This window comes from Veronia pacifica, from assembly GCF_001707825.1.
GTDB lineage: Bacteria > Pseudomonadota > Gammaproteobacteria > Enterobacterales > Vibrionaceae > Veronia > Veronia pacifica.
Genome location: NZ_LYBM01000045.1, coordinates 1 through 40,573, shown reverse-complemented (window position 1 = coordinate 40,573; position 40,573 = coordinate 1). Strand labels below are relative to the sequence as shown.

The 40,573-nt window shown below is 46.5% G+C and carries 31 protein-coding genes; 24 read left to right on the top strand and 7 right to left on the bottom strand.

Annotation, left to right across the window (positions count from 1 at the left end):
• Positions 1–395: 395 nt before the first annotated feature.
• Positions 396–857: an Lrp/AsnC family transcriptional regulator gene (locus A8L45_RS18970; protein ID WP_068904932.1), complete on the bottom strand. Its 462-nt coding sequence runs from the start codon at positions 855–857 to the stop codon at positions 396–398.
• An 860-nt stretch (positions 858–1,717) separates the two neighbouring features.
• On the opposite strand from A8L45_RS18970, the gene A8L45_RS18965 reads away from it, so the two are divergent.
• The 6 genes from A8L45_RS18965 (at position 1,718) to A8L45_RS18940 (ending at position 9,616) form a co-directional block, all read left to right on the top strand.
• The gene (locus A8L45_RS18965; RefSeq protein ID WP_068904931.1) at positions 1,718–3,439 is read left to right on the top strand and encodes a dipeptide ABC transporter ATP-binding protein; all 1,722 of its coding nucleotides are present in this window, start codon (positions 1,718–1,720) and stop codon (positions 3,437–3,439) included.
• A 91-nt stretch (positions 3,440–3,530) separates the two neighbouring features.
• The gene (locus tag A8L45_RS18960; protein WP_068904930.1) at positions 3,531–5,084 is read left to right on the top strand and encodes an ABC transporter substrate-binding protein; all 1,554 of its coding nucleotides are present in this window, start codon (positions 3,531–3,533) and stop codon (positions 5,082–5,084) included.
• A 69-nt stretch (positions 5,085–5,153) separates the two neighbouring features.
• On the top strand, positions 5,154–6,131 hold the full coding sequence (locus A8L45_RS18955; protein WP_068904929.1) for an ABC transporter permease: 978 nt from the start codon (positions 5,154–5,156) through the stop codon (positions 6,129–6,131).
• A 1-nt stretch (position 6,132) separates the two neighbouring features.
• The gene (locus tag A8L45_RS18950) at positions 6,133–7,074 is read left to right on the top strand and encodes an ABC transporter permease (protein WP_068904928.1); all 942 of its coding nucleotides are present in this window, start codon (positions 6,133–6,135) and stop codon (positions 7,072–7,074) included.
• Between the two features lie 246 nt (positions 7,075–7,320).
• Entirely contained in the window at positions 7,321–7,758 is a 438-nt protein-coding gene (locus A8L45_RS18945; protein WP_068904927.1) for a hypothetical protein, read from the top strand.
• Between the two features lie 220 nt (positions 7,759–7,978).
• Positions 7,979–9,616, top strand: a complete 1,638-nt coding sequence (locus tag A8L45_RS18940; protein WP_068904926.1) for an alkaline phosphatase — start codon at positions 7,979–7,981, stop codon at positions 9,614–9,616.
• A 93-nt stretch (positions 9,617–9,709) separates the two neighbouring features.
• On the opposite strand, the gene gorA is transcribed toward A8L45_RS18940, so the two are convergent.
• Entirely contained in the window at positions 9,710–11,065 is a 1,356-nt protein-coding gene (gene gorA / locus A8L45_RS18935; protein WP_068904925.1) for a glutathione-disulfide reductase, read from the bottom strand.
• Between the two features lie 247 nt (positions 11,066–11,312).
• The gene (locus A8L45_RS18930) at positions 11,313–12,152 is read right to left on the bottom strand and encodes a 23S rRNA (adenine(2030)-N(6))-methyltransferase RlmJ (protein WP_068904924.1); all 840 of its coding nucleotides are present in this window, start codon (positions 12,150–12,152) and stop codon (positions 11,313–11,315) included.
• A gap of 151 nt (positions 12,153–12,303) precedes the next feature.
• Between A8L45_RS18930 and prlC the strand changes: the two genes are divergently transcribed.
• Positions 12,304–14,346 (top strand): oligopeptidase A, encoded by a 2,043-nt coding sequence (gene prlC / locus A8L45_RS18925; protein ID WP_068904923.1) that lies wholly within the window; start codon positions 12,304–12,306, stop codon positions 14,344–14,346.
• Between the two features lie 73 nt (positions 14,347–14,419).
• Here the strand turns inward: prlC and A8L45_RS18920 are convergent, their stop codons facing one another.
• Entirely contained in the window at positions 14,420–17,581 is a 3,162-nt protein-coding gene (locus tag A8L45_RS18920; protein ID WP_068904922.1) for a hypothetical protein, read from the bottom strand.
• A gap of 503 nt (positions 17,582–18,084) precedes the next feature.
• Between A8L45_RS18920 and traF (A8L45_RS18915) the strand changes: the two genes are divergently transcribed.
• The 4 genes from traF (A8L45_RS18915) to traF (A8L45_RS18900) all read left to right on the top strand — a co-directional run bounded on the left by traF (A8L45_RS18915) (position 18,085) and on the right by traF (A8L45_RS18900) (position 22,995).
• Complete coding sequence (gene traF / locus A8L45_RS18915) at positions 18,085–19,260, top strand: conjugal transfer protein TraF (protein WP_068904921.1); 1,176 nt, start codon at positions 18,085–18,087, stop codon at positions 19,258–19,260.
• Between the two features lie 127 nt (positions 19,261–19,387).
• Positions 19,388–20,239, top strand: coding sequence for a hypothetical protein (locus A8L45_RS18910; protein WP_068904920.1), 852 nt, complete (start codon positions 19,388–19,390; stop codon positions 20,237–20,239).
• A 164-nt stretch (positions 20,240–20,403) separates the two neighbouring features.
• Positions 20,404–21,585: a conjugal transfer protein TraF gene (gene traF / locus A8L45_RS18905; protein ID WP_068904919.1), complete on the top strand. Its 1,182-nt coding sequence runs from the start codon at positions 20,404–20,406 to the stop codon at positions 21,583–21,585.
• A 252-nt stretch (positions 21,586–21,837) separates the two neighbouring features.
• Positions 21,838–22,995: a conjugal transfer protein TraF gene (traF, locus tag A8L45_RS18900; protein WP_068904918.1), complete on the top strand. Its 1,158-nt coding sequence runs from the start codon at positions 21,838–21,840 to the stop codon at positions 22,993–22,995.
• Positions 22,996–23,079: 84 nt separating this feature from the next.
• Here the strand turns inward: traF (A8L45_RS18900) and gppA are convergent, their stop codons facing one another.
• Together gppA and rhlB are read right to left on the bottom strand one after the other, a co-directional pair.
• Positions 23,080–24,558, bottom strand: coding sequence for a guanosine-5'-triphosphate,3'-diphosphate diphosphatase (gene gppA / locus A8L45_RS18895; protein WP_068904917.1), 1,479 nt, complete (start codon positions 24,556–24,558; stop codon positions 23,080–23,082).
• 23 nt (positions 24,559–24,581) lie between these two features.
• A complete protein-coding gene (rhlB, locus tag A8L45_RS18890) occupies positions 24,582–25,886 on the bottom strand; it encodes an ATP-dependent RNA helicase RhlB (protein WP_139122419.1) in 1,305 nt (434 codons plus the stop codon).
• Between the two features lie 112 nt (positions 25,887–25,998).
• Between rhlB and trxA the strand changes: the two genes are divergently transcribed.
• The 6 genes from trxA to fre all read left to right on the top strand — a co-directional run bounded on the left by trxA (position 25,999) and on the right by fre (position 31,869).
• Positions 25,999–26,325 (top strand): thioredoxin TrxA, encoded by a 327-nt coding sequence (gene trxA / locus A8L45_RS18885; RefSeq protein ID WP_068904915.1) that lies wholly within the window; start codon positions 25,999–26,001, stop codon positions 26,323–26,325.
• Positions 26,326–26,507: 182 nt separating this feature from the next.
• Positions 26,508–27,773 carry a transcription termination factor Rho gene (gene rho / locus A8L45_RS18880; protein WP_068904914.1) on the top strand — a complete coding sequence of 422 codons (1,266 nt, stop codon included), beginning with the start codon at positions 26,508–26,510 and terminating at the stop codon, positions 27,771–27,773.
• Positions 27,774–27,896: 123 nt separating this feature from the next.
• Positions 27,897–28,889, top strand: coding sequence for a hypothetical protein (locus tag A8L45_RS18875; protein WP_068904913.1), 993 nt, complete (start codon positions 27,897–27,899; stop codon positions 28,887–28,889).
• A gap of 95 nt (positions 28,890–28,984) precedes the next feature.
• Complete coding sequence (ubiD, locus tag A8L45_RS18870; protein ID WP_068904912.1) at positions 28,985–30,874, top strand: 4-hydroxy-3-polyprenylbenzoate decarboxylase; 1,890 nt, start codon at positions 28,985–28,987, stop codon at positions 30,872–30,874.
• A gap of 2 nt (positions 30,875–30,876) precedes the next feature.
• Positions 30,877–31,140 carry a 2Fe-2S iron-sulfur cluster-binding protein gene (locus A8L45_RS18865; protein ID WP_068904911.1) on the top strand — a complete coding sequence of 88 codons (264 nt, stop codon included), beginning with the start codon at positions 30,877–30,879 and terminating at the stop codon, positions 31,138–31,140.
• 9 nt (positions 31,141–31,149) lie between these two features.
• A complete protein-coding gene (fre, locus tag A8L45_RS18860; RefSeq protein ID WP_068904910.1) occupies positions 31,150–31,869 on the top strand; it encodes an NAD(P)H-flavin reductase in 720 nt (239 codons plus the stop codon).
• A gap of 414 nt (positions 31,870–32,283) precedes the next feature.
• Here fre and A8L45_RS18855 read toward each other — a convergent pair whose 3' ends face one another.
• A complete protein-coding gene (locus A8L45_RS18855; RefSeq protein ID WP_068904909.1) occupies positions 32,284–32,709 on the bottom strand; it encodes a universal stress protein in 426 nt (141 codons plus the stop codon).
• Positions 32,710–32,881: 172 nt separating this feature from the next.
• Between A8L45_RS18855 and ftnA the strand changes: the two genes are divergently transcribed.
• The 7 genes from ftnA to A8L45_RS18820 all read left to right on the top strand — a co-directional run.
• Entirely contained in the window at positions 32,882–33,409 is a 528-nt protein-coding gene (gene ftnA / locus A8L45_RS18850; protein ID WP_068904908.1) for a non-heme ferritin, read from the top strand.
• Positions 33,410–33,468: 59 nt separating this feature from the next.
• Complete coding sequence (locus A8L45_RS18845) at positions 33,469–33,807, top strand: universal stress protein UspB (protein WP_068904907.1); 339 nt, start codon at positions 33,469–33,471, stop codon at positions 33,805–33,807.
• 97 nt (positions 33,808–33,904) lie between these two features.
• A complete protein-coding gene (locus tag A8L45_RS18840; RefSeq protein ID WP_068904906.1) occupies positions 33,905–35,026 on the top strand; it encodes a mechanosensitive ion channel family protein in 1,122 nt (373 codons plus the stop codon).
• Between the two features lie 70 nt (positions 35,027–35,096).
• A complete protein-coding gene (locus tag A8L45_RS18835; RefSeq protein WP_068904905.1) occupies positions 35,097–36,281 on the top strand; it encodes a BaiN/RdsA family NAD(P)/FAD-dependent oxidoreductase in 1,185 nt (394 codons plus the stop codon).
• A gap of 131 nt (positions 36,282–36,412) precedes the next feature.
• Complete coding sequence (locus A8L45_RS18830) at positions 36,413–37,240, top strand: TnsA endonuclease N-terminal domain-containing protein (RefSeq protein ID WP_068904904.1); 828 nt, start codon at positions 36,413–36,415, stop codon at positions 37,238–37,240.
• Positions 37,227–39,362, top strand: coding sequence for a TnsB C-terminal domain-containing protein (locus tag A8L45_RS18825; RefSeq protein WP_068904903.1), 2,136 nt, complete (start codon positions 37,227–37,229; stop codon positions 39,360–39,362). Before A8L45_RS18830 ends, A8L45_RS18825 begins: the two co-directional genes overlap by 14 nt.
• Positions 39,359–40,573, top strand: a 1,215-nt coding sequence (locus A8L45_RS18820) for an ATP-binding protein (protein WP_068904902.1), incomplete at its 3' end; no start/stop codon positions are given. The genes A8L45_RS18825 and A8L45_RS18820, both read left to right, overlap by 4 nt.

The window sequence follows — 40,573 nt, the reverse complement described above, 5'->3', positions numbered from 1 at the left end:
TACAGGGTCGTGGGCTGGAAGGCCAGTCCCATCGCATCCCTCTTCACCGACCACATTTAGAGAAGCCCGCTCATTCGTGCGGGCTTTTTCGTATCTGCAGCATTGAAGTTAGCCAAAAAGCACCATGCCGTTTGCTACAAGATCGTTGGCCGTCAGTCCGATCTGATTCTCTTCATTGACTTCATTTATCCCTACCGAGAAAAGATGAGCCCCCAGCTTTGCGGGAATCAATATACGTCGACTTAAATTGGGCTACCTTCCGGGGTTGGTGGATATATCAAAAATGAGAAAATTTATCTCTCAATGTTTATATCGAGAGAAGCCCGCTATTGGGAACGGGCTTATGGCACGATGTTAACGCTATTTTTTACGGACAGACTGCGAAAAGACACATCTCAGACCAAAGGCAGTGCGGTAGTGTATTTGAGCGGCTCCATAGCGAACGTTGAAGTGACATTTGTCAGACCATCAATGCTATTAACCAGTTTTTTATAAAATAGGTCGAACGCTGGCATATCTGCTACCTGAACCTTCATCATGTAATCGTACTCTCCGGCCATACGATAACACTCCATTACCTCATCAAAAGGGGTTACCGCGTCAACAAAGCGTTGATACCAATCTTCAGAATGATCGGACGTTTTGATATGGACGAAGGCGGTAAACGACAGACCAAGAATCGCCGGATCAAGCAAGGCAACCCGCTTTCTTAGCACTCCGCTCTCTTCTAAACGCTTGAGACGTTTCCAGCAGGGGGTTGTGGTCAAGTTGACAGATTCTGCAAGGTCAGCGAGAGAGAGGCTGGCATCTTCCTGCAGCCTTGCCAGCAGAGCCTTGTCTACTTTGTCTAAATGTATTTTCTCCAAAATAGTTCCAAACTAGAAATTTATGTCACGTTAAGTCGGCGCAGATTGCTAGGCAAGAAATTTATCCCATGGTATTGACCAGTCCGACGTAAATTTCCTCTTTTTGATTGAGACTTGCATATTTTTACGCAGTCTACGACGCTGCACTCGATAAGTTTGGGAGCCCGCTTTCCCTGTTATGTGTCTCAACTATCTATTTTGATTATCTCTCCGCGAAAAAACAGTAAGGTATTTGACTCACCTGTTACTCCAATGTTCACTGCGGTAAACCGGATGGTGATAGCCAACTTCTGTAAGCTGAACACGCCTTACGTAGTTGCTGCTACTTTTTAAAAAAGTGGAAATTTGCGCAAAAGCTCACGCTTTTGTTGTCTGCTCGCTATTGATAGCTGATTTTTTACATTTTTTCTCAAAAAAAATAACTTTATCAAATAGTGGTGAACTTATGCTTTTACGATAAAAGTCTTGCTAATAGTGTTTTTATTAGTGCTTTCTACCATAAGACGATCTGACATCGGTCTAAAAAGCCCGAATAAGATCATTATTCAAGAAGTGATTAATTTTTCTTTTTTAATTGTTTTTTTATTATGTAAAAGTACTGATAAATAAGACTTAATAGTATTGCCTGGCTCTGTGTTTAAGCAATTTTTGTCAAAAAACATGAATAGATTTTCTGAGCTTTTTGTACTTTTTTCGCGGCAGAGTCCAGAATGTTGATCTTTTGTTAATTGTTTGACAGATTAGCCATCCGCTCTCAAGTAATCGTCTGGGCTGTAATAGCTAAACAATGGATGTTGACTTAACTAATTAAGTCAAAAGGGAAATTCTTAAGGAAGACAGAGGTATCACGAATGGCTTTGCTGGAAGTAAAAAATCTGAGAATCGAATATCCCTCGAGGCATGGCGTTCATGCAGCCGTCAAATCTCTGTCTTTTTCAATTTCGCGAGGCGAAATTGTAGGCGTGGTTGGGGAGTCTGGTGCGGGTAAATCGACAGTAGGTAATGGTGTCATTGATTTGCTCAGTCCCCCGGGAAGAATCGCGAGCGGTGACGTTTATCTCGATGGCGAAAGAATTTCTGATCTCAGTCGCGAAGAGATGCGCCGAGTCCGAGGGTCAAAAATAGGCTTTATCTTCCAAGATCCTATGACTTCGTTGAATCCACTGTTCACGGTTGAGCAGCAACTGGTTGAAACCATCCAAATCAATTTGAATCTCAATGACAGTGATGCCAAAGCTCGCGCATTGCAGTTAATGGAACAGGTCGGCATACCACAGCCCGAAAATCGTCTTAAGCAGTATCCTCACCAGTTTTCAGGAGGCATGCGGCAACGGGTGGTTATTGCTATCGCACTGGCTGGTGAGCCTGATCTTATTATCGCCGATGAGCCCACAACAGCACTGGATGTCTCCATTCAGGATCAAATCCTAACGCTAATCCGCGACTTATGTGTGAAGAAAAATGTGGGTTGTATGCTGGTTACCCACGACATGGGTGTCGTATCGAACGTTACGGATAAAGTTGCGGTCATGTACAGGGGCGATCTTGTCGAGTTTGGCCCAACAGCCAAAGTACTCGGGCAGCCCGAGCACCCGTATACACAAAGCCTTATTTCTGCTGTACCGCGTTCTGACGTCAAACTCGATAGGTTCCCTTTGGTTAGTTATATCGAAGAAGCCAAAGAAATGAAGCCTCTTGATGTAAAAAACCACTGGCTTGGCCAGAGTGAAGACCAACGCGTATATACCGGACCGCTGCTCAAGGTTGAAAACGTCAATCTGCGTTTTGTCACCCGTGATTCTTTTTTTGAAAGCCGCCGTGAGTACGTGCAAGCCAACGAAGACGTCAGCTTCGAGATTCATGAGGGAGAAACTTTCGGTCTTGTCGGCGAATCCGGGTCGGGCAAGTCAACGATTGCACGGGTGATCACTGGGCTTTATCCACCAAACTCCGGCAAGGTGACGTTTGAAGGTATTGACCTCACATCACTAAAAAATGAGGCGGAACGGCGTCCTCTTCGACGACAGATGCAAATGGTTTTCCAGAACCCCTATTCGTCGATGAACCCCAGAATGAAAGTCAAAGATATCATTGCCGAACCTATCCGTTTTCATCAACTGGCAGATAACGAGCGCCAGATTTCTTCAATCGTTGATGACCTGCTTGACCATGTTGGCTTGGGTCGAGCTTGCGGCGTGAAATATCCTCATGAATTTTCTGGTGGCCAGAGGCAGCGTATTTCTATTGCCAGGGCGCTTGCAACAAGGCCTCGTCTGTTGATTTGTGATGAGCCAACGTCAGCATTGGATGTGTCGGTACAAGCCCAGATCCTCAACTTATTAAAAGATCTGCAACAGGAGTTGAACCTGACCATGCTGTTTATCAGCCACGACCTGCCCGTTATTCGTCAGATGTGTGATCGTATCGGCGTGATGCAGAAAGGCAAATTGCTGGAGGTCGCACCTACTGAGGAGTTATTTGTATCAGCGAGTCATGAATACAGTCGTCAGTTGATATCACTGATGCCTGAGTTTAAAGGTATGAATATCAATTCAGAAACAATGAGTTACTAACTATACCGTCCGGAGGAAGGTTGTGCCGGGTGGCGTTTATGCCAAAACACAACACAGTCGGGAGTTTCTCCCTGCATAAGGAGTAATGCAAATGAAGACCGTAAAAACGAAATTGGCTCTGGCATTAATGGCTGCCGGCCTTAGCTTTTCTGCTGCCGCTGCTAATATCACCGTTGCTTATGATGCAGACCCAGTCTCACTTGATCCACAAGAGCAACTTTCAGGGGGTACTCTCCAGCTCTCTCATATGGTGTTTGATCCACTGATTCGCTTCAATCAAAACATGGAGTTTGAGCCCCGTCTTGCTGAAAGATGGGAAAGATTGAACGACACAACTGTGCGTTTCTACCTTCGCAAGGGCGTGAAGTTCCACTCTGGAAATGATTTTTCGGCAGATGATGTAGTCTGGACATTCAACCGAATCAAGTCTTCTTCTGATTTCAAAGGAATATTCACACCGCTTACTGCTCTGAATAAAGTTGACGCTTACACCGTTGATATCGTGACCGATGGCTTATATCCACTGGTAGAAAACGTTGCTACTTATATCTTTGCCATGGATAGCAAGTATTACTCTGGCACGACATCAGACGGTAAAGACAAATCTGAGATCAAAAAGAACGGTTCAACATTCGCATCGGCCAATTTGTCTGGTACAGGTGCATTTAAAATTGCCGACCGTGAACAAGGTGTCAAAGTTGAGTTTGAACGTTTCGATGGCTATTGGGACAAAGCGTCTAAAGGTAACGTCGATAAGCTGACTCTGGTTCCTATCAAAGAAGATGCAACGCGTGTTGCTGCCTTGTTGTCTGGCGACGTCGATATGATTGCGCCAGTCTCTCCAAATGACTACAAGCGCATTGATAGCAACAATAAGCTCGACCTGTTTACCATGCCAGGTACGCGCATTATTACTTTCCAGCTCAACCAAAAGGTATCTGAGCCGCTCAGAAATGTAAAAGTTCGACAGGCGATTGTTCATGCAGTGAACAACGAAGGTATTGCCAAGAAAATCATGAAAGGCTCGGGGACTGCTGCTGGCCAGCAGAGTCCTGTTGGCTATGCAGGGTATAACGCTGACTTGACGCCTCGTTATGACCTCAAAAAAGCCAAGGCCCTGATGAAAGAGGCGGGTTATGAGAATGGCTTCAGCCTGACAATGATCGCACCCAACAACCGTTATGTGAATGACGAGAAGATCGCGCAAGCTGTGGCGGCAATGTTGGCGAAGATTCAAATCAAAGTTGACCTTCAAACCATGCCAAAAGCGCAGTACTGGCCTGAATTTGATAAGTGTGAAGCGGGTATGCAGATGATTGGCTGGCACCCAGATACTGAGGATTCTGCCAACTTTACTGAGTTTTTGACCATGACGCGTAATGCCGAAACAGGAAAAGGCCAGTATAACTGTGGACATTACTCAAACGCTGAGGTGGATAAGCTGGTTGCCGCGACAAACGGTGAGACTGACCTGAAAAAGCGTAACAAGATGCTCCGCGATGTTGAAGAAATGCTCTACAACGATGCAGCATTTGTTCCTCTTCACTGGCAGGACCCATCCTGGGCAGCCAAGAAAAATGTTGATATTAAACCGATTATCAATGGTATGAATTTCCCTTACTTTGGCGATCTTGTCGTGAAGTAAGAGGTTTAGAGCAGACACCCTTATCAGGGTGTCTGCCTGTTTTAGCCGTAGGGATTTTGTGAGGTAAACATGTTTACATTTTTAGGGAAACGAGTCTATCAGGCACTGATCGTCATGTTTGTAATCAGTCTGGTTGCGTTTTCCATTCAGGATAATCTGGGTGATCCACTGAGAGAGTTGGTTGGTCAATCAGTATCCGAGGCAGAGCGGGACGTGCTGAGGGAGGAAATGGGACTCAATGATCCATTCCTTGTTAAATACAGTCGATTTGTTAGTAACGCACTGCAAGGTGATCTAGGCACCTCCTATTTCTATAAGCGCCCTGTGGTTGATGTTATTTTCGATAAGCTTTTTGCGACGTTGGAACTTGTTGTTGCAGCATCGCTTATCATTGTTGTGGTATCTATTCCGCTCGGGGTGTATTCCGCTATTCACCCTAATAGTGCGTTAACGAAAGCCATTATGGGTTTTAGTATTGTTGGGATATCTATTCCGGTCTTCCTGACCGCGATCATGTTGATGTATGTCTTCTCTATAGAATTAAACTGGCTACCATCCTACGGCAGAGGCGAAACTGCCAATGTGCTTGGCTGGGAGTCTGGCTTTTTCACATTAGATGGCCTTGCACACCTTATCTTACCCAGTATTGCTCTTTCCTCCATTATGCTCCCGCTCTTTATTCGTCTAGTCCGCTCTGAGATGCTGGAGGCTCTGAGCACAGAATATGTAAAATTCGCTCGCGCAAAAGGCCTCCCTGACAAGCAGGTTTATTACCAGCATGCACTGAAAAATACGATGTTGCCTGTGGTTACTGTTGGGGGTGTCCAAATCGGTACTATGGTGGCGTATACCATCCTGACTGAGACTGTTTTCCAATGGCCGGGGATGGGCTTTATTTTTCTTGAGGCGATTAATCGTGTGGATACGCCATTGATCACTGCCTACGTCATTTTTGTCGGACTGATTTTTGTCGTGACGAATACTCTGGTCGATTTACTGTACGGATTTATCAATCCTACGGTAAACCTGACAGGCAAGGGAGCTTAGTATGACTAATATAACTTCGACAACTCCTTCGCGCTGGCAGCGTTTTCTGGAATCTGATTTTTTCTACTTTTTTAAGCGCGATAAAGTAGCAATCGGCAGCTTTATCGTGTTTGCTCTGTTTGTTCTGACTGCAGTGTTTGCGCCCATCCTGTCCCCGGCTAACCCTTATGATCTGGCGACAATTGATATCATGGACTCAGAGCTACCACCTGCATGGCTTGAGGAGGGTGAAACACGCTTCTTACTAGGCACTGATAATCAGGGCCGAGATATTCTCTCAACGATGATGTATGGTCTGAGGATATCGCTGATCATCGGTTTAGGTGCGGTGGCACTTCAACTTGCGATTGGAATTGTGGTTGGTCTGACGGCTGGTTACTTTGGCGGCCGAATCGATAGCTTTCTGATGCGGGTTGCTGATGTTCAGTTGTCGTTCTCTACTATGATGGTCGCGATCATTATATCGGCGATTTTCAAAGCCAGTTTTGGCAGTGAATTTTACAGTCAGTACGCGATTCTGATGCTGGTGGTTATCATCGGTGTTGCGGAGTGGCCGCAGTATGCACGAACTATTCGCGCTTCTGTGTTGGCAGAGAAAAAGAAAGAATATGTTGAGGCGGCTCAGGTCATGGGGTTCCGTTCTCTGAGGATCATGTTCAGACATATTTTGCCAAATTGTCTCTCACCGATACTCGTGATCTCAACGGTTCAGGTGGCAAATGCCATTATGTCGGAAGCGGCGCTGTCGTTCCTCGGGCTTGGGATGCCAGCTGACACACCTTCTCTCGGATCACTGATCAGTATTGGTTTCACCTATATTTTCTCGGGATCATGGTGGATAACGGCTTTCCCTGGGATATTACTCGTTCTTCTGGTGTTGGTGATTAACCTTCTCGGCGACTGGCTGCGCGATGTCTTTAATCCTAAAATCTACAAGGGTTAATATTTGAGTGAAAACAATGAAAAACAAAAAGCAGCTTCGGCTGCTTTTTGTTTTTCTGGCGACCATTAATAGGCATTTTTCACTTTCAAGACCATGTTCAGCACTCAGATCACTAATTTTTGAACTTTCTTTAGCATCTGAGACAGCCTCTGGGTTGTTAGTATTGCTCTTTTCGTCATAAGCTTACTGAGATAAGTGGACTCAGAGGTGAGTGTGTTGTTTCGGGTAATCTTTTTAGCAATAACTATGCTGGCGCTTTTACCAACAGCCAATGCCGCAACATCCTGTCAAGCAAGCGAAGGTGAGGCGGGTTGGTTGATGTTATCCACGGAGTGTGACGTGGGCGAAGGGCTTTGGGGTAGAAATCCTGCAGATGATGCTCAGCAGTTCTGGGTTCAATGCAGCATGACAGATAGAGTTCCTCCCCCTTGGTTCGCTCAGCTACTGCGTATTTCACTTGATAATGCACCCTTGTTCCTTCGCAAGGAATCGGAGCTCTACCGCTGTCTTGTGGGGCCATACAACGATTTCCGTATGGCGATCCACTCCCGGGACAGGCTTAGAGAGCTACACCCGTGGTCAGAGACGTCTTTTATTCGACAGCTAAGAGTCGAGACTGAAGAGCAGACTGCGCCAGAGCAGTTGTCTCAACCGGCTTTACCGTTGCTCAGCCGGACCAGATAAATTAACTCAATGCCAGCCGTTGTTCCCAAACGGCTGGTTTCTCAATTACCCCTCAAATTTTATCCGCATACCGACTAAAACCCAGTCACATGAAAAATGAAGCGCGTTGCTCGTGAGGTGGGTTTTGTCAAAAAAGTGTAAATAATCAGCAATTAAACCATCACGTTTTCATCATAGTCTTGCCGCGAATTTTATTTCAATCGTGTTTAAGGATTAAACGATGAAAAAGACGCTGATGGCCATTACCGTTTCTGCGGTGGCAATGGGAAGTCTCTCGGCAAATGTTGCTGTGGCATCTGAAAGTGTTCAATCCCATAAGTATGAAGTCAGAAATGTCATTCTTATGATTGGTGATGGTATGGGCCCACAACAGGTCGGCCTGCTTGAAGAATATGTCCGCCGTGCGCCGGGCTCTGAGCTGGAGAGACAAACAGCACTGTCCAAGCTTGCCAATAAGGGGCGTCTGGGACTCTCACTGAATGCGCCACACGGAAAACACGGTAAGCTGGTGGTTGATTCTGCCTGCTCGGCCACCCAGTTGGCGACGGGGGTAGCTGCAGGCTCAGAGATGATTGGCCTTGATTATCAGGGAAACGTTGTAGAAACCATCCTTGAGAAAGCGAAAAAGGCTGGAAAGGCGACAGGTCTTGTGTCCGACACTCGCATTACTCACGCGACACCAGCGGCTTTTGCTTCTCACCAGCCACACCGCTCTTTCGAGTCTCAAATTGCAGTTGAGCTGATAGAAAGCGGTAACGTTGATGTCATGCTTTCCGGTGGTGCAAGAGTATTCATGCCATCAGACATTAAAAAGGATGTCGCCGATCAAGAAGTAATGGCAGCACTGGGCGCGCCAAAATCCGTCTACAAAAAATCAAAGCGTAAAGATGATCGTAATCTAGTGGTTGAAGCCAAAGAAAAGCATGGTTACGAGTTAGCATTTGATAGAAAACAACTTGAAAGCGCGGCGACAGATAAGCTTCTTGGTTTATTCGCTAACTCTGGCATGAACGACGGCATTGCATATTCTACCTGTAAAAAGAATAACTCCTGCACTCAGCCATCATTGCGTGATATGACGATTAAAGCACTGGATGTGCTATCACGTGATGAAGATGGCTTCTTCCTGATGGTTGAGGGCGGGCAGATTGACTGGGCAGGGCACGCCAACGATGCTGGCTGGATGCTGCATGAGCTGTTGAAGTTTGATGAAGCAGTCAATGCCGTTTATGAGTGGGTAGAAAACCGCAACGACACGCTGGTGGTTGTTACTGCAGACCATGAGACAGGCAGCTTTGGTTTCAGTTACTCGCGCAAAGAAACACCAAAGGCGGAAACTCTGCCGGGTGCTGGTATGAAAGGTCATGATTACAAACCTAACTTTAACTTTGGTGACTTGGCCCATCTCGACCGACTCTATAATCAGAGTGGCACATTTTTCGATATGCTGGATGCAGCGAGCCCTGACTGGAATTTTGATGAGGCGTCTGCAAAAGACTGGCAGGCTGCAATCAATAAATACAGCGACTACAAGGTCACCATAGATCAGGCGGCAGCTGTCGGCGAGCGTGAGAAAAATAGCTATTATCAGACTGGCCACAAGTATCAAAGTGCGAAAGTAGTCCCTCAGTTTGATGACTTTAAAGAGTTCTATGTTTATGCCGATGATGACCATACAGCAAAGATTGGTCGCGTGCTGGCAGCAGATCAGAATGTGGTTTGGGGAACAGGGACACACACAGCGGCACCCGTCCCAGTTTACGCTTTCGGTCCAACCAGCGTAACCGAGCAGTTTTCAACGATGCAGCATCATGTTGAGGTCGGCCAGAAAATGATTAAGGCACTGGGCCTGAAGTAATCAGCGGCTAACGACGCATGAAAAAAGCTGCCTAATGGCAGCCCATAATAAAGACAGATGATAAAAGCGCTAAGTTAACTCAGCGCTTTTTTATCATCTCATGGTAACGAATTCCTCAGACCCGGTAGGGTGAATCGCAACCACGCTATCAAAGTCTTCTTTGGTTGCACCCATCTTCATGGCAACACCAAAGCCTTGGATCATTTCATCAACGCCATAGCCGATACCATGCAGACCCACGACTTTTTCGTCAGGCCCTGCGCAAACCAGCTTCATTTTACATGGCTGGCGGTGCTCGGTGACGGCGGTATACATTGCTGTAAAACCAGACGTATAAACTTTTACCTGATCCTCACCATATTTTTCGATGGCTTCAGGCTCAGTCAGTCCGATCGTACCAATGGCTGGGTGGCTGAATACCACAGTAGGCACAAGGTCGTAGTCCATTTTGGCTTCAGGCTTGTTGTTGAACAGGCGTTCAGACAGCAAGCGGCCAGCTTTAACGGCAACAGGTGTCAGCTCTATGCCGCCCTTAATAATGTCACCTACGCTGTAAATGTTGGCGGTGCTGGTGGTCTGGTATTCATCCACAATGATGTAGCCGCGATCATCTGTCTTGACACCAGCGGCCTCAAGATTCAGGTTACCTGTCGCTGGCTTACGTCCAACAGCCCAGATCAGGACATCAGTGTTGTGTGAGTGGCCATTTTCGAAGTGAATGGTCAGGCTACCATCCTGCTCTTTTACTACTTCTTTCGGAATACACTCATTACGCAGAGTGGGACCTTCATTGTTCATGACGTCAACCAAGGTCTCGACAATCGTAGGATCAAAACTGCGAAGCGGTTTGCCTTTGCGAACAAAAAGGTGCGTGTCAGTACCTAGCGCATTCAGAACGCCGGCAATTTCAACGGCTATATAGCCCGCGCCAATAACCGCTGCGCGCTTTGGCTGCTCAGGGAGGTCGAAGAAACCGTCTGAATCAATACCATACTCTGCTCCCGGCAAGCTTGGGATCATCGGGCTGCCGCCCACTGCGATTGTAATATGGTCAGCGGTATACTGCTCACCCATTACCTCGACAGTATTAGCGTCAACAAAGGTCGCGTAGCCGTTGATCACTTCAACCTGATTTTTGCCCAGCACGTTATCGTATGATTTATGGATCCGTCCGATATACGCAGAACGGTTCTCAATCAGTTTGCTCCAGTCAAAATGGTTAACCGTGGTATCAAACCCGTATGATGGCCCATATTGCTTGATGGCTTCGGCAACCTGAGCGCCGTACCACATTACTTTTTTAGGCACACAACCTACGTTTACGCAGGTACCGCCCATGTGTTTTGCTTCTATCAGTGCCACTTTGGCACCGTGCATGGCTGCTCTGTTAGCAGAAGCGATACCGCCACTGCCGCCACCAATACAGATATAATCGAAATGCTTGGCCATTTTGTTCTCCATCTTAACGGGCCGCCTGATTGACTAAGATACAGTAAACATTACGTCATTTTTTTCTGGTGTAAAACGCTAATTGTACGACAAGCCATCACCAATTATGTGCTCAGTGGCTAAGGCTTTTACTGTGTATTGACGCTTAAACCATGTAATGCATCGACTATTTGATCTATCTCGTCAGTGTCAGGCAAAGATTTGTTTCACTTTATGTATATGGGGGGATAAGTGAAGACCACAAGGGTTATTCTGGCACAACCCATTTAACAAAATGGTGGCCTGTCTCAGGTGCAATCACTTGCTGCAACCATGGCAGGAGTTCACTCATCTGTTTTTCGAGTTTCCACGGAGGATTAATGACTATCATGCCCGACGCAGTCATCCCTCTTTCCTGTGAATCTTCAGCTACCCCGAGCTCAATTTGTAGGATCTTTCTGATGCCCAGTTTCTCAAGCCCTTCGGTGATCAGGTCTATGTTCTGACGATAAACAACCGGATACCAGATGGCATAGGTGCCTGTTGCCCAGCGCTTTACACTCTGACCAATAGCATTTACCACATCCTGATATTCATGCTTGAGTTCGTACGGCGGGTCGATTAGCACCATACCGCGACGCTCTTTTGGCGGGAGGCTCGCCTTGAGTCTTGCGAAGCCATCTTCCTTGAACATTTTTACCTGTCTGTCGCCACGAAACTCTTGCAGCAACAGTGGAAAGTCGCTGGGGTGAAGCTCAGTCATTGTTACTCTGTCCTGCTCCCGCAGCAGGGCACGCCCAACTTTTGGTGAGCCGGGATAAAACCGCAGCTCGTTACCAGAGTTAAGGCCCTTGATGACATCTAGGTAGGGTTTTATCAGAACCGGGACATCATCCCGCTGCCACAGCTGAGCAATGCCTTCCTTATACTCGCCCGTTTTTTCTGACCATTCATCGCGCAAGTCGTACCGCCCGGCGCCACTGTGAGTATCATGGTAAACAAATGGCTTTTCTTTTTCTTTCAATGCTTCGATGATAAGAGACTGAACGATGTGTTTGACGACATCGGCATGGTTGCCGGCATGGAAGCTGTGGCGGTAACTGAGCATCTTGGAGGTCCACTGGATAAAATAAGTTATATGGCTCGCATTATCGCTGATTGTAGCGATGGATGCAGCCTAAAAGCCCGCGAGCCAGATTGAAAAGGGCGAGAGGTGACTCCATAAAAATGAATAGCATTAATGAGAAAGGAACAGGCTAATGGCTAATCCACTACTGACGTTTACCGATTTACCGCCGTTTTCGCAAATTAAACCTGAGCATGTACAACCTGCGGTTGAGCAGGCACTGGCTGACTGTCGCAAGGCGGTTGAAGCGGTGCTGGCTACAAATGCTGCGCCGAGCTGGGAAACTATTGTTGCGCCGTTGGCAGAAACAGATGACCGCTTGAGCAGAATCTGGTCGCCTGTGGGCCACATGAATTCAGTGGTAAACAGTCAGGAACTTCGTGACGCCTATGAGGCCTGTTTGCCGCTGTTGTCAGAATATTCAACCTGGGTCGGTCAACACAAGCCGCTTTACGACGCGTACAAAGCAATCAAAGAGAGTAGTGAATTCGCGACCCTTACCCAAGCGCAACAGAAAACCGTTACCGATGCGCTGCGTGACTTCGAGTTATCTGGCATCGCGCTCAACGCAAAAGACCAGCACCGCTTCGGTGAGATCAGCAAGCGTTTGTCAGAGCTATCATCCAAGTTCTCGAATAATGTGCTGGATGCCACCATGGGGTGGAGCAAACTGGTAAAAGATGAGGCCGAGCTGTCAGGCCTGCCTGAATCTGCCTTGGCAGGTGCCAAAGCGGCGGCAGAAGCCAAAGAGGAAGAGGGTTACCTGCTCACGCTTGAAATGCCCTCATATTTACCTGTGATGACCTACTGTGATAACCGAGAGCTGCGTGCTGAACTTTACGAGGCGTTCTCGACCCGTGCATCGGATCGCGGTCCGTCTGCGGGTAAGTGGGATAATACTGATCTGATTCATGAAACTCTACAACTGAAGCATGAGATTTCGCGACTTCTCGGATTTAACAGCTATAGTGAGCGTTCACTAGCTACCAAGATGGCAGAGAGCACAGAACAGGTGATGGGCTTTCTGAACGAGCTGGCTGAAAAAGCCCACCCTCAGGGTCAGAAAGAGTTTCAAAATCTGGAAGCATTCGCTAAAGACACCTACGGCGTTGAAAAACTTGAGCCTTGGGATGTCGGTTACTACGGTGAAAAACTCAAGCAACACCAATACAGTATTTCCGATGAGGAACTGCGACCTTATTTCCCTGAAAGCAAGGCCGTGTCTGGCCTGTTTGAAGTACTGAACCGTGTGTTTGGTATGACAGTGAAGCCGCGTGAAGGTGTCGATGTTTGGCATGAGTCCGTGTCTTTCTACGATATTTTCGATGCCAAAGGTGACCTCCGTGGTAGCTTCTATCTCGATCTGTATGCCCGTGAAAATAAGCGAGGCGGAGCGTGGATGGATGAGTGTCGTGTACGTCGTGTAACTGATAATGGTGAGTTACAAACGCCTGTCGCTTACCTGACCTGTAATTTTAACAAGCCTGTAGGTGATAAACCTGCGCTGTTTACCCATAACGAAGTGGTTACGCTGTTCCATGAGTTTGGTCATGGTATCCACCACATGCTGACACAGGTTGAAGCTCCGGCTGTATCCGGTATTAACGGCGTGCCGTGGGATGCGGTCGAGCTGCCAAGTCAGTTCCTGGAAAACTGGTGCTGGCAGGAAGAGGCACTGGCGTTTATTTCCGGTCACTTTGAGACGGGCGAGCCATTGCCAAAAGCCATGTTAGACAAGATGCTTGCCGCGAAGAACTTCCAGTCGGCGATGTTTATTCTGCGTCAGTTGGAATTCGGACTGTTCGACTTCACGCTGTTCACCCGCTTTGACCCTGAAGAAGGACCAAAAGTATTGGAGACCCTGGCTGAAGTGAAAAGTCGTGTTTCTGTTGTACCATCGCCTGAATGGAACCGCTTCCCACACGCCTTCAGCCATATCTTTGCTGGTGGCTACAGTGCTGGCTATTACAGTTACCTGTGGGCAGAGGTACTATCCTCTGATGCCTTTGGCCGTTTTGAAGAAGAGGGAATCTTCAACACAGATACAGGCGCGTCGTTCCTTGAGAACATTCTCGAGCGTGGCGGCAGTGAAGAGCCTATGGAGCTGTTCAAACGCTTCCGTGGCCGCGAGCCATCGCCGGATGCATTGTTGCGTCACAGTGGTATTGCTGGCTGATTTTTCAGAAATCGCGAGGATAAAAAAACGCACCGAGAGGTGCGTTTTTTAATTAACTCATCTTTTCTCTTCATTAGTTTAAAGAGAGGCGAGTCCATGTTGAATTGTGGCGGCCGTCCTTGAAGCGCTGAATGATATTCGGCGTTTCCGGATTCCAGCGCCATTTTACGTCGTGCATTTGGCCTTCATCGTCAAAATCATACATGTCATTCAGCTCTTCATAGCGACACGTATGGCCTTCAGCCTTTAAGCACGGCAAATCTTCAGGAAAGTCTTCCCATCTACTAAACAAGCTATCGTTCCTGTAAGCGCCGTCAGCCTTGAATGTGAATTGGCCTGATTCGTCTTTATGGTCAGGGAAATTTATAAACCAGGTTGTATTCAGGAATGAAACGTCTTGGCCACTAAGTTCCTTGAGTTTATCGAGAGCACTTGGCTCATCATAGGTGAAGGGCAATTCTAGCTCGAGTATTTTGTCATTAGCACTCTGAATAAAGATGTTCTTACCATCGTTACTCCAGAATGAAAATGACTCATGTTCACACCTGTCATATGAATCACATGTAGATCCATAAACCTGATATGCAGCTTTACCACTGGCTGTTTGATATCGCAGGAATGTAGAGCTTTCCTCTTTTTTCTCACCAAAGGTCAACGTCTTTGATTCTGGGTCAAATGTACCCTCGCGTCCCCAGAATTGACCGTCTTCCTGAGAAATGTAAAGGACATTGAAACCATGAATAAAGTAAAGGCCAGAACTATCAACGTTTAAGTCGTGGCCAGCCTGAATTGCCATGTGGCGGTCGACGAATGTATTGATGATAAACTCTTCATTATTAGCAGAATCTTTAGCCGTGAAACGAATTGTTAGGGGTGCACCAGGATTCACGTCTAACCTGTTTTCAACATAAGGGAAGAGCTTTACTGCACAACCCTGTTCCTCAGTGTCAGTGATATAGGTTTCTGCGATATCGCTGGAGTGTACGTAATTTCCATTGTTGCTAAAGATGATGAATTCGGGGCTACTCTCTGAGAATATGTAACTATTACCCTTATCCGTTTCCTCGCTCACCTCTTCGAAACCAAGCGAAGAGCAACTTTGACCGCCAATGTTAACGCTGACGTTAAGAATGGCAGGCCTACCCTCATTCGAGTATAAATCGATCTTAGACTCAGAAAATACCTTGGCCGCTTCACCGTTTATCCAAAGTGTTGCGTTATTGAAGTTCCAGTAACTATTGGCTGATTTAATACCCTTATAATATGTTGAGACATAATGTGTCGTGTCGGTCTCAACGGACAAGCTGCCACTTGAAGCTCGTGTCACGGCTGATGCCGTTTCTTCTTCGGCGACAACGATATGTGGTGTGTTGGTTTCATCTGATAGGTCTTTATTCAACAAGCCAGAAAGGGTACTCGAGCCCATCTCAGTACTTAGACGAATACTGCCATTTTGTGTGTTAACTGACCATGTCCCAAAAGGATTGACAACATCTGACTCTTTTGCACATGTTTGACCTTCCTTGAAAAAGACGTTACCGCTATTGCTGTTGTCGCCCGGAACAAATTTAAAGGCGACGCAAGTGGCAGTGAGTGTGTTGTCCTGTTGATTGCCGTAAGAAGTCCACCGATACCAAACTTTATTCGCGCCAACCAGCGTATCTCGGAGTGTAGTGTCAAAATCAAGAACTTTTACATCGGGCAGCGAAAAGACGGATTCAGCCCTCAGCTGCTGGCTATCTGTGGCTGTAATGGTGAGCTTTATGTCTGTTGCTGGTGTGCTCGGCGTGCCTGAAAGCGTTAGCTGATTGCCATTGATCTCTGCGTTGACACCTTGCAGGCTCAAACTGACTTGAAGCGTTAACGTATCGCCATCTTTGTCGCTAAACAAATCATTGAGGTCAAGGGTTGTGGTTTGAAGTTGTTCGCCTTTAACCAGTTCTAAACCATCTAATTGTTGTTGAATTTCTGCCTGTTTGCTAGCAACAACGTCTGGGGTGTGATTGTAGCTTTTGACGGTTAATGACAGGGTTTTCAATGCACGTATTGTTAACGGACGATCTTCCGCATCGGCGACTGGGTTGCCTTCTGCGTCAATATCATCGCTTATAAGCTGAATCTGGTAATTCTGTGGGCTTACCGCTTTGGTATTGTCATTGCGTGAAATGTTTAGAACGTTGTCTGAGATCTCAACGATTAAGTTTGCTGTTTTTAGCTCGTCAATATTGGCAATGCTAACGGTGTTTTTGTGTCCGTTTTCTTCTGCGTCTTGGTCGCTAACCAGAGGTAGGAACTCAGAAATATCGAGTGCTTTGTCTTGCCAATACTCCTTGTCGCCATAGAGGTCATTAACTGAAGCAACCTTGTATGCCAAACCGTCGAGGTGCTCTGGATTGAACGTGGCAACCCGATTCTCAACGATATCGTCGGTCTTTTCATCAGTAACAGGAACAAAAGGCTTGTTGGTTTCGTCCTCAAGCTCCTCGTCCGTCATACCTTTAGTGTGCTCTACTGTTTTCTCGACAATATCATCAATGTGTTTATCGAAAGCATCCTCGGAGCTGGCATTAGCTTTGGTTTCAGTCAGGATCTGTGCTGTCTTGTGAAGTTTTTTGGCAACGTCAGCCTGCGCAGTGTCACCTTTTTCCTTGGCTTTAATGTAGTCACTGTAAAGCGTCTCTTTACTTAGCTCAGAATTTGAAAGTCCGGAGAGTGACTCGATGACAACCTTCTCTGCCTCTTTTTGTGTCAGACCTGTTTCCATTTGGGCTGATACCAAATCGGTGATAGGACTAATAATTTCTGCCCCGGATGGCGCTCGTAGGGTCACGGCTTTCATTGCCTGACCGGGAAGGTCCATATCTTCTGTGAAGACATCAGTATCGTCATAAACCGATTGAAAGGTGGTTACCAAGCGAGGATGGGTGGCGAGACGGTTTTCATCTTCCAAAGAAACTTCCGCGTCAATTCTACCTGCTTTATCCGTCAGCAGTAGTTCACCATTTCGGTCTTTGATAACCTCATTTTCGGTACACTTACCGTCATCATTGTCATCGGCGCATAAAAGGGCGTTATATAAATAGCCATCGAGAGCGGTGATAATGGCACCGCCTACTTGGACTTTATCTTTATCCGTCGTTCCGATGCTCTCTGATGAACTGTCACCACCACATGCGGTCAAGGTGAGTGCAGAAGAAATTGCAACAGCAAGAGCTGCGCGTTTGGCTAAAACCATCTGTATGTTTTCCAAGCAAAGTTTATATAAAAAGAGGTGTTGATTATCATCATGGGTAAATTTAATAAAAGGAAAAATGGTCAATAAACAATAAAAACCAGACTAAATCCTCATATTATTTTATTACCACTTGATTAAATTAATTATCTTTTATTTTTATTTATAATCAAATGTAAAGTTATGATTGATTATTTTTTGAGCGGGCGCTTGATTGAAATTTATACTTATAATTTTTTTAAGTTTTTATTTTATATTGCAAGTGATAAACACCAATTAGTTGTTAGTTTTATGTTGTAAGTTTGTTTTTTTGCGAGGTGGTTTTATTTTCATAATATCAAGGCTGATTCTTAAACGTTTGTTGATAGTAGAATAAATAAAATTAAAATATAAAAATCTATTTCAGTGGATACGTTTAATAAAAATTAAACGTACATCGCTTTTTTAGATTAATAAAAATAAATATTTATAAATTATTCATCATAAACATGTATTTAGGAATTAAAATGAAAAAACAGCAGTTGGCTGTGGCACTCTCTCTCGCTTTTGCTTCAGCACCAAGTATTGCTTTAGATGGCTCCGATGCACGGTCTATCGCTATGGGGGGAACAGGTGTTGCCTCCGCAAATCATTTAACGGCTGCATTTTATAACCCGGCTCAAATGACCAAGTTTGACCAATCGGATGACTTTGGCCTTCTTTTACCTGCTTTAAACGTGTCTTTGCATGGAACAAAAGATATTTACACGGATGTCGAGCATTTCATCGATGCAGACAAGCAGCTTGGAAAAGATTTCACAACAGGCTTTGATGCGACAGAAGCGCAGAGGGAAAACTGGATCGACGCACTAAAAAAACTGGATGATGCGGCTGTAGAAGCAAATCTGGGTTTGGGCTTCGCGATTACTGTTCCAAATAACACTTTATCAGTAAATCTTTTCAGTAAAACAGCGACAGCAACCAAACTGAGTCTCCACATCGATGAGAGCGATCTTGATATCACTAACAAACGAGATGGCGATACTATGGCGTCGACGGCTAACCTTCGTGCGGGCATGGTGACAGAGGTAGGGCTGGCGATGGCGCGTAATGTCACGTTGCCTTATTTGGATGAAAAAATATCGCTCGGCATCTCACCTAAGATTCAGAAAGTTGTCTCTTACAATCTTTATGACCGAATTGTAGAGCTTGGTAGCGACGAATTTAAGCTCCCTTCTGATTACAACGAGACGACAGTGTTTAACACAGACATTGGCGTCAGTTATCGCCCTTACGAGTCACTGACAGTTGGCTTATCAGGCGTTAACTTGATCAGTCAACAGGTTGCCTCACCAAACATAAACGGCCATGTCTCGACATTTATGGTTGAGCCTGAATTCACCGTTGCAGCAGCATATGACAATGGTTGGTTCATGGCTGCTCTTGATGTAGATCTCAATGAATCCAAACAGTTCGATAATACGCAAGGAACGCAATACGCACGTCTTGGCATGGAGCTGGATGCGTTCAACTGGGCACAGCTACGTGTCGGTTACAGCGCCGGAATGACTGAGAAATCTACAAATCAGGTTACTGCTGGCTTTGGTTTGTCTCCATTTGGTAGCCTTGCACTGGATTTGGCTGCGAAATATGGCTCAGAAACAGATATGGGTGTTGCGCTTGAGTTCAGCCTGAATATCTAAACCACAGGCTATAGATCTAAAAAATAGCAGGAGGTAACGTTTGTTATCTCCTGCTTAAAGTATAAAAAACACACTGTCAGAGGCATGACCAATGTCAGTTGTGAAATAACACGTTTGGTAATCCATTTTGTATAAAAATAAAGCAATTCTCTCCCTCCTCTTATTACTATCATTTAACCCTGCACACGCAGAAGAAGACAGTAACAATGGCGGTTACTCTTATTTCCGCTTTGGCTTTGAAGACGTCACTTATAAAGAAAACACTCGAGAGGTTAAATCAAGCGCAAGAGCGTTAAGCCCGGTACTTAACTCTGGTGGCTTAAATGTTATCAACGACTCTTTTGATTTTTCTATAGACTCATTAGCGACTTTTTCACCGGGTAAGACTGATGAAACCTGGTATTGGAATGGCAGTAAACTTCGAGAAAATAAATATCAGTACGTCCGGGCTGCTACGAATATTTTGTTACATTATAAAATGACACCAGAATGGCGACTGGCCATTGGTCCTTCTTTTAGTTACCAAACTTATAAACGCTTTGGCCAAGAAAGAAATGATGCGAAGAATGAAGATTATCACGACTTCTATCAGGGAACATTTGAAGAGACGTCGACCGATATCTTTATCGATGCTGGGTTTATTTATGATACGGGCAGCCTGAATAACGAGAGTCCATGGCAATACCAATTCCGGGCTCTAGTCGGTGCGCCTATTTGGAGTTACACAACAAATACTGCCGAGCATCTGGGGGATCTTAAATTTGATGAGTCCGGTTATCGTGCGAACCTGGAAACGGGTATAGCTTACCGGGTACTCAAAGGGGTAAGCCTTGGTGTGTTTGCTTCAGCAGGTTACGAAAAGCGCCTCAGCAGCAATGCCGAAATCATCAAGGTTGATGGAAAACGATACAGAGCAGTCATACCAGAGGCTGATACACTCAGTTACTCAGCAGGTTTGCAGTTGCTTTGGAAACTTTGACATTTAACTTACTGTAATAAAGTGAAAAAACGCACTTAAAAAGTGCGTTTTTTGTTGGTTGTTTTTTATTCGTTGAGTTGGATCGCACTTAATTTAAATCGACATATTTTTGTTTTCAGGAATGGCGACAATTAACAAGAACTTTACTTTTGCGGATAAACATAATGAAAAAAACACATATAGCTTTAGCGGTATCGCTGGGGATTTTTTCCTTGCCTTCCTCAGCATTGGTAGGGGGTGATGCCCGCTCAGCAGGTATGGGGGGAACTGGTGTTGCTTCTGCCAATTACTTGACTGCACCTTTCTACAATCCAGCACTGATGGCTCAGTCAAACGACAGTAATGATTTTGGTTTGTTGTTGCCTTCGGTATCTGCGGGTGTAAAAGGTACAGAAAACCTTCAAGATAAAATCGATGACTTTCAGGGTGCCAATAAGGCGCTTGAAAACCTGAATCTCAATAACCCTGATCCAGAAGTCACAAAACGCGTTGTTGAAAATTGGAAAACGTCTCTGAAGGCACTGGATAATAGCGGTTTGGATGCTGGTGTGGGTGTTGGATTTGCTGTTGCTGTTCCAAATAGTCTGATTGCAGTGAATGTTTTCAGTAAAACAGACGTGGATTCAATGCTACGCCTCAACATTGATGGGAAACAACTTGACCAACCTCTGCCCGATGCGGACAAAGATGAGTCAAGGGCTGTCGTAGCGGCGATGATGGTGACGGATGTGGGTGTTAGCCTTGCGAGGAATATCGACGTCCCTTATATCAACCAGACCATTTCTTTTGGTTTTTCGCCAAAAATTCAAAAAATCAGCGCTTACCAACTCAATGAAAGACTGGCCTCATTCGACAATGGCAATTTTGAGTTGCCAACTCAGACCACTGATACGACGGCATTCAACCTTGACCTTGGGGTTAGCTATCAGCCAGTGCCAGAAGTTACCGCCGCTTTTTCTGCCACCAATCTGATTGCGCAGGAGCTGGAATCTCCAAAGAGTAACGGTCAGACGACGGTCGTACAGATCGAACCGCGTTTAGCCGCAGGCGTTGCTTATGATAACGGCTGGTTTCTTGGCGCTGTTGACGTTGACTTGACCGAGCAGAATTCTTTTAAAACCGAAGCTGATGGCAAGCAATATGCGCGTCTGGGTGCAGAGTTAAACGCTTGGGGCTGGGCGCAAGTCCGCGCTGGATATGCGATCAGCATGACAGATGGATATGAAGATCTGGCCAGTATTGGCCTCGGCTTTTCTCCCTTTGGCACGCTTGGTTTCGACTTGGCAGCACAGGTTGCTGACCAGAATGAAATTGGTGTAGCCGCTGAATTCTCTCTGACGTTCTGATCCCAATAAACGCCAAACAGCGAACTTTTCCACCTATCACGTTGTTTGGCTTTTTTGCCCTCTTATACATTGAAGTCGATACAACATTGCTCAAATCTACCAACGCTGATAGATGAAAAGTGATATTGAATCAGACTATTTGTCCCAAAAATGATAAATCGAGACCTTTAGCCACAGTTAGAAAGAGTGACGATGATTAATTTTTGTACCTGACTGAGAATAGCAGCACGTTAAGTCTCAGGATAAAGTCATATGTACAAAAAAAGAATCACTTCTGCCGTAATGCTCATGACGTTATCGTCGTCTGCGGCTGCGTTATCAGGCACTGATGCCCGCTCCATTGCGATGGGAGGAACAGGTGTCGCTTCATCATCGTATTTGACTGCTCCGTTTTATAACCCGGCTCAGCTGACCAAATTTTACCAGTCAGATAATTTTGGTGCTCTCCTACCGTCAGTGTCTATTGGCATCAGTGATAAGGATGACCTCTACGGCAGGATCTCTGATTTTCAGGATGCGGACAGTGCAAGTCGTGCCGATCCGCTGAACATTAACAAGGGTCTTGCAAGAATCTCAGCGCTTGAAAATATCGGAACCCGCGACGTTAATGTTGATGCCGAGTTAGGTTTTGCTGTCACATTCCCCAATCAGTTTCTGTCCTTAAATCTTTTCTCACATACACAAGCCGTCTCCCGCGTTGAAGCGTCTGTATCAGCGCAGGACCTCAATCCAGTCAATATTGGTCAGCCAATGACATCTTATGTTCATGGTGCCTCAGCGGCGACGTTTGAGATAGGACTGGCAATGGCAAAGGCTTTTTCTTTGCCTTATCGCGGGAATGTTCTGTCCCTTGGCATTTCGCCAAAAGTGCAGAAGCTGGCGGTTCACAATGTCAAAGAAACGGTGGACAGTTTTGATAATGACAAATACCGCGTGCCGGGAAATTACGTTACGGCCTCCGTGTTCAACGCGGACGTGGGGATGAGCTATAAGCCCTCGCAGGAAGTGACCGTCGGACTCTCAGCACGTAACGTCATCGCTCAAGAGCTGAAAAGTGAAGTATCCAGTGGCTCGCAGATCACCTATCTCATCGAGCCTTCATACACCCTTGGTGTGGCGTATGATAATCGTTGGTTGTTGCTGGCAGCTGATTTAGAACTGAATGAAACTCGCCACTTTGAGGAGTTTGCGGCAAATAATCGCTATCTCAAGCTGGGCGCAGAAATCGATGCGTGGAATTGGGCGCAGTTTCGGGTCGGATATAGTGTCAGTACCAAAGAAAAAGAGCCAAATCTGGCGTCAGCAGGAATTGGTTTTACTCCCTTTGGTAAGATGGGTGTTGATATCGGCGTGCAATATCGGGGAGAGAGAGATCTTGCCGCTTCAGCGCAGTTTGTGATGACCTTCTAACAGATAACGACGGAATAAAAAAACGCGGCTGATATGCCGCGTTTTAGCCTTATCACACCTTTTACAGTGCTCAATAACTAACAGTTAGACGACCTTGGTCGGCCAGCCTAAGTCTGATTGCCGCTGTGCTTCCAGCATCAGCTCCGCTGCCATGAGTGGGTTATCGGTTAGCCATTTGGCACCCACTGAGAGCGTCAGGCTTTCTCCTTCGGCATTGAGGGAAAAGGTAGGCACAGCCCCTTTTTCCCTGCGGTGACAGAGAATAACGGCCAACCTGAGTAAGCGAAGCAGATGATTCGCACTGCTGGCTGACACAGCATTTTGGCTTCCCACTGGCGACAACGTATCTCGATATCGCTTGACCAACTCACAGACCAACTGCTTCTGGGCGTTAGTGAAGCCTGGCAGGTCTATGTTACCCAGCAAGTATGCGGCATGCTCGCCGTCTCGCTTAAAGCTGAGCACCAGACCCATTTCGTGGACCAGTGCAGCACTTCTCAATAATTCCGTACCGACAGGTTCACTGACCAGCGCACCGGAAGCCTTTAATAGACTCTGTGCCACTTCGGCGACTGACTCTGCGTGAGCGTTATCAAGAGAAAAACGGGTATGGATGCTGCTGATAGTCCGGCTACGAATATCCTGCTGACGCATGGAATCCATCATGTCGTACACCATACCTTCACGAAGCGCGCCACCCGCCAGCGTCATGGCAGAAATCTCTAGTGCTTCAAAGATAGCAATCAGAATCGACAGACCGCTCGGAAATACCAGTGCCCGTTCCAGTGTCAGTCCCTCGATATCAAGCTCTTCTAGCTGGCCGCAACCGATCGCCTGTTTACGAAGGCGGTGCAGTTTCTCGAGGGTGATCACTTCATCCATCCCCTGTGCAACCATGATCTCCTGAAGAGCCTGAACCGTGCCACTGGCACCGACGCAGACTTCCCAACCCAGTGCTTTGTACTTTGGAAGGATAGGGGCGAGTACTGATTTGGCACCCGAAATCGCCTGCTCAAAGCTGTTTTTGCTCAGGGCTCGATCTTTAAAGTGGTTTTCAAGCCAGGTGACACAGCCCATATGTAAGCTGGTCAGTGCTGCGGCATCGAAGCCCTCTCCAATAATCAGCTCGGTGCTGGCTCCGCCGATATCGACAACAAGGCGCTTACCGGAACCGCCAGAGGTATGCGCTACGCCCTGATAAATCGTGCGTGCTTCCTCTTCACCACTTATCACCTCAATGTCATGTCCGAGAATACCATTCGCCTGATCGATAAAAACGCGGGCATTCTTCGCACTGCGCAAGGCTGCGGTGGCGACAATGCGAATTCTAGCGGGATCAATGTCTTGCAAGCGTTCAGCAAACAGTGACAGACAATCCCAGCCACGCTGCATGGCTTCGTCGCTAAGGTTTAATTGACTGTCCAGCCCAGCAGCTAAACGCACTTTTCGTTTTATTTTGGCCAGTATTTGTACACTGCCAGCGACCTCACACACGATCAGCATGTGAAAGCTGTTCGAACCGAGATCAATGGCGGCGTACAGGGGCGACCGCGAGTTTTCCATGTGCTGTGTTACCCCTGTGAGCGTCAAGCTTTGTTGGCAGGTGCGCGACGGCGACCACGGCCACGCGACTGACCAGACTGGCGATTTGATGAGCCGGTATTACGACGACTGTTCATCTGTCTTGGCTTTTGCAGCTTAACAGGTGGCGGTAGGTCACTCAGCAGTGCTGTTGAGTCGTAATCTGAGACCGGAATAGCGTGGTCAATGTATGTCTCAATTGAAGGAAGATTGATGGCATATTCTTCACAAGCAAAGCTGATGGAGTGTCCGCTTGCACCAGCACGGCCAGTCCGGCCAATACGGTGAACATAATCTTCTGAGTCGTCAGGGAGATCATAGTTGAAGACGTGCGTAACCTGAGGAATGTGCAGACCACGGGCAGCAACATCCGTCGCAACCAGAATATCGACGTTACCCTTGGTAAATTCTTCTAAGATCTTAACCCGCTTTTTCTGCGGTACATCACCGGTTAGCAGGCCAACTCGGTGTCCGTCTGCAGCCAGATGGCCCCAGATATCCTCACAGCGGTATTTAGTGTTAGCGAAAATGATTGCCCGTTCAGGCCAGTCTTCTTCAATCAGTGTCTGCAATAGACGCATTTTTTCGCTGTTCGACGGATAGAAGAGCTCTTCCTGAATTCGGTGACCTGTTTTTTGCTCCGGTTCAACCACAACATGCTCGGGGTTCGTCATGTGCTCAAAAGCAAGTTCTTGTACCCGATAAGAAAGTGTTGCGGAAAACAACATGTTAAGACGTTCAGCGGGTGCTGGCATCCGTCGGAACAGGAAACGAATGTCTTTAATGAAACCTAGGTCAAACATTCGGTCGGCTTCATCAAGCACAACAACCTGAATAGACTTGAAGTCGATTACACGTTGTTTGTAGAAATCAATAATGCGGCCAGTCGTACCAATCAAGATATCGACGCCATCTTCGAGGGTTTTTTGTTGTTTCTCGTACCCCTCGCCGCCATACGCAAGACCGGCTTTTATCGATGTGCTTGCCAAAAGGGGCGCAGCATCGTTGTAAATCTGTATTGCCAGTTCACGGGTCGGTGCCATGATAATTGCACGCGGATGATTCTTGCGTCGCTCTGCTGGCGCCTCAGTCGTCAGTAAGTGATTGAAGGTTGCAGTCAGGAATGCCAGCGTCTTTCCCGTGCCAGTCTGTGCCTGTCCTGCAATGTCTCGGCCGGTGAGCAGGACCGGCAATGCCTGGGCTTGGATAGGGGTACAATGATAGAACCCTTTTTGCTCCAATCCCGTCAAAACATCGGTATGAATACCGAGTTCGGCAAATTTCTGCTCTGTGATATGAGTCATTTTCATTTACATAGAATATCAGCTTAGACTTGCAATACGATAGTGAATCCATTCAAATAGTGCGATGATTTGCTGGTTGGTTATTAACCAGCAACAAAAATTATCATTGGAGTTGAAGATGAGCGACAAGATTTTGCAGCTGAGCGATGACAGTTTTGATGCGGATGTGATCAAAGCTGCTGGCCCTGTACTGGTAGATTTTTGGGCGGAATGGTGTGGCCCTTGTAAAATGATTGCACCGATTCTGGACGAAATCGCCGACGAGTACGAAGGCAAAGTGACCATCGGTAAGCTGAACATCGACCAGAATGCAGGAACGCCGCCGAAATATGGTATCCGTGGCATTCCAACGCTGCTGCTGTTCAAGGACGGTGCTGTAGCGGCGACAAAGGTTGGTGCCTTGTCAAAAACTCAGCTGAAAGAATTCCTGGACGCAAACCTGTAAATGTGATGATGAGCCGTGTACATCAAAGTATGCGGCTTAATTTTTCTCCGTTTCCTAGACAGTCAGAGAATCTGGTGCTAATTTATTGCACGTAGATTGTTCATATATCCACTTCTGACCAGCTCACTGGCTTCTATCAACTAACCCAGACCTCAACTTTGACAAACAAGAATCTCACCACTATGAATCTTACCGAACTGAAGAATCAGGCAGTTTCTACCCTGGTTGCCCTAGGCGAAAGTATGGGCCTCGAAAACCTGGCCCGCCTGAGAAAACAAGATATTATTTTCGCTATCCTTAAACAGCACGCAAAAGGTGGCGAAGATATATTCGGCAACGGTGTCCTTGAAATTCTTCAGGATGGTTTTGGTTTCCTGCGTAGTGCAGACAGCTCATACCTGGCAGGCCCTGATGATATTTACGTTTCACCAAGCCAAATAAGACGTTTTAACCTACGCACCGGTGATACGATTTCAGGAAAAATTCGTCCGCCGAAAGACGGTGAACGTTATTTCGCCCTGCTGAAAGTCAACGAAGTCAATCACGACAAGCCTGACAACGCCCGCAACAAGATCCTGTTTGAAAACCTTACTCCCCTACATGCCAATGAGCGCATGGTGATGGAGCGTGGTAACGGTTCTACTGAAGATATTACTGCGCGTGTGCTTGATTTGGCGTCGCCAATTGGTAAAGGTCAGCGCGGCCTTATCGTTGCACCGCCAAAAGCGGGTAAAACCATGCTGCTGCAGAACATTGCACAGAGCATTGCTCATAATCACCCTGAGTGTGAGCTGATGGTACTGCTGATTGATGAGCGTCCGGAAGAAGTGACCGAGATGCAGCGTTTGGTCAAAGGTGAGGTAGTTGCCTCTACGTTTGACGAGCCAGCAAGCCGTCACGTTCAGGTTGCTGAGATGGTGATTGAAAAAGCCAAGCGTCTGGTTGAACACAAAAAAGATGTGGTGATTTTGCTCGACTCCATTACCCGTCTGGCGCGTGCATACAACACAGTCGTACCAAGCTCAGGTAAGGTACTAACGGGTGGTGTTGATGCCAATGCTCTTCACCGTCCTAAGCGATTCTTTGGTGCTGCGCGTAATGTTGAAGAGGGCGGTAGCCTGACCATTATCGCGACCGCGCTGGTAGATACTGGTTCTAAAATGGACGAAGTCATTTACGAAGAATTCAAAGGTACAGGTAATATGGAACTGCACCTGTCTCGTAAGATTGCAGAGAAGCGCGTCTTCCCAGCTATCGACTTTATCCGCTCTGGTACGCGTCGTGAAGAGCTGCTCACTAAGGGTGAAGAGCTTCAGAGAATGTGGATCCTGCGTAAAATCGTTCATCCAATGGGTGAGATTGAAGGTATGGAATTCCTCATCGACAAACTGGCGATGTCCAAGACCAATGATGACTTCTTTGAAGCAATGCGTCGCCAGAAGTCGTGAGTTGATGTCAGATCTGCGGATTTGATTCAAGTCTGAAAAGGTTACAAAAAGCACTGCTATCGGCGGTGCTTTTTCATGTTCGGAGCGATAACTTATCCGGGCTTAAAGGAAATAAATATCAGGATGAAACGTGTTATCACCCTTCTTTTGTGTTTGATTTGCCTGCTATGTAAACCGTTGCATGCAAATACGCTCAGTATTGATGATGTGCGGGTTGAGCTTGCCAGCGATCGCTATCTTTATGCCGTAGAAGAAGCTGTTTTTCTTTTTGATGATAACCAGTTTAACAAGTTGGATGCGCTTTTATCCGGCTTACCATTACTTCCCCGCGAGGCTGTCTACGATGTTCTTTGTCGACGTGCCGCTGATTTGTCTTCGATGAGTCCTGATAGAGAAGTGTTTCTGGTCAAGCTCAGCCACCTGCAGCCCATTTATCTGGTGAAAGAACACGTTGAAGATTATTGGGTGACCAAACCCGCCTTCAATTATGCCGGCAATGCTCGATGGGTGCTGAATCGCTGGAAAATAAAGCGACTCTCAAGTGAAGCATCCACACTACTTGATTACGACAAATTGGTCTTGTCAGAGTGGCTCAAATTCAGTGATCGAGACTACATTCTGCGTCGTGGAGCGGTAAAGGAGCTGATTGCTGACGCAGACGCTGACACCTTGTCTGCCATAAAAGCGGTATACCTTGCCGATGAGGGCATGAAATGGTCGCCAGACAATGCCGTTCTGGCTGCGCTGGCTGCCAAGCTCGATGATGAAAAGCTGTATCGCGAGCTGTGGAGTCGAAAATCAGATAACTATAGTCTCGATGCATTAGAAAAACTCGATAGACAGCCAGCCTCGTCCCTGGACGCAAGCTCTTTGATCGCCGCTACGGATAATCCCTTGTTAAAAAGGCCGGCTCAACGCATTCTGGCGGGTTTAAATCCAATGCCTGAAAATGCGCGTAAATATTTCGTCCATCAATTAAAGAGACGTTGGAAAGGCGAAGATATCGCCAAATTGATTGCAGAAGAGGGCAATCGGTCATTACTGAAGGAAATGATGGCTGACGGTAACCGTGTCCTACAGGAAAATGTGAGCCGCGCCCTGAAATTTTCACGGTAAGCTGTGATTTAGGTCTACTGCCAGTCACAGGAGAACACTGCCATTCATGTTTGTTGCCGCTATAATCGGCACATCTTGGGAAACCAGAACAGCTTATGAAATTTTCCGATTTACGCGATTTTATCGCCCATCTTGAGTCCATTGGTGAGCTCAAGCGCATTACTCATCCGGTTGATCCTGATCAGGAAATGACAGAGATTTGCGACCGTGTTTTACGAGCTGGCGGCCCGGCACTGCTTTTTGAGAATCCAGTGGGCTACGACACGCCCGTTCTTGCCAATCTGTTCGGTACCCCGAGACGGGTAGCTATCGGAATGGGACGTAAAGAAGTGATTGAACTTCGCGAAGTGGGTGAATTGATGGCTTATCTCAAAGAGCCAGAGCCCCCACAAGGTTTTCGCGATGCACTGGATAAATTACCCGTGTTCAAACAGGTGCTCAATATGCCAGTCAAGCGGCTGCGCAAGGCAGCTTGTCAGGATATTGTGTGGAAAGGCGATGACGTTGACCTTGATAAAATTCCGGTCATGAGCTGTTGGCCGGGCGACGTCGCACCCTTGTTGACCTGGGGACTGACGATCACTAAAGGCCCATCGAAAAAGCGCCAGAATATCGGTATCTACCGACAGCAGAAAATTGGCAAAAACAAAGTGATCATGCGCTGGCTTGCCCATCGTGGCGGCGCGCTTGATTTACGTGACTGGATGGAAACCCATCCCGGAGAGCCTTTCCCGTTAACTGTCGCTTACGGTGCTGATCCGGCAACGATACTCGGTGCCGTCACGCCAGTACCAGATACCCTGTCCGAATATGCATTTGCTGGCCTGCTGCGTGGCAGCAAGACGGAAGTGGTCAAAAGTCTTAGCAATGGCCTCGATGTTCCCGCCAGTGCCGAGATAGTGATGGAAGGCTACATCGATCCCAACGAATATGCTGATGAAGGCCCCTATGGTGACCATACTGGTTACTACAACGAGGTTGAAAAACACCACGTCTTTACCGTAACCCATATCAGTATGCGCAAACAGCCGATTTATCACAGCACGTACACGGGCCGTCCACCGGATGAGCCTGCAGTGTTGGGGGTGGCATTGAATGAGGTCTTTGTGCCTATTCTCAGAAAGCAGTTTCCTGAGATTGTTGATTTCTACCTGCCGCCAGAGGGCTGCTCATACCGCATGGCCGTGGTGACAATCAAAAAACAATATCCGGGCCATTCAAAACGGATCATGATGGGGGTGTGGTCTTTCCTTCGCCAGTTCATGTATACCAAATATGTGGTTATCTGTGATGACGACGTGAATGCGCGTGACTGGAACAGTGTCGTGCAGGCGATGACCTCCCAGATGGATCCGGTACGCGACACCCTGATGATTGAGCACACACCGATAGACTCCCTCGACTTTGCGTCACCGGTGGTGGGGCTTGGCTCCAAAATGGGGCTCGATGCTACGAAGAAATGGGATGCTGAGCTCGTCGGATACGGTGCAGATAGCGCCCGCACTGCCGCAGAAGATGAGGTTGAGCAGCGTATTGAAGCACTGAAGTCTGCACATCCTGAGTTGCAGGACATTTACCTACCAGACGCCCATGCACACGGTATGGTAATGGCATCAATCAATAAACAGGCGGCGGGCGATGGCCCTCGTATCATCAATGCAATCCTTGCAACACTCGGCGAGATTATCGATGTGAAGTTTGTGATGGTGTTTGATAACGATGACGTTAACATTCGTGACTGGAACGACGTGATATGGGCGATCACGACCAGAATGGATCCAGCCCGGGATACCATGATGATACCTGCCTCCGTGGCGGCCTCAGCAGACTCTGACTCCACAGCGGGCAGAGCCGGGTCTAAAATGGGGTTAGATGCCACGAACAAATGGCAAGGTGAGGTAGAACGCGAATGGGGTTCGCCGATTACGAAAGATACAGAAATTGTCTCCCGTGTTGATGCAATGTGGGATGCTTTAGGGATTTAATTATGTTTTCGGTACATCTGGTTTCTCGTGATGAGCACTTTTATATGTCTGACGATCAGACTATTTTGAGTGCGGCGCTGGAGGCTGGTGTCCGTTTTCCTAACCGCTGTCAGATTGGCGCGTGCGCGACGTGTCTGTGTCAGTTGATTGAGGGGCAGGTACATTACCGACTCGATCCGGTTATGACCACAGAAGAGAAAGCGCAAGGCTGGGTGTTTGCCTGTCAGGCATACCCAAGTTCTGATCTTGTGCTGCAGTTAGATTAGAGGAAAAGAATGCCAATCCATTGTGAAGTGATGTCAGTGACTGCACTGACCACCAATACATACCGTATTTTGTTGAAGCCTGAACAGGCGGTGACATACAAAGCAGGTCAATATCTACTTGCCGTTATGGGTGAGAAAGATAAACGCCCATTTTCTATCGCCAGCAGCCCATGTCGTCAGAATGGCCATGAGCTGGAGTTACACATAGGTGCCGCGGAAGAAAACCCGTATGCGCTTGAAGTTGTTAATGCGGCCAAAGAAGCCCTGGAGAAAGGGGATGCTTCCTTTGTTATTGAAGGGCCAGAGGGCGATGCGTGGTTACGTGAAGATCGCCAGCGTCCGCTGTTGTTGATTGCCGGGGGAACCGGTTTCTCATACGTCCGCAGCATGCTGGATCACTGCCTGAGCCAGAAAATCAACGTCCCTATCTTCCTATACTGGGGTGGGCGTGGTCAGGAACAGCTTTATGCAAATGAAGAGCTTGAAGCACTGGCACTGAAACACAGCAATGTGACGTACGTACCCGTCGTACAAGATAACAATGACAGCTGGCAAGGACGTACAGGCACTGTTCTTGATGCCGTGATGGCAGATTTTGTTTCACTGTCGACGTACGATATTTATATTGCCGGTCGTTTTGAAATGGCGGGTGCTGCCCGTGAGATGTTCACCAGTGAGCGCGGAGCATCCCGCACCAGCATGTTTGCTGATGCCTACGCGTTCCTGTAAGTAACTGCTTGATAAGTACAGTGAGCATTGCCCTTTACAGGGCGATGCTTTTTTATGCCTAAAAACTTGGGTGCTGACTGATTTCTATGGATTTTTAGCTTCGCTTTCAAGGCTTTATTTAATCGCGGTCACATGTCTGTAAAATAGTTTTTTATTCTTAATTTAGGTTAAATATTGAATTTAGTGTCTTTTTGTTTTTTATCAAAAAAAACAGTCTTGTTCGTTTTTTGACCTTAAATTGTCTTGTTTGATGGCGTAATTACGTCAATGTTATGCCAAACCACTCTCAATATCTTATTTTGCAAAACGAGTAATGTTTTGAATATGCCACTGGTAGCCAAAAGGCATGCTAGTGACAGGCGCTAGGGCCAATTCGTACCGACCATCCCTTCTTGCTTTCAGTGAGCACTAGTCTTAATTATCCAAAGGCACCAGTAACATATCGACTGGCGTGTTGTTGATCAGGTGATTGACTGAGGACAGCAGCGTGCTCCAGAAATCCTGATGATGACCAAAAATTACAAGATCTATCTCGCAATCAGTGATCGTATCAATAATTTCTTTTGCCATATCTCCACCGCCAACAAGACTGTGAGTGATGGTGACGCCCTCCCTCTGGGCCAGCTGAACAAGCTGGTGGCGTGCTTCTTCCATAATTCGATGATGGGCTTCAGCCACACTGATATCGCTGAGTCCAGAATAGAGTCCAACATAACTGGCATCGATATGAATGAGAGAAATTTTTGCATTGAGAGCATGGGCGAGAGCGGCACCCTTTGAAAGGAGGAGTGCACTGTCTTCAGATAGGTCAACGGCTACTAAAATATGTGAATAGGGCATAGCAGACTCCAAAAGTGTCTCAGTATTAGGCTAGCACCGTCTCGATGACAAGAATACAACGTGGATCGTATCACTTAGCCATCGTAATTCATGAGTGATTCGTAGTAAAAGTTGAAAAGTGGAGGCAGGCCGGAGAAAATATCTCGACTTACTTAAAACGAGGAATATTTGAATGCTTGCCGAAACCATGATTGCTCAGCTCAATGAGCAGATTAACTTGGAGTTTTTCTCATCAAATCTATACTTACAGATGAGTGCTTGGTGTGAAGACAAAGGTTTCGAGGGCGCAGCGGCATTCTTACGCACTCACGCGCAGGAAGAAATGGAGCACATGCAAAAGCTGTTCACTTATGTCAGCGAAACGGGTGCTCTGCCGATTCTGGGTTCCATCGATGCCCCTCAACACGAGTTTGAATCTCTGGGTGAAGTGTTCCGCGAAACGTATAAGCACGAGCAGCTAATCACTTCAAAAATCAACGAACTAGCGCATGTTGCGTTCACTACGCAGGATTACTCGACGTTCAACTTCCTGCAATGGTACGTCGCTGAACAACATGAAGAAGAAAAATTGTTTAAAGGTGTTCTTGATAAAATTGAACTTGTAGGGGAAGACGGTAAAGCACTGTTCTTTATCGATAAAGATTTGGCGGAAATGGCCAAGCAAGCATCTACCTCTGTGATGGATACGCCAGTCGCGTAACGACACAACTGCATTCTGCGTCTTCGCGATGGCTCCTGAGGTAACCGGGAGGAGAAACTATGAGCGGAGACGCAATTATAATAGCTATTTTTAGTGTTTTGTTAGTGAACATCATTCGTTATGTCAGCTCACTTCGAGTGCTTTTAACAATGATGCGTGAAGCAAATCCCTTGCTGTATCAGCAAGTGGCCAGGGGCAGTAACTTTTTCTCGCCTCAGGGTGATATAAGCAGGCAAAAACGCCTCTATCACTACATACGGAGCCAAGAATATCTCCACCACCATGATGGGGCATTTATTGCCAAGTGTAATAAAGTCCGCCATCTTTTTGTTCTCATGCTTTGCTTAAGCGTCGCTCTTGTTGTTACCCTCTTTTTTGTCGCATTCTCGGGCTTGTGAATCTTCTTTCATCGTAAGAAAACACTGACCATCGTCGGTGTTTTTTTTGTTACCCTGCAAAATTAGTAATTGCCGATTTTATGGATAGAGGATTGTTATGGAGCAGTTTCTTGCCCGTTTGCATGGTTTGATGGTGGAGTACAATCTGGTTTGGCTGGAGACTTGCATTTACTTACTGCTTTTCTCGTCACTGGCCTGGCTGATTTGGCGGGTTGTACTGGGAAGGCTCACAGCAATTGCAGAAAAAACCCGTACCCAGTGGGACGACATTCTGGTCTACGCGATAAGTAGCCCGGTCAGTGTCGTCATTTGGTTGTGGCCCGCGACCTATGCAGTGGCCGATGTGGTTGCAGCAATGACAGAACAGGATGTCAGCTGGATGGCACAGGTGCGGGAATTTGCCGCTCTCGCGGTTTTTGTCTGGTTTACCCTTCGCTTGATCGGACGGGGTGAAGAGGAGCTGCTTACTTCAGACAAGCGTGATAAAACCACAGTAGCAGCCATTGCCAACCTGATCCGCATGGTGATCATGGTCTTCGCCGTTCTGTCTGTGCTGCAGGAGCTTGGTGTCAGTCTCACGGGACTGCTAACTTTCGGTGGTGTGGGTGGTTTGATTGTTGGTCTGGCAGCAAAAGACCTTCTGTCGAACTTCTTTGGCGGCATGATGATTTACTTTGACCGCCCATTTAAGGTGGGAGACTGGATACGTTCACCGGACAGAAACATCGAAGGCACGGTAGAAAAAATTGGCTTAAGAGTGACAGTGATCAGAACCTTCGACAAGCGTCCACTGTACGTCCCTAATTCTGTCTTCAGTAATATCGTGGTAGAAAATCCATCCAGAATGTCTAACCGTCGTATAAAGGAAACCATCTGCCTTCGGTATCAGGATTCAGCCAAGATCAATCAAATCATTATTGATGTTCGTGCCATGCTCTGCACGCATCCTGAAATTGACACTCGCCAGACCCTGATTGTGAACGTAGACCATTTCGGTGACTCCTCCATCAACTTCTTCATTTATACCTTTACCAAAACGGTAAACTGGATTCATTTTCATGATGTTAAGCAGGATATCATGCTCAAGATTGTCAATATCGTTCATGGCCATGATGCTGATTTTGCCTTTCCGACCCGCTCGTTATTGGTCGAGCATGCTGGTCTCAATGCCGTAGCTGATTCAGCAAATGCCGCCCCATCCAACCCTTCTATGCCATGATTAACACTGGCTCATTCAGCCAAGGGCGGCTACAATGCCGCCCGTTTTGTAGTCAAGGGTATACAGAGAAATGAAGCAAGTTGACGTTGTCGTCATTGGTGCAGGTGCTGCAGGTTTAATGTGTGCTGCGCAGGCCGGGAAGCGGGGTCGTTCGGTTCTGGTTGTCGATCACGGTAAAAAGCCGGGTCGAAAAATCCTGATCTCCGGGGGTGGCCGCTGCAACTTCACCAACTATGATGTTACCGCTGCTAACTTTGTCTGCCAGAACCCTCATTTCGCTAAATCCGCACTGGCCCAATATACCCATTGGGACTTCATATCGCTGGTGGCTGAACACGGTATCGATTTCGAAGAGCGGGATCATGGCCAGCTATTTTGCCTGGATTCAGCAAAAGACATTGTGAGCCTGCTGCTAAAAGAATGCGACCAGCCAACGATTGAGCAACGCTATCGCTGCGACGTTCATGATATAGAGAAAACTGAAACGGGTTTTGTTCTGACGCTGGATACCGAGACAGTGAGCTGCCAGTCGCTTGTTGTGGCTACAGGTGGCCTGTCTATGCCCAAGCTTGGTGCGACGCCGTTTGGCTACCAGATTGCCGAGCAGTTTGGTTTGAAACGTGTTCCTACCAGAGCCGGTCTGGTGCCTTTTACGCTGCACAACAATGATAAAGAAGCCTTTGCGGACTTGTCCGGTATTGCTGTGCCTGTGACCATAGAGTCAGAAGATGGTACCCGCTTTAAAGAAAACTTGTTGTTCACCCACCGAGGTCTGTCTGGCCCTGTTGTGTTACAAATCAGCTCATACTGGACGCCGGGACAAAGAGTCACCGTCGATTTACTGCCAGATAACCCCCTTTTTGACACGCTGGCTGCGATGGCAGATAAACATCCGGGACAGAGCCTAAAAAACAGCCTGAGCCGTTTGTTACCCAAGCGCTTTATCGAAGCACTGATTGAGCGTGGTGATATTACAGACAAGCCGCTGAAGCAGTTCAACCAAAAAGAGCTGCAAGCATTGTCAGACTACTTCCACAACTGGACGATTGCCCCCAATGGCACAGAGGGTTACCGCACTGCAGAGGTAACTTTGGGTGGCGTCGATACCGACGAGCTGTCATCCAAAACAATGGAAACCAAATCCGTCCCCGGTCTCTATTTCGTAGGTGAAGTGATGGATGTATCCGGTTGGCTGGGAGGCTACAACTTCCAGTGGGCATGGAGCTCAGGTTGGGTGGCTGGACAGAACGTCTAGGTGTGTAGCGACAATAAAGTTTGCCCGTAAGCAATAAAGTTTGCCCGTAAGAACATATTCAGACAATAAAGTTTGCCCTTAGTGACTCAATGTTACTACGCTAAACCTAGGTATACTTAAATGGACTAAGCATGGGGCGCGGGCGAAAACTAGAATGCGATAGAGATTTTGAGCGAGCTTTAAAGAATAAATATGGCGTGGGTCAAGGTTCAGAATACAAGCCTTGGCTTAGGATCCAAGATGTAAAGTCAAAAGGTAAGCGCTCACTAATTTTTGGTCGAAAAGTTCATAGAGAGCATCACATGATGTCTTCTATTGAGAGTGAACATTTCAATCTTGCAGAGTTCTCAAATAGTGTCGTTGACATTAGAGAGCAATTCCCGCTTTTCCCCCTAAATCTTACGCAAAAAATTGCCAAAATCATTGGTGTAGAACACCCAAAGCATATCAAAACAAAAGAACCAATCATCATGACAACAGACCAGTTGCTCACGATACAATCCCCCCAAGGCATTTCATACCATGCAGTATCTGTTAAGCCAGAAGACGATTCTGATGTAATACGAACATTGGAAAAACAAGATATAGAGCGTGTGTATTGGGAGCTACAAGGAGTGAAATTTCACTTTTTTACTGGAAATGAATTAACGAAAGTCCAGAGCAACAATCTTGATTGGGCTACCTCTCCGTTTCGAAAAAACTCTATTGGTTTTTTAAGCGAGCAGACCGATTTAGCTCTATCCACGATAGATACTGGGCAATGTCTCGTTGAGAATATCTGCAATAGACTGATTTCCCTTAATGCGGCATCTCATGATGAAGCGTTATTGTTAGTCCGCTTTCTGATAACCAATAGACTTATTGAAGTAGATCTATCGACGAACATCCCCGAATCAGGACTAATAAGGGTTAAATCTGTCGCTGAGAGAACTGGGGGAGCCATTTATGGAGTTTCCTAGGAATAGTGTCTGGGATATCAAAGGCGCAGATACGATTGGAGATGGGCAATATCGTCTTTTGGAAATCATGCAAGAAGTGGAATCCTTAGTGTTGTGCTCACTATCAAGTGCCTCCACAACAGTAAGGCCAATCGCTATATCCATAGAAACCTTTGCTTTATTGGCTTCAAGCAAAAAAGCTACACGAGCAATTTATCAGTTGCCAGCTCATTTATTGGTTGATGAAGAGCTTATCCCTGAAGAACATATTAAGCGTCGAGATAAAAACTTCTCATTGATTAAGGACATCGTGTCAGATCGACGGTTTGTTTTTGAATACTCCACTATGAAGCGTTCGCCGCTGTTGGCGGAATATGCAAGACAGATTGGTGTAGATCGAAAGTCATTGGCTCGACTACTCACCCAATTTTGGCTGAACGGTCAAGATAGGATGGCTTTGTTGCCTGCATTTCCGAATAGCGGTGCTTCAGGGAAGACTAGAACACCAGGGAGCAAACCTCTTGGTGCTCCAAAACAACCGAGAACAATCGCCTTTGAGAGAGCGAAGAAATATATCGTTAAGGATCAAGATAAGAAATACTTCAAGGCTGCTCTAAACAAGTACCACTTGAAAGAAGGGGGGCACACGTTATCAAAAACTTACGAATATCTTCTTAAGGATAGTTACGCGAAAGAGTGCAAAATGGCTGATGCATGTGGGCGGCCTCCTCACGTTCCATCGTTAAAGCAGTTTAGCTATTGGCGAACAAAACTATTTAGTTCAGAACAAATAATCAAAGGGCGAACTTCAGAGAACGATTATCTGAGAAACAAAAGGTCCGTACTGGGGTGTGTAACTGATCATACCCACCTACCTGGCGCCCATTTTGAAATTGATGCAACAGTTGCCGACGTACATATTGTTTCTGAGCTTAGTGCTCAGTATGTGTTGGGTCGACCAACGATTTATATCGTTGTCGATAGAGCAAGTAGAATGATTGTGGGCATGCATGTCTCGCTGTACCACGCGTCTTGGCGTTCAGCCAGGCAGGCTCTGACAAACTGTTTCTTGGCTAAGTCTGCATATTGTGCGGACTTTGGTATTCAAATTGATGACTCAGAGTGGCCCTGTGTGCACATACCTCGGGAGCTAGTCTGTGACAATGGTGAAATGATAGGCGCCCAGTCTCAAAAAGTTTTGACACCTATGACGAAACTATCTTTTACACCGCCATATCGGCCGGATTGCAAAGGTGTTGTAGAGAAGCGATTTGATATTCTGAATGATGAAGTCATTCATGAATTGCTTGGTTCAACGAGGGGGAGGCAGGTAATTCGGGGTAGCCGAGATCCGAGACAAGACTCGATTTACACACTCAAAGAGGTGACGGCAGAAATCATAAATGCAGTGCTGGAGCACAATCGTTCAATTTTTGACGACCTGGCTTTTGCAAGCCCTCTGCTCGTTGAGCATGATTTATCACCGACCCCAATTAACTATTGGAAAGTACACCTCTTAAAGCACAGGCATGAGCTTCAATCAGCGAACCGCGATGAAGTTATTGCTCGCTTATTACCCTCTGCAGAAGTCAGCATGACAAGAAGTGGGATCTACTTTAATGGCATGTATTACACATGTTCTGATTTAGAAGAACTAAATTTGGCATCTGTTGCAAGATCCTTAGGTCGGTGGCGACTAGAGGCGCGTATTGACGAAAATACAACCAATTACATCTATGTTCGGTTGGAGAAAAATAGGGGATTTATTCGATGTGATTTATTACCTCGAAGTAGGATGCTAGGCGATAAATCGATGTTTGAGTCAGACTTCCTTCAGGATTGGCTCGACACCAAGAAAGAGCTGAACCCAATATCTTCTGCGTCTATCGATAATCACAAAAATAGACAGGAAATAACTCGTCAAGCCAAACGAAGAAGTAAGAATGCTGAAAAAACCTCGTTGAAGGATAAAACAAGTAATGTTCGGCAGCGCCGCAAAGAAGAGCTAGCGGCAACCACAAATATGCTTGAATCAAACATTGACTCACCTTCTATTCCAGAAATCACGTCCGCCAATACAGATGACAAAGTTATCCCTCTGCCAAGAGGGAGAAAGAGAAGAAAAGGAAAAGGTGAGTCATGAGAGTCGAAAATGCGGTTTACCATGATGCTATTTTACCAGAGCACAAGGGAAACCCTCTGATCGAGGCTCTACCTCCAAAATTACCATGGCATGAAGTCATGCAGGAGTTTTGTAATTATCCCGATTATTCGGAGGAGATAGCTGCACATCCCGACCCATTATTTCGTGACGAATATCTTAATCGTATTGATGAGCTTCGCCAGCCTCTTACCGACTATGAGAGGTGCTTCAGAGCTGTCGAGAGAGCAATAAAAAAAGGGTATTCAGCAAAAAACCCTTTTAGCCCAACGACAGCTCAATTCTTACATTACCCGGTTGATGAAAGGCCCGACATAGAGCCAAGAACAGGATTTTTCCAACCTAGGGGAGATGGTCTAACGCTTGTTGGTGATAGTGGTGTCGGAAAAACGTCGATGATTGAGCAGGTCATGGGTTATTTCCCAAGCCTCATTCAACATAGTGTTTATCGGGGAAAAAGATTAGACCTGAGAAAACAGGTTGTATGGATAAAAGTAGATTGCCCCAGTAATTCAAGCGTTAGAGACTTGTGTGAGGAGATACTCTCAACACTGGACATAACTCTGGGTGAGGACAAAACTAAACCAGCAGGGACAATTGGAGCACTAATCCGTCAATTAGAGCAATGTATGAAGTCTAGTTTCCTCGGAATGCTTGTGATTGATGAAATGCAGAACCTTAAATTTAAGCGCACTGGCGGCGAAAATAATTTACTGAAATTTTTACACCGTTTAGTCAATAAGCTGGGTGTTCCAGTTTTTTTTATCGCAAATCCTCCATTTGACCAATCTCTGATTAAAGAACTAAAAGCAGCTCGAAGAGCTGAGAGTGGTTATCACTATACGATGTCTATATTGGTTAGGGAGAGCGTCTCTTGGAATGCGTTTATTGAGCAGTTATGGAACTATCAATGGACAAATGTTTATACAGAGCTCACTGAAGAACTTAATGATACTCTTCACATGCTTTCCGTCGGGAACATTGATATGGCTAGCCGCACATATCGAGAAGCCCAGCGACTACTAATTGGCTCTCATGACGAGCGCATTACTTCTTCGGCACTACAGGCTGGATATGAGAGTGCGTGTGGTCTTTCCAGACAAACAGAAGAAATAAAAGAGCTCAAGGTTGCTTCGATAACTTTACCTCAAGGTAAGAAAAGAAACACTCCAAAGAACAATGCTACCCTGACC

Bases quoted from the DNA above. Each gene is read 5' to 3' on its own strand.
- A8L45_RS18940 (WP_068904926.1), top strand. From the start codon at position 7,979: ATGAAAAAGACGCTGATGGCCATTACCGTTTCTGCGGTGGCAATGGGA.
- A8L45_RS18950 (WP_068904928.1), top strand. From the start codon at position 6,133: ATGACTAATATAACTTCGACAACTCCTTCGCGCTGGCAGCGTTTTCTG.
- rhlB (WP_139122419.1), bottom strand. From the start codon at position 25,886: ATGAAAATGACTCATATCACAGAGCAGAAATTTGCCGAACTCGGTATT.
- A8L45_RS18945 (WP_068904927.1), top strand. From the start codon at position 7,321: ATGCTGGCGCTTTTACCAACAGCCAATGCCGCAACATCCTGTCAAGCA.
- A8L45_RS18825 (WP_068904903.1), top strand. From the start codon at position 37,227: ATGGAGTTTCCTAGGAATAGTGTCTGGGATATCAAAGGCGCAGATACG.
- traF (WP_068904921.1), top strand. From the start codon at position 18,085: ATGAAAAAACAGCAGTTGGCTGTGGCACTCTCTCTCGCTTTTGCTTCA.
- fre (WP_068904910.1), top strand. From the start codon at position 31,150: ATGCCAATCCATTGTGAAGTGATGTCAGTGACTGCACTGACCACCAAT.
- prlC (WP_068904923.1), top strand. From the start codon at position 12,304: ATGGCTAATCCACTACTGACGTTTACCGATTTACCGCCGTTTTCGCAA.
- A8L45_RS18835 (WP_068904905.1), top strand. From the start codon at position 35,097: ATGAAGCAAGTTGACGTTGTCGTCATTGGTGCAGGTGCTGCAGGTTTA.
- A8L45_RS18960 (WP_068904930.1), top strand. From the start codon at position 3,531: ATGAAGACCGTAAAAACGAAATTGGCTCTGGCATTAATGGCTGCCGGC.
- gppA (WP_068904917.1), bottom strand. From the start codon at position 24,558: ATGGAAAACTCGCGGTCGCCCCTGTACGCCGCCATTGATCTCGGTTCG.
- traF (WP_068904918.1), top strand. From the start codon at position 21,838: ATGTACAAAAAAAGAATCACTTCTGCCGTAATGCTCATGACGTTATCG.
- rho (WP_068904914.1), top strand. From the start codon at position 26,508: ATGAATCTTACCGAACTGAAGAATCAGGCAGTTTCTACCCTGGTTGCC.
- A8L45_RS18845 (WP_068904907.1), top strand. From the start codon at position 33,469: ATGAGCGGAGACGCAATTATAATAGCTATTTTTAGTGTTTTGTTAGTG.
- A8L45_RS18955 (WP_068904929.1), top strand. From the start codon at position 5,154: ATGTTTACATTTTTAGGGAAACGAGTCTATCAGGCACTGATCGTCATG.
- A8L45_RS18865 (WP_068904911.1), top strand. From the start codon at position 30,877: ATGTTTTCGGTACATCTGGTTTCTCGTGATGAGCACTTTTATATGTCT.
- A8L45_RS18830 (WP_068904904.1), top strand. From the start codon at position 36,413: ATGGGGCGCGGGCGAAAACTAGAATGCGATAGAGATTTTGAGCGAGCT.
- ubiD (WP_068904912.1), top strand. From the start codon at position 28,985: ATGAAATTTTCCGATTTACGCGATTTTATCGCCCATCTTGAGTCCATT.
- A8L45_RS18855 (WP_068904909.1), bottom strand. From the start codon at position 32,709: ATGCCCTATTCACATATTTTAGTAGCCGTTGACCTATCTGAAGACAGT.
- traF (WP_068904919.1), top strand. From the start codon at position 20,404: ATGAAAAAAACACATATAGCTTTAGCGGTATCGCTGGGGATTTTTTCC.
- A8L45_RS18840 (WP_068904906.1), top strand. From the start codon at position 33,905: ATGGAGCAGTTTCTTGCCCGTTTGCATGGTTTGATGGTGGAGTACAAT.
- ftnA (WP_068904908.1), top strand. From the start codon at position 32,882: ATGCTTGCCGAAACCATGATTGCTCAGCTCAATGAGCAGATTAACTTG.
- trxA (WP_068904915.1), top strand. From the start codon at position 25,999: ATGAGCGACAAGATTTTGCAGCTGAGCGATGACAGTTTTGATGCGGAT.
- A8L45_RS18930 (WP_068904924.1), bottom strand. From the start codon at position 12,152: ATGCTCAGTTACCGCCACAGCTTCCATGCCGGCAACCATGCCGATGTC.
- A8L45_RS18920 (WP_068904922.1), bottom strand. From the start codon at position 17,581: ATGGTTTTAGCCAAACGCGCAGCTCTTGCTGTTGCAATTTCTTCTGCA.
- gorA (WP_068904925.1), bottom strand. From the start codon at position 11,065: ATGGCCAAGCATTTCGATTATATCTGTATTGGTGGCGGCAGTGGCGGT.
- A8L45_RS18965 (WP_068904931.1), top strand. From the start codon at position 1,718: ATGGCTTTGCTGGAAGTAAAAAATCTGAGAATCGAATATCCCTCGAGG.
- A8L45_RS18875 (WP_068904913.1), top strand. From the start codon at position 27,897: ATGAAACGTGTTATCACCCTTCTTTTGTGTTTGATTTGCCTGCTATGT.